Origin of the sequence: Komagataeibacter intermedius TF2, assembly GCF_000964425.1 — a bacterium.
Lineage (GTDB): Bacteria > Pseudomonadota > Alphaproteobacteria > Acetobacterales > Acetobacteraceae > Komagataeibacter > Komagataeibacter intermedius.
Map to the genome: position 1 here is coordinate 1 of NZ_BANF01000038.1, position 55,586 is coordinate 55,586.

58 protein-coding genes, 3 tRNA genes and 1 other RNA gene (1 of these 62 running past the window's edge) are annotated in these 55,586 nt (G+C 62.5%); 28 read left to right on the forward strand and 34 right to left on the reverse strand.

The annotated features are described in order from the left end of the window. Positions 1-181: 181 nt before the first annotated feature. Positions 182-709, reverse strand: a complete 528-nt coding sequence (locus B7449_RS06970) for a carboxymuconolactone decarboxylase family protein (RefSeq protein ID WP_039733170.1) — start codon at positions 707-709, stop codon at positions 182-184. Between the two features lie 139 nt (positions 710-848). Next, positions 849-1,391: a peroxiredoxin gene (locus tag B7449_RS06975; protein ID WP_010516099.1), complete on the reverse strand. Its 543-nt coding sequence runs from the start codon at positions 1,389-1,391 to the stop codon at positions 849-851. A 125-nt stretch (positions 1,392-1,516) separates the two neighbouring features. Here B7449_RS06975 and B7449_RS06980 point away from each other — a divergent pair, with 125 nt between their 5' ends. The 3 genes from B7449_RS06980 (at position 1,517) to B7449_RS06990 (ending at position 3,387) form a co-directional block, all read left to right on the forward strand. Beyond that, complete coding sequence (locus tag B7449_RS06980; protein WP_039733156.1) at positions 1,517-2,455, forward strand: hydrogen peroxide-inducible genes activator; 939 nt, start codon at positions 1,517-1,519, stop codon at positions 2,453-2,455. Positions 2,456-2,549: 94 nt separating this feature from the next. After that, entirely contained in the window at positions 2,550-2,675 is a 126-nt protein-coding gene (gene ykgO, locus B7449_RS06985) for a type B 50S ribosomal protein L36 (RefSeq protein ID WP_003617324.1), read from the forward strand. A gap of 109 nt (positions 2,676-2,784) precedes the next feature. Beyond that, complete coding sequence (locus tag B7449_RS06990; protein WP_235721123.1) at positions 2,785-3,387, forward strand: tetratricopeptide repeat protein; 603 nt, start codon at positions 2,785-2,787, stop codon at positions 3,385-3,387. A gap of 318 nt (positions 3,388-3,705) precedes the next feature. On the opposite strand, the gene B7449_RS06995 is transcribed toward B7449_RS06990, so the two are convergent. The 6 genes from B7449_RS06995 to B7449_RS07020 all read right to left on the reverse strand — a co-directional run bounded on the left by B7449_RS06995 (position 3,706) and on the right by B7449_RS07020 (position 9,290). Continuing rightward, the gene (locus B7449_RS06995) at positions 3,706-4,668 is read right to left on the reverse strand and encodes a peptidoglycan -binding protein (protein ID WP_039733157.1); all 963 of its coding nucleotides are present in this window, start codon (positions 4,666-4,668) and stop codon (positions 3,706-3,708) included. 27 nt (positions 4,669-4,695) lie between these two features. Further along, positions 4,696-5,742: a hypothetical protein gene (locus B7449_RS07000; protein ID WP_039733158.1), complete on the reverse strand. Its 1,047-nt coding sequence runs from the start codon at positions 5,740-5,742 to the stop codon at positions 4,696-4,698. Positions 5,743-5,754: 12 nt separating this feature from the next. After that, positions 5,755-6,516, reverse strand: a complete 762-nt coding sequence (locus tag B7449_RS07005; RefSeq protein WP_235721122.1) for an OmpA family protein — start codon at positions 6,514-6,516, stop codon at positions 5,755-5,757. Positions 6,517-6,640: 124 nt separating this feature from the next. Continuing rightward, positions 6,641-7,462: an inositol monophosphatase family protein gene (locus B7449_RS07010; RefSeq protein WP_039733161.1), complete on the reverse strand. Its 822-nt coding sequence runs from the start codon at positions 7,460-7,462 to the stop codon at positions 6,641-6,643. Between the two features lie 106 nt (positions 7,463-7,568). Continuing rightward, positions 7,569-8,135: an elongation factor P gene (gene efp / locus B7449_RS07015; RefSeq protein WP_010516092.1), complete on the reverse strand. Its 567-nt coding sequence runs from the start codon at positions 8,133-8,135 to the stop codon at positions 7,569-7,571. Between the two features lie 96 nt (positions 8,136-8,231). After that, positions 8,232-9,290 (reverse strand): lysine-2,3-aminomutase-like protein, encoded by a 1,059-nt coding sequence (locus tag B7449_RS07020; protein ID WP_039733162.1) that lies wholly within the window; start codon positions 9,288-9,290, stop codon positions 8,232-8,234. Between the two features lie 50 nt (positions 9,291-9,340). Between B7449_RS07020 and epmA the strand changes: the two genes are divergently transcribed. Beyond that, entirely contained in the window at positions 9,341-10,360 is a 1,020-nt protein-coding gene (epmA, locus tag B7449_RS07025) for an EF-P lysine aminoacylase EpmA (protein WP_039733163.1), read from the forward strand. Positions 10,361-10,430: 70 nt separating this feature from the next. On the opposite strand, the gene thiE is transcribed toward epmA, so the two are convergent. Together thiE and B7449_RS07035 are read right to left on the reverse strand one after the other, a co-directional pair. Next, entirely contained in the window at positions 10,431-11,066 is a 636-nt protein-coding gene (gene thiE, locus B7449_RS07030) for a thiamine phosphate synthase (protein ID WP_039733164.1), read from the reverse strand. A 201-nt stretch (positions 11,067-11,267) separates the two neighbouring features. Next, positions 11,268-11,669 (reverse strand): hypothetical protein, encoded by a 402-nt coding sequence (locus B7449_RS07035; RefSeq protein ID WP_039733165.1) that lies wholly within the window; start codon positions 11,667-11,669, stop codon positions 11,268-11,270. Between the two features lie 80 nt (positions 11,670-11,749). On the opposite strand from B7449_RS07035, the gene B7449_RS07040 reads away from it, so the two are divergent. The 5 genes from B7449_RS07040 to B7449_RS07060 all read left to right on the forward strand — a co-directional run bounded on the left by B7449_RS07040 (position 11,750) and on the right by B7449_RS07060 (position 13,985). After that, positions 11,750-12,019 (forward strand): hypothetical protein, encoded by a 270-nt coding sequence (locus tag B7449_RS07040; protein ID WP_039733166.1) that lies wholly within the window; start codon positions 11,750-11,752, stop codon positions 12,017-12,019. 5 nt (positions 12,020-12,024) lie between these two features. Continuing rightward, positions 12,025-12,366 carry a cell division protein ZapA gene (locus B7449_RS07045; RefSeq protein ID WP_039733167.1) on the forward strand — a complete coding sequence of 114 codons (342 nt, stop codon included), beginning with the start codon at positions 12,025-12,027 and terminating at the stop codon, positions 12,364-12,366. A gap of 9 nt (positions 12,367-12,375) precedes the next feature. Next, positions 12,376-12,534, forward strand: a non-coding RNA gene (gene ssrS / locus B7449_RS07050) — 6S RNA. A gap of 9 nt (positions 12,535-12,543) precedes the next feature. After that, positions 12,544-13,155: a 5-formyltetrahydrofolate cyclo-ligase gene (locus B7449_RS07055; RefSeq protein WP_039733168.1), complete on the forward strand. Its 612-nt coding sequence runs from the start codon at positions 12,544-12,546 to the stop codon at positions 13,153-13,155. A 14-nt stretch (positions 13,156-13,169) separates the two neighbouring features. Beyond that, positions 13,170-13,985 (forward strand): TIGR00282 family metallophosphoesterase, encoded by an 816-nt coding sequence (locus B7449_RS07060; RefSeq protein ID WP_039733169.1) that lies wholly within the window; start codon positions 13,170-13,172, stop codon positions 13,983-13,985. Positions 13,986-14,446: 461 nt separating this feature from the next. Here B7449_RS07060 and B7449_RS07065 read toward each other — a convergent pair whose 3' ends face one another. Further along, the gene (locus B7449_RS07065; protein ID WP_158003707.1) at positions 14,447-15,241 is read right to left on the reverse strand and encodes an NAD-dependent epimerase/dehydratase family protein; all 795 of its coding nucleotides are present in this window, start codon (positions 15,239-15,241) and stop codon (positions 14,447-14,449) included. Positions 15,242-15,889: 648 nt separating this feature from the next. Between B7449_RS07065 and B7449_RS07070 the strand changes: the two genes are divergently transcribed. Further along, positions 15,890-16,966: an acyltransferase family protein gene (locus B7449_RS07070; protein ID WP_082084795.1), complete on the forward strand. Its 1,077-nt coding sequence runs from the start codon at positions 15,890-15,892 to the stop codon at positions 16,964-16,966. Between the two features lie 375 nt (positions 16,967-17,341). Here B7449_RS07070 and B7449_RS07075 read toward each other — a convergent pair whose 3' ends face one another. The 6 genes from B7449_RS07075 to B7449_RS07100 all read right to left on the reverse strand — a co-directional run bounded on the left by B7449_RS07075 (position 17,342) and on the right by B7449_RS07100 (position 24,099). Continuing rightward, positions 17,342-18,796 (reverse strand): AMP nucleosidase, encoded by a 1,455-nt coding sequence (locus tag B7449_RS07075; protein WP_039733298.1) that lies wholly within the window; start codon positions 18,794-18,796, stop codon positions 17,342-17,344. A 29-nt stretch (positions 18,797-18,825) separates the two neighbouring features. Beyond that, positions 18,826-19,986: an energy transducer TonB gene (locus B7449_RS07080; protein ID WP_039733297.1), complete on the reverse strand. Its 1,161-nt coding sequence runs from the start codon at positions 19,984-19,986 to the stop codon at positions 18,826-18,828. Between the two features lie 129 nt (positions 19,987-20,115). Beyond that, positions 20,116-20,907, reverse strand: coding sequence for an alpha/beta fold hydrolase (locus tag B7449_RS07085; protein WP_039733296.1), 792 nt, complete (start codon positions 20,905-20,907; stop codon positions 20,116-20,118). An 11-nt stretch (positions 20,908-20,918) separates the two neighbouring features. Then, entirely contained in the window at positions 20,919-21,962 is a 1,044-nt protein-coding gene (locus B7449_RS07090) for an NAD(P)H-quinone oxidoreductase (RefSeq protein ID WP_199858425.1), read from the reverse strand. 215 nt (positions 21,963-22,177) lie between these two features. Continuing rightward, on the reverse strand, positions 22,178-23,638 hold the full coding sequence (gene glnA, locus B7449_RS07095) for a type I glutamate--ammonia ligase (RefSeq protein WP_039736534.1): 1,461 nt from the start codon (positions 23,636-23,638) through the stop codon (positions 22,178-22,180). A gap of 122 nt (positions 23,639-23,760) precedes the next feature. Then, complete coding sequence (locus tag B7449_RS07100) at positions 23,761-24,099, reverse strand: P-II family nitrogen regulator (RefSeq protein ID WP_010514608.1); 339 nt, start codon at positions 24,097-24,099, stop codon at positions 23,761-23,763. Between the two features lie 144 nt (positions 24,100-24,243). On the opposite strand from B7449_RS07100, the gene B7449_RS07105 reads away from it, so the two are divergent. Next, positions 24,244-25,449, forward strand: coding sequence for an aminotransferase (locus B7449_RS07105; RefSeq protein ID WP_039736139.1), 1,206 nt, complete (start codon positions 24,244-24,246; stop codon positions 25,447-25,449). Between the two features lie 43 nt (positions 25,450-25,492). Next, a tRNA-His gene (locus B7449_RS07110) sits at positions 25,493-25,568 on the forward strand. A 50-nt stretch (positions 25,569-25,618) separates the two neighbouring features. On the opposite strand, the gene B7449_RS07115 is transcribed toward B7449_RS07110, so the two are convergent. Together B7449_RS07115 and B7449_RS07120 are read right to left on the reverse strand one after the other, a co-directional pair. Then, positions 25,619-26,479: an SDR family oxidoreductase gene (locus tag B7449_RS07115; RefSeq protein WP_039736134.1), complete on the reverse strand. Its 861-nt coding sequence runs from the start codon at positions 26,477-26,479 to the stop codon at positions 25,619-25,621. Further along, complete coding sequence (locus B7449_RS07120; RefSeq protein ID WP_039736133.1) at positions 26,479-27,825, reverse strand: hypothetical protein; 1,347 nt, start codon at positions 27,823-27,825, stop codon at positions 26,479-26,481. The genes B7449_RS07115 and B7449_RS07120 overlap by 1 nt, the downstream gene beginning before the upstream one ends. 231 nt (positions 27,826-28,056) lie before the next feature. Between B7449_RS07120 and rplM the strand changes: the two genes are divergently transcribed. Together rplM and rpsI are read left to right on the forward strand one after the other, a co-directional pair. Next, positions 28,057-28,539: a 50S ribosomal protein L13 gene (rplM, locus tag B7449_RS07125; RefSeq protein ID WP_010510192.1), complete on the forward strand. Its 483-nt coding sequence runs from the start codon at positions 28,057-28,059 to the stop codon at positions 28,537-28,539. A gap of 5 nt (positions 28,540-28,544) precedes the next feature. After that, positions 28,545-29,048 (forward strand): 30S ribosomal protein S9, encoded by a 504-nt coding sequence (gene rpsI / locus B7449_RS07130; RefSeq protein ID WP_025439615.1) that lies wholly within the window; start codon positions 28,545-28,547, stop codon positions 29,046-29,048. Positions 29,049-29,158: 110 nt separating this feature from the next. Here rpsI and B7449_RS07135 read toward each other — a convergent pair whose 3' ends face one another. Then, entirely contained in the window at positions 29,159-29,440 is a 282-nt protein-coding gene (locus tag B7449_RS07135; protein ID WP_039736132.1) for a hypothetical protein, read from the reverse strand. A gap of 25 nt (positions 29,441-29,465) precedes the next feature. Then, complete coding sequence (locus B7449_RS07140) at positions 29,466-30,317, reverse strand: DNA/RNA non-specific endonuclease (protein WP_235721120.1); 852 nt, start codon at positions 30,315-30,317, stop codon at positions 29,466-29,468. Between the two features lie 68 nt (positions 30,318-30,385). On the opposite strand from B7449_RS07140, the gene B7449_RS07145 reads away from it, so the two are divergent. Continuing rightward, the gene (locus tag B7449_RS07145) at positions 30,386-30,571 is read left to right on the forward strand and encodes a hypothetical protein (RefSeq protein ID WP_039736130.1); all 186 of its coding nucleotides are present in this window, start codon (positions 30,386-30,388) and stop codon (positions 30,569-30,571) included. Between the two features lie 130 nt (positions 30,572-30,701). Here the strand turns inward: B7449_RS07145 and B7449_RS07150 are convergent, their stop codons facing one another. After that, positions 30,702-31,373, reverse strand: coding sequence for a hypothetical protein (locus tag B7449_RS07150; RefSeq protein WP_235721119.1), 672 nt, complete (start codon positions 31,371-31,373; stop codon positions 30,702-30,704). Positions 31,374-31,925: 552 nt separating this feature from the next. Between B7449_RS07150 and B7449_RS07160 the strand changes: the two genes are divergently transcribed. Then, positions 31,926-32,138 (forward strand): hypothetical protein, encoded by a 213-nt coding sequence (locus B7449_RS07160; RefSeq protein WP_039736137.1) that lies wholly within the window; start codon positions 31,926-31,928, stop codon positions 32,136-32,138. Between the two features lie 72 nt (positions 32,139-32,210). On the opposite strand, the gene ilvD is transcribed toward B7449_RS07160, so the two are convergent. Further along, positions 32,211-34,073, reverse strand: coding sequence for a dihydroxy-acid dehydratase (gene ilvD, locus B7449_RS07165; RefSeq protein ID WP_039736127.1), 1,863 nt, complete (start codon positions 34,071-34,073; stop codon positions 32,211-32,213). Positions 34,074-34,272: 199 nt separating this feature from the next. On the opposite strand from ilvD, the gene B7449_RS07170 reads away from it, so the two are divergent. Continuing rightward, a complete protein-coding gene (locus B7449_RS07170; protein WP_048883533.1) occupies positions 34,273-36,411 on the forward strand; it encodes an AsmA family protein in 2,139 nt (712 codons plus the stop codon). A gap of 96 nt (positions 36,412-36,507) precedes the next feature. Continuing rightward, positions 36,508-36,582 (forward strand) — tRNA-Thr (locus B7449_RS07175). A 151-nt stretch (positions 36,583-36,733) separates the two neighbouring features. Here B7449_RS07175 and B7449_RS07180 read toward each other — a convergent pair. Next, positions 36,734-37,297: a DsbA family protein gene (locus tag B7449_RS07180; protein ID WP_039736125.1), complete on the reverse strand. Its 564-nt coding sequence runs from the start codon at positions 37,295-37,297 to the stop codon at positions 36,734-36,736. A 335-nt stretch (positions 37,298-37,632) separates the two neighbouring features. On the opposite strand from B7449_RS07180, the gene B7449_RS07190 reads away from it, so the two are divergent. Continuing rightward, positions 37,633-39,000 carry an 8-oxoguanine deaminase gene (locus tag B7449_RS07190; RefSeq protein ID WP_082084796.1) on the forward strand — a complete coding sequence of 456 codons (1,368 nt, stop codon included), beginning with the start codon at positions 37,633-37,635 and terminating at the stop codon, positions 38,998-39,000. Between the two features lie 136 nt (positions 39,001-39,136). On the opposite strand, the gene B7449_RS07195 is transcribed toward B7449_RS07190, so the two are convergent. The 5 genes from B7449_RS07195 to B7449_RS07215 all read right to left on the reverse strand — a co-directional run bounded on the left by B7449_RS07195 (position 39,137) and on the right by B7449_RS07215 (position 43,494). Then, positions 39,137-39,961 (reverse strand): SDR family NAD(P)-dependent oxidoreductase, encoded by an 825-nt coding sequence (locus B7449_RS07195; protein ID WP_048883536.1) that lies wholly within the window; start codon positions 39,959-39,961, stop codon positions 39,137-39,139. A 524-nt stretch (positions 39,962-40,485) separates the two neighbouring features. Next, positions 40,486-40,576: transfer RNA gene (locus B7449_RS07200), tRNA-Ser, on the reverse strand. A 141-nt stretch (positions 40,577-40,717) separates the two neighbouring features. Beyond that, a complete protein-coding gene (gene lepA, locus B7449_RS07205) occupies positions 40,718-42,523 on the reverse strand; it encodes a translation elongation factor 4 (protein WP_010514632.1) in 1,806 nt (601 codons plus the stop codon). An 84-nt stretch (positions 42,524-42,607) separates the two neighbouring features. Further along, positions 42,608-43,279 (reverse strand): helix-turn-helix transcriptional regulator, encoded by a 672-nt coding sequence (locus B7449_RS07210; protein WP_039735153.1) that lies wholly within the window; start codon positions 43,277-43,279, stop codon positions 42,608-42,610. Beyond that, on the reverse strand, positions 43,276-43,494 hold the full coding sequence (locus tag B7449_RS07215) for a hypothetical protein (protein WP_039735152.1): 219 nt from the start codon (positions 43,492-43,494) through the stop codon (positions 43,276-43,278). The genes B7449_RS07210 and B7449_RS07215 overlap by 4 nt, the downstream gene beginning before the upstream one ends. Positions 43,495-43,797: 303 nt before the next feature. Here B7449_RS07215 and B7449_RS07220 point away from each other — a divergent pair, with 303 nt between their 5' ends. Beyond that, the gene (locus tag B7449_RS07220) at positions 43,798-44,307 is read left to right on the forward strand and encodes a hypothetical protein (protein ID WP_039735151.1); all 510 of its coding nucleotides are present in this window, start codon (positions 43,798-43,800) and stop codon (positions 44,305-44,307) included. A gap of 181 nt (positions 44,308-44,488) precedes the next feature. On the opposite strand, the gene B7449_RS07225 is transcribed toward B7449_RS07220, so the two are convergent. From B7449_RS07225 to B7449_RS07245, 5 genes are all read right to left on the reverse strand, one after another. Then, on the reverse strand, positions 44,489-46,252 hold the full coding sequence (locus B7449_RS07225) for a DEAD/DEAH box helicase (RefSeq protein ID WP_039735160.1): 1,764 nt from the start codon (positions 46,250-46,252) through the stop codon (positions 44,489-44,491). 434 nt (positions 46,253-46,686) lie between these two features. Next, on the reverse strand, positions 46,687-47,673 hold the full coding sequence (locus B7449_RS07230) for a zinc-dependent alcohol dehydrogenase family protein (RefSeq protein ID WP_039735150.1): 987 nt from the start codon (positions 47,671-47,673) through the stop codon (positions 46,687-46,689). Between the two features lie 106 nt (positions 47,674-47,779). After that, positions 47,780-48,934 (reverse strand): GNAT family N-acetyltransferase, encoded by a 1,155-nt coding sequence (locus B7449_RS07235; RefSeq protein WP_039735159.1) that lies wholly within the window; start codon positions 48,932-48,934, stop codon positions 47,780-47,782. 77 nt (positions 48,935-49,011) lie between these two features. Continuing rightward, complete coding sequence (locus B7449_RS07240) at positions 49,012-49,479, reverse strand: RidA family protein (RefSeq protein WP_039735149.1); 468 nt, start codon at positions 49,477-49,479, stop codon at positions 49,012-49,014. Between the two features lie 52 nt (positions 49,480-49,531). Then, on the reverse strand, positions 49,532-51,127 hold the full coding sequence (locus B7449_RS07245) for a TSCPD domain-containing protein (RefSeq protein WP_039735147.1): 1,596 nt from the start codon (positions 51,125-51,127) through the stop codon (positions 49,532-49,534). An 86-nt stretch (positions 51,128-51,213) separates the two neighbouring features. Here B7449_RS07245 and B7449_RS21035 point away from each other — a divergent pair, with 86 nt between their 5' ends. The 8 genes from B7449_RS21035 to B7449_RS07280 form a co-directional block, all read left to right on the forward strand. Next, a complete protein-coding gene (locus tag B7449_RS21035) occupies positions 51,214-51,372 on the forward strand; it encodes a hypothetical protein (protein WP_158003678.1) in 159 nt (52 codons plus the stop codon). Between the two features lie 72 nt (positions 51,373-51,444). Continuing rightward, a complete protein-coding gene (locus B7449_RS07250) occupies positions 51,445-51,813 on the forward strand; it encodes an NADH-ubiquinone oxidoreductase subunit NDUFA12 family protein (protein WP_039735146.1) in 369 nt (122 codons plus the stop codon). A gap of 59 nt (positions 51,814-51,872) precedes the next feature. Continuing rightward, complete coding sequence (gene mlaD, locus B7449_RS07255; protein WP_039735145.1) at positions 51,873-52,415, forward strand: outer membrane lipid asymmetry maintenance protein MlaD; 543 nt, start codon at positions 51,873-51,875, stop codon at positions 52,413-52,415. Then, positions 52,412-52,642: a hypothetical protein gene (locus tag B7449_RS07260; protein WP_010514645.1), complete on the forward strand. Its 231-nt coding sequence runs from the start codon at positions 52,412-52,414 to the stop codon at positions 52,640-52,642. Before mlaD ends, B7449_RS07260 begins: the two co-directional genes overlap by 4 nt. Next, positions 52,639-53,295 carry a DUF2155 domain-containing protein gene (locus B7449_RS07265; RefSeq protein WP_039735144.1) on the forward strand — a complete coding sequence of 219 codons (657 nt, stop codon included), beginning with the start codon at positions 52,639-52,641 and terminating at the stop codon, positions 53,293-53,295. The genes B7449_RS07260 and B7449_RS07265 overlap by 4 nt, the downstream gene beginning before the upstream one ends. A 96-nt stretch (positions 53,296-53,391) precedes the next feature. Beyond that, positions 53,392-54,147 (forward strand): trehalose-phosphatase, encoded by a 756-nt coding sequence (gene otsB / locus B7449_RS07270; RefSeq protein WP_039735143.1) that lies wholly within the window; start codon positions 53,392-53,394, stop codon positions 54,145-54,147. Further along, entirely contained in the window at positions 54,135-55,487 is a 1,353-nt protein-coding gene (locus B7449_RS07275) for an alpha,alpha-trehalose-phosphate synthase (UDP-forming) (RefSeq protein ID WP_039735142.1), read from the forward strand. Before otsB ends, B7449_RS07275 begins: the two co-directional genes overlap by 13 nt. A 6-nt stretch (positions 55,488-55,493) precedes the next feature. Next, positions 55,494-55,586, forward strand: the start of a protein-coding gene (locus B7449_RS07280) for a disulfide bond formation protein B (protein ID WP_082084797.1). Its footprint extends 417 nt past the window's final position; 93 of the gene's 510 nt are visible here — the first part of the coding sequence; its start codon is at positions 55,494-55,496; the stop codon falls past the right edge of the window.

Sequence of the window (55,586 nt, forward strand, 5' to 3'; positions counted from 1 at the left end):
CCGGCGTGACAGGCCGGCGCTCTAACCAACTGAGCTACACCCGCATCCGTTACCGCCCTGTGGGCTGCAACCGTTCGGTGAAAGGGCAAATAACAGGCTGGCCCCGTCATGGCAACAGGGCAGGCAAAAAAAAACGCCATGAACATGGATGTCATGGCGTTTTGTGGGGGGATGGGGCGGATCAGGCGGGAATTTCCACACCATCAAGCGTCACGGCCACGCCATGCACGGTTGCGGCGACGCGCATGGCGGCCTGGATCTGTTCGGACGTGACGCCCGCTTCGCGCAGCTGGCGTTCGTGGCTTTCCATGCACAGGCCACACCCGTTGATGGCGGAGACCGCCATGGCCCACAGTTCAAAGTCCGCCTTGTCCACGCCGGGATTGGCAATGACGTTCATGCGCAGGCGCGCGGGCATCTTTTCATAATCGCCACCGACCAGATGCACGAAGCGGTAATAGACATTGTTCATGCCCATGATGGCCGCTGCCGCCCGCGCGGCCTGCAAGGCTTCCGGTGACAGCCTGGGGCCATATTCCGCCACCAGCGCGTGTGTGACCGCCGGATTGCGCGATGCGATGGCGGAGGCGATGAACGTGCCGCCAAGCTGCTGGGGCGTCAGCACGAAGTCATTGGCAAGGGAGCCGAGGTTCAGCTTCAGGTCCTTGGCGTAATCGGGCAGGGCGGCCTTTAGGGAGTCGAGGGACATGGGCGGGTTCCGTGTAGTGCCATGGGGAAAGGGGAAAAGGGTGATCACCACCTGTCCCGGTCCCTGCGTGTGGGACAGGGACCGGGACAGGCGGCGTGTGGGCGCCCCGCATGGCGGCAGGGCGTCCGGTCATGCGGGATCAGGCCTTGATGAAGGCGTCGCCCTTTTTCCAGTTGCACGGGCACAGCTCGTCGCTCTGCAGGCCGTCAAGGATACGCAGGATTTCCTGCGGGTTACGGCCAACCGACAGGTCATTGACGCTGACGTGGCGGATGATGCCCTGCGGGTCCACGATGAAGGTGGCGCGCAGCGCGGCGCCTGCCTGCTGGGCCATCACGCCGCAGCTTTCGATCAGCTCGCGCTTGATGTCCGACAGCATGGGGATTTCGAGGTTCTTCAGCTCGGCATGGTTCAGGCGCCAGTTCAGGTGCACGAACGCGCTGTCGATCGACACGCCGTAAACCACCGCGTCACGGTCCTTGAACTCACCGGCCAGCTTGCCGAAGGCCACGATTTCGGTCGGGCAGACGAAGGTGAAGTCCAGCGGCCAGAAGAAGACGACCTTCCACTTGCCTTCGTTGGATTCGTCCGTGATCTGGACGAAATCGCCCTTCAGTCCTTCGGGGCCACCGGGAACGGCGCTCAGGTTAAAGGCGGGAAACTTGTCACCGACTGTCAGCATCAGGGTGATCTCCTGTTGGGTTGTGTGTGGCCGGGACGGATGTGCCGCCCCGCGGGCTGTATCTATGCCGGGGCGGATGCTATCACGCTATTGAATAATTTACATATGCATGATCGGAATGATCGATGCTTCCAATGCCATCCGCGCAGCAGCTGCGTTATCTTGTCACCCTTGCCGAACTGCGTCATTTCGGTCGTGCCGCCAGGGCGTGCGCGGTGACGCAGTCCACGCTGTCCGCCGGGATACTGGCCCTTGAACGCCAGATGGATGTCAGGCTGCTGGACCGTGACGTGGGCAAGAAGGTCGTCTTCACCCCGCTGGGGGACAAGGTGATCGTGCGCGCCCGTGCGGCGCTGGAGGCGCTGCAGGGCGTGCTGGACGTGGCCGTGGCGTCGCGTGAGCCGATGAGCGGCCTGCTGCGCCTTGGTGTCATTCCCACCATCGGCCCCTTCGTCATGCCCGCGCTGGTGCGCAGGCTGCCCGAAGCCTATCCGCAGCTGCGCCTGTCCCTGAACGAGGACATGACCCATAACGTGATGGAAAAGCTGGCGGCGGGACGGCTGGACCTCGTGCTGCTGGCCATGCCGTGTGACTGCGCCGATAGCGAGACATTGCCCCTGTGGCGCGATCCTTTCCTGCTTGTCATGCCGCGCGGGCACGCGCTGGCGCGCCTGCTGGAGGTGCCGGTGCGCAGCATCGCGCATGAGCGCATGATCCTGCTGGAGGACGGGCATTGCCTGCGTGAGCAGACGCTGGCGCTGTGCCGGCAGGTCCGAAGCTGGGGTCAGCCCGAAGACGGGGCCGAATGCACCGTCAGTTCCCTGTACACCATGGTGGAAATGGTCGCGGCGGGCATGGGCCTTGCGCTGCTGCCCCGGCTTGCGGTCGATTCCCCGCTTCTGGCGGGACAGGACCTGGTGGTGCGGCCCGTGACCGGGGCGCAGGCATGGCGCACCATCGGGCTGGCCTGGCGGCCACGTTCGCCCCGCACCGCCGATTTCCGGACCATCGCCCCGTTTTTCGTGCCGGATTCGATCACGGATACGAATTTGGAGGGGAAATGACCCCAGAATCCGGCCCAAGAGTTGACTCTTGGCGCAGGCAAGGGTATTCGGGCGCCTCTTTGGCGGTCTTCCGCCGCTAATCGAGGGTCGGATCATGAAAATCAGAAACAGCCTGAAATCGGCCAAGGTTCGGGACAAGGACTGCCGTGTGGTCCGTCGCCGTGGCAAGGTCTATGTCATCAACAAGAAGAACCCCCGCATGAAGGCCCGTCAGGGCTGATTGCCGGACGGCCTTGACCGTCAGGTTCTTCTTTGGACAGCCGCAAAGCTGCGCAGACAGGTTTTTAATAACCTGTTTCCGCGGCTTTTCGTGCGTACTTCTGATTCTTATGGCAACCCTGCTGGGCCATGGCCCACAGGCCCGTGCGGCCCTGCCGTCACACGGGGTAGACCAGCACGCAGGCCCAGCTGCCGCAGGCACCCACGCCCATGACATGGGCAAGGCGGACGCTGAACCCTCACTGGGGGATCTGGAAACCGAACTGGCGCATGCCGTCAACGTCCGTGGCGCGCGTGACCTGCTGGTCCGGATCGAACGGATACGGCAGAAGGATCTCGCCCCCACCACCAACCTGCTGCTCAAGCGCGCACAGGATGATCTTGATGCCCAGCGCCCATTGGATGCGGTGCAGGACATGGATGACGCCCTGCTGTTGCAGCCGGATGAAGAAGTGCTGTGGCGGAACCGCGCGCAGGCCCGTCTTGCGGCTGCGAATCCTGACGGTGCGGTTGCTGACCTTGGCGTGGCGCTGCACCATGACGGGCGCGACGTGACGGCGTGGAAAATCCTTGAAGAGACCGAGGAACAGCGTGGCGACTGGCAGGCTGCATGGAAAGCGTGGCAGCACGTGCTGCAGCTTGATCCCACCACGCCCGATGCTGATCATGAAACACAGCGTCTGCGCCTGAAGGCTTTCGGGCAGCCGACCTGATCAAGGGATCGGGGCGGATGATCCTGATGGCGTCTGTCCGGGCACAATCCATGCCCATGGCCAGATGGATGACAGCCATGATGGTGTCGGATTTCAGGCAGCCCCGACCTGCACAGCCATCAACAAGGGCAGGATTCTGGTCGATGTCGGCATTTCTGTCCCCGGCAGTCAGGCGAACGGCCCCGGCGCAGGTATCCATGAAAAATTCCGCCTGCAGTCCTGATCTTTCCTGAATATGTCGTTTTCCAGAAAGTCGTGGCCGGGCGTGCATCCTTCCACTCCGGTAGAAAGATGCACGCCAGCGGGGACAGATGGAGACTAGCGATCTGTCAGGCGGAATTCGATACGCCGGTTACGCGCCAGTGCGTCGGGGGTCGTGCCATGGTCCAGCGGCTGGTAATCGGAAAAGCCGGTTGCGGCCAGATGATGCGGGTCGATCCCTTCGGCAATCAGCAGCTTGACCACCGTAATGGCGCGGGCAGATGACAGTTCCCAGTTGCTGGGGAAGGCAGTGTGGATGGGCTGGCGGTCGGCATGGCCATCCACACGCAGGATCCACGGCACATCTGGCGGGATCTGTGCCGCGACCTCACGGAGGGTTCTGGCCAGAATCCTGATTTCCTGCACCCCTTCCGACGACAGTTCTGCACTGCCGACGGGGAACAGCACCTCGCTCTGGAATACGAAGCGGTCGCCGACAATCTGCACACCCTTGTGGTCCTGCATCACGCTGCGCAGGCGGCCAAAGAATTCGGACCGGTACTGCTGCAGCTGCTCAACCTTTTTCGCCAGCGCCACATTCAGCTGCATGCCCAGGTTGCTGATTTTCTGGTCGCGGTCATGCACTTCGTTTTCGGTAACGTCCAGCGCCTCGCTAATGGCGCCAAGCTGCGCGCGCAGCTGCGCCACCTGGTCATCCAGCGCCGTGGCATGGGCCTGTGCACTGTCGCGTTCGCTGGTCTGCTGGTTCAGCTGCGCGGTCAGTGACGTTGCGGTGGCCACGTCGGCGTCATGTGCCTTGTGCAGGCTGGCGACCTCGCCCTGCAGGGCGGTGGTGTGGCTGCGTTCAAGGGACAGCATCTGGCCCAGCTTCGCCACCTCACGCTCAAGCTGGTCAAGGGCCTGCTGGCGCTTGTTCAGCGTGACGGACAGGAAGGCCTGCCCCAGCACGAATACAAGCAGCACGAATATGATGACCATAAGCAGTGTTGACAGCGCATCAACATAGCCGGGCCATGCATTCAGTTCGGAACGGATCGAGCGACGGGAACGACGCGCCATGGGATGAACCTCGGCCTTGGAATACGGTCAGGAAGCGGAGTGGTTCGTTCCGGGGGCGCTTGCGGCAATGGTGCGCGCAAGCAGGCGGAGGTCGTTGCGTATGTCGGTTGCGATCTGCTCCCGTCCCGCCGCGGATTCCTGCACCAGCCGGGCGAGCAGGGATTCGATGCCCTGCAGGTGTTCTTCCCCCCGGCCGTCCGCCAGTTGCGCCAGACGGTCATTCAGCGCGGTCAGCAGGCGCTGTTCCTGCGCGCGGGTTTCCTCGCTGCGGGCCAGCAGCATCTGGAGCTTTTCCATGTTTTCGGCCGTGTGCTCCAGCAGTGCCTGCACATAGGCCGGAACGCTGGCGTCGTTGCCGCCAACCTGCAGCCCGCCTGCCGACAGGCGGGTGATGGTGGCCAGCCATTCTTCCAGTTCATTGAAAAAGCGCGTCTGCGCCTGTCCCGCCGTCAGGTCCAGAAAGCCCAGCACCAGCGCGCCCGCCAGCCCGAACATGGACCCCGAAAACGCCGTGCCCATGCCGTGCAGCGGTCCGGCCAGCCCGGTCTTGAGCTGGTCGAACATGACGTTGGTGTCCCCGCTGCCTACCGACATGTTGCCGATTACATCGGCAATGGAGCCAACCGTCAGCAGCAGCCCATAGAACGTGCCCAGCAGACCAAGGAAGATCAGCAGCCCCGTCAGGTAGCGCGACAGTTCGCGGCCTTCATCCAGTCGCGCGGACAGGCTGTCCAGCAGCGACTGCATGACCGGGGCGGACAGGGTCAGCCTGCGCCCCTTGTCATGGGTGGCCAGCATGGACGCCATGGGGGCCAGCAGGCGTGGCGGCGGCGGCGCGGTCAGCCCTTCACGCGGGTGACGCAGGATGTTGACCCAGCGCACTTCCGGTATCAGCCGCAGGATCATGGAAATGTTCCACCCGATGCCCAGCAGCAGGATGCCGATGATCAGGCCATCAAGGTAAGGATTGTTACAGAAGGCCTGATACAGGGTGGAGGAAAGCAGGGCTGCGACAACCCCGACAGCCAGAAGGAACAGCAGAACCCGTACAAGATAGGTCGTCGGTCGTGTCACGCAGTGGTTTCCTTAACGTGAAGGTGAGCCTGTAGAATTTGAGGCCACCACACCCGAACGGGTGACGTCAATACAATCCGGGCCCGCGCCATGGGCATTTTCATCCGGCAGGCCCACCGCCCGGACATAGATGCGCGTGGGGGCGATCCCCGCGTGCAGCAGCACCGAACGCGCCGCAAGCCCGCGCGACAGCGCAACACGGCGGGGTGTGGACGGATCATCGGCGCGGCCTTCGCCGTAGGCGGCGATGCTGATGTGCTGGTCAGGCAGCTTCTGCATGACTGTGGCAAATGTTTGCAGCGCCGCGATCATGCGGGAATTCATGTCCGCCGACTGCGTGGTGAAGTGCAGGCGCGTGCCGCCGGTAATCCGTTCCGCCCGTCCACGGGCCTGCGGGTCGGCCCTGATCTCGGGCGGCATGGGGAAGGGATGGGTCGGCACATGCAGTTCCGGCGGCCGCAGCACGGGGTTGTCAGGTGGCTTTGTGGCGACTGGCGGCAGGGATGCAATGGCGGCGGGTGACGCAATGGCCGTGGCGGGCGCGTGGCTGCCGGGAATATCACCGCCACCCCTGCTGGCGGGGCCGCTGCCTGCGCTGTTGTCCGGACCGGCGGTCGTGGTGCCGGAAGGGGAGGCGGACATGCTGCCGCCATCGGGCAGGATGGCCGGGCGTCGTGGCGTGCCCAGCGCATCAAGCGCATTCCGGCTGGTCGTGACCTGTGCGTCTGCATCCATGCCGGGAACGGACAGGCCGGCTACGGCAGTACCCAGCATGATCAGCCCACGCAGGGACCAGGGGTGGAAAAGGGGGAATATGTATCGCATCGTGCCCGGCAGGCTACCGGGCGACGGGCGGGGGCGCAATCGGCAAACCGATCAGTCGCCCGCCCGGCAGGCATCAGTCGATGCTGCTGGCCACCAGTTCGCGCAGCGGGCCATGAAGCTGCGGGTTGCCGACCACCGCGTCGATGGATGCGCCAAGGTCGTTCAGGTCAACGCCATGGGGATCGGTCGCGTAGCCGCCCGCTTCGCGCACAAGCAGGATGCCGGCTGCGCAGTCCCATGGCTTGATGCCCATTTCCCAGTATCCGTCATAACGTCCCGCCGCGACCCATGCGAGGTCGAGGGCCGCCGCGCCGAATCGGCGGATACCGGCAACCTGCGGCATGAGCGCGCCCAGCGTGCGCGCAAAGGACAGGCGGTTGCGGGCCGATACTTTGGCGAACGGGATGCCGGTGGCGAACAGGGCCTCGTTCATTGAACGGCGGGCGGAAACACGCAGGCGGCGGTCATTGAGGAACGCGCCAACGCCCTTTTCCGCCCAGAACATTTCATTGGCGGCGGGGTTGTATACCAGTCCGGCCACGATTTCGATCGTGCCATCGGGCAGGCGGCGCTGCAGGCCGATGGAAATGGCCCAGTGCGGGATGCCATGCAGGAAGTTGGTCGTGCCGTCCAGCGGGTCGACCACCCACCGCCACGTCCATCCCTCGTTTCCCGAAGCGCCACTTTCTTCCATCAGGAAGGCATAGCCGGGACGCGCACGGGCCAGTTCTTCGCGGATGGCGGTTTCGGCCCGCAGGTCGGCCTGCGAAACGAAATCGCCGGGGCCCTTGATGCTGACCTGAAGCTGCTCGACTTCATTGAAGTCACGCAGAAGACGGCGTGCGGCCTTCTGGGCAGCGTTCTGCATCACCGTCATATGGGGAGAGAGTCGCATTGCCACGGTGATCGGTCCTGTCTGGTTCGTGCGGTGGAACGGAGGGTTGGGGGATGGAAAGACCGGCCCGGACCGGGGTGGGGACACCCCGGCGGCCGGTGGGGGATCAGGACTTGGCGCGCTCGACGTAGGTGCTGTCCTCGGTGCGGACCACGATGCGCTCACCTGCTTCGATGAAGGGGGGCACCATGGTCTTCACGCCGTTGGACAGGCGGGCGGGCTTGTAGGACGAGCTTGCGGTCTGGCCCTTCACCACGGGATCGGCCTCGACCACTTCCAGCGTGACCTGCGCGGGCAGGACGACGCCCACCGGGTCGCCTTCGACAAGGTTCAGCACCAGCGTCATGTTATCCTGCAGGAACGGGGCCTGGTCACCAAGCAGGTCCAGCGGCAGTAGCAGCTGTTCGAACGTCTCGGGGTCCATCAGCACGATGTTGTCGCCATCCATGTAGGAGTAGGTGTATTCCTTCTCCTCGGTCATCAGGCGCTCAACGGTATCGGCGGTACGCCAGCGTTCGTTGGTCTTGTTGCCGGTCTTGAGGTCGCGCATCTCCACCTGGATGAAGGCGCCCCCCTTGCCCGGGGTGATGATCTGCTGCTTTAGGACCGTCCAGCGACGGCCGTCGTGCTCAATAACCTGTCCGGCGCGGATCAGGTTTGCCTGCTGCTTCATGGTGGTCCCTGTCTGGTTGTGGGAAGTATGGCGGTTCGGCTTCTAGCGCCCCGCGCGCGGAAGGGCAAGGTTGCGGGCTGTCTTTTCGCCCGTGTTTTACCCGCGTTCGCGCGCCAGGCGGTGGATTGTGCCATCGGGCGCCGTCACGCGCAGGTATCCGTCCGGACCCGTCTGCAGGTAGTCGGGCGCGATTGGCACCTTGCCATGGCCACCGGGAATATCAAGAACATAGGTCGGCCATGCGATACCCGTCACCCGCCCGCGCAGGGCGGCCAGAAGGCGCTGTCCCTCGCGGATGGGCACGTGAAAGCGCGCGGTTCCGGGGGCGGGGTCAAGCTGGTGCAGGTAATAGGGGCGGATGCGGGCGGCCACCTGCGCGCGCAGCAGGGCCTCGAGTGCGTCAGGCGTGTCATTCACCCCGCGCAGCAGCACCGACTGGCCCAGCACGGGAATGGCGCGGACCTGCACGCGGCGGATGGCGGCGCGGGCGGCGGGCGTCAGTTCGCGGGCGTGGTTGACATGCGCCACCAGCCACATGGACCGCGTGGTTTCAAGGGCCGCCGCCATATCGTCATTCAGTCGGTCGGGATCGGCCACCGGCACGCGGGAATGGATGCGGATGGTGTGGATATGGTCCATCCCCTCCAGCGCCATCATGATCGCGCGCATGCGGCGGGGCGAGAGCATGAGCGGGTCGCCGCCGGTCATCACGACTTCATGAATGTCCGTATGTGTCCGCAGCCAGTCCAGTGCGCGGGTCAGCGCCGCGTCATCCAGCACGCCGCCGCCGGGGCCGACATGTTCGCGCCGGAAACAGAACCGGCAGTACAGCGGGCAGACCAGCAGCGGCTTGAGCAGCGCGCGGTCGGCATAGCGGTGCACGATTCCCGGCACGGGGGACAGGGCGTCATCGCCAATCGGGTCGGGGTCTTCGGTCGGGTCCGTCTGGCATTCCGCCGGATCGGGTATGACCTGCCGCCCGATCGGGTCATCGGGGGTTTCGATCAGGTTGGCAAAAGCGGGGGGGATGGCGGTGGCGTACTGTCGGGCGACCTGTTCCAGCCCCGGCACCTGTGCCGGGGTAACCAGTCCCGCATCCAGCAGGTCCGTGACGGAGTGCAGCGTGCGCGTGGGGGGATTGACCGGGGGTGCCATGCCGGGGCTGTACTGCGCCCGCCCGTCCGCTGCAACCGGAGATCCCGCCCATGCCCGATTCTGTCGCCCCGCGTCCCGATTCCACCCGCATTGCCGACCGGCTGCCGTTCCTGCTGCGGCGTAATCTCGTGCTGCGGGGAATCCGGGCGTTTTTCGATGCGCGGGGATATGTGGAGGTGGAAACGCCCTATGCCGTGCCGACTCCGGGTGAGGAGGTCCACCTGAAGGTCTTCCGCACCGAACGCGAAGGCGCGGATGGTGCGCGCCAGCCGCTATGGCTGCACACCAGCCCGGAATTCGCCATGAAGCGGATCGTGGCGGCCACCGGCCTGCCGGTGTACCAGCTGGCCCGTGTCTGGCGGAATGCGGAGGGCAGCCGGTTGCATGCGCATGAATTCACCATGCTGGAATGGTATCGCCCCGGCGCCACGCTGGATGCGCTGATGGACGAGACGGAAACCCTTCTGCGCCGCGTCCTGCCGCCCGTGGTACGGGCGGGCGGGGATGAAATCGGCATTGCCGCCCCCTTTGAACGGCTGCGTGTTACGGATGCATTCCATCGCTATGTCGGTGTGGACATTCTGGCGACACAGGGGGATTCCGCGGCTCTGGCCCGGGCCGTAGGCTGTGACCTGCGGCGCGGCGAGACATGGGAAGACCTGTTCTTCCGCCTGATGATGGCGCGGATCGAACCGCATATCGGCCGGACACGGCCCACCTTCCTGACGCACTGGCCCGCCAGTCAGGCGGCGCTGGCCCGCCGTGACCCGGCCGACCCGCGGGTCGCGCTGCGTTTTGAACTGTATGCGGGCGGGATTGAACTGGCCAATGCGTTCGAGGAACTGACCGACAGCGCCGAACAGCGTCAGCGGTTCGAGGCCGACCGCGCGCGACGTCTGGCGCTTTATCCCGGCGAATCCGGTCTGGACTGGCCGATGGATGAAGCCTTCCTGTCCGCACTCGATACCCTGCCGCCATGCGCGGGCATTGCCCTTGGCTTTGACCGGCTGGTGATGCTGGCGGCTGGTACCGGCCGGATCAGCGATGTGCAGTGGATTGGCGAAGGCTGAAGATCAGGAAACCGGTTTCTGGTGACGCTTTTTTCAAAAGAGCTGGTGCCCAAAAACTTCTATTGATTTTTCAATCGGTTTCAGCGGCTGCAATCGCCGCATTCATGGCCAGCACGCCGGCCCCCGGCCCATCGGGATGGGACCATACGGCACTGATGACCGACAGGAAATCCGCCCCCGCGCGCACCAGCGTGCTGCAATTATCGGGGGTGATGCCGCCAATGGCGACCACGGGCAGTTCGATCATGCTGCTCCACCATGTCAGCAGGGCCGGGTCGGCACGGATTTCGGTTTCCTTGGACGGGGAGGGAAAGAACGCGCCGAACGCCACGTAATCAGCTCCGGCTTCCCCCGCGCGCAGGGCCATGTCGCGGCTGTCATAGCATGAGACGCCCAGTTGCAGTTCATCGCCCAGTATGCGCCGGGCCGTGGCCACATCCGCATCTTCCATGCCCACATGCGCCCCGTCGCACCCGCAGGAGACGGCAAGGTCGGGCCGGTCGTTCATGATGAAGGCCACGTCACGCGCATGGGTGACAGGCTGCAGCACGTCCACCGCGCGGCGGATGGTGTCGTCATCCACGTTTTTCAGACGCAGCTGCACGGCGGCAACCGGCCCTGCGTCCAGCGCTTCGGCCAGACGGGGGGCAAAGCTTGCCGGATCAAGGGATTCGGGGGTGATGAGGTAAAGCTGGCAATCGGTCATGTCGGGCTGATCCTATGTCACCATCGGGGTGGGGAACAGCCCCCGCATGCATCTGTACCCCTGGCAGGTGTTTAACAAAAACCGACCTGCGGGCCATAAGGAAGTTTTTGGTAAAGCTTTTTGAAAAAAGCTTCGAAGAGTGCTGCCTTTTTGGGAAAAGGTAGCACCCGGAAACGTTTATCGTTTTCCGGCAGGTTATTGTTATTGAATAATCTTCCTGTCATCGCGCAGGTAGCGCTCCAGCGCCGCCGTAGCCCCGCGCGGCGGCAGGTCCAGCGCATCGGGGCGTTGATCCATCACATGGCCGCCCGTGACCCGCGCCAGGGATGCAAGGGCGTGGTGCTGTGCCGGGGGGACGCGCGCAATGACGTTGCGCAGCCCCGCGCGCAGGGCGGTGGCGGCATATCCTGCCGCCTGACCGCAATCCAGCACGTTCGGCAGCGGGCAGCCCGCCACCAGGGCTGTCCACCACGCCACCCCCATGACGCATCCGGCACCGGGTGGGGAAACCACAGTGCAGTTTACGCGTAACGATGCCGTCACGGTCATGACCAGTCCCAGGTCGTGTGCGCAGGTAATGGTGACGAAAGGGCCGGGGGGCATAGAATGGTCATGTTTGTCGATCATGCTTGACGTTGAAACCGCACCGCGCGATCAGTTCAAGGGGAGGAACGAGGGAAAGGATGAACGTGTCGGATATTATCATGCCACCGGGGCAGGAAGTTGCCCCCGCCCCCGCTCCCCCGGCTGATGGGAAGGACCCGGCGGATCGTCTTGAACTGGCCCTCAACCGTATTGCGTTTGCCCTTGACCGCCGTGCGGAACTGGCGTCCATCGCCGCGCCAGCCACCCCGGCCGTGGACGTGCAGGCGCTGGCGGCCAATATCGATGTTCTGATTGCCCGCGTGCGAGACGTACTGGGTGAAGACGACGCTGACAGCGGGAAGGAATAACGGCCATGAGCCAGGTGACCGTGCGCATCAACGGCTTTTCCTATGCCGTGGGGTGCAAGGAAGGGCAGGAAAAGCACCTGCAGGCCATGGCGCAGGAAGTGGAGCGGCGGATCGACCGTATCCGCGAACTGGGCGGCCATAGCGGGGAGGGACGCCTGCTGGCGCTTGCGGCCCTGCTTATGGCTGATGAGATCCATGACCTGACGGCGGAAAAAATGTCTTCCGACACCGCCCACCAGCTGGCGAAGGGCCGTCAGGCATGTATCGAGAATGAACGCCGCCGCGAGCAGCTTGCGCATCTGGTTGAACGTGCGGAAAGCATTGCAGCCACGATGGAAGAAGACTAGATTGCAGGGGCGGGGCTGCCGGGTGCGTCAGGCATGATTCAACCCCTGGGCCGATAAGCACTTCCTAGGGAGCTGGCACTGTCGTGATCGTGGTCACGTTATCTGGCGCCCACCTGCGTCAGCAGGTCCGGGAGGGCTGATCCGACCAACGGCCATGGCGGCTCCGTATATGTTTTCATGACATCTCTTGATCCCGAGTCGTGGCCTGTCACACGCGCCAAGCAGGCCCTGCGTCACCAGATGACGCGCAACCGGCAGGTTTTTGCAACCAGCCCCACCCGCGCCAGCGTGGAAGAAGCCCTGTGCCACCGTATGGTGCGCGGCCTGCGTGGCATGACCGGGGCAGGGGACTGTATCGCCCTTGTCTGGCCCCTGCCGGGGGAAAGCGACCTGCGTCCGGTCATGCAGGCCCTGCATGCGGACGGGCTGTGCATTGCCCTGCCGGAAACATCGCCGCGGGGCCAGCCACTGGTTTTCCGTCGATGGCAGCCCGATTGCGTGTTGCAGCCGGGGCGTTACGGCACCTTTCACCCCGATGGTCCGCCCATGCAGCCCGATATCGTATGCGTGCCGCTGCTGGCGTTTGACCGGCGCGGCATGCGGCTGGGTTATGGCGGGGGATATTATGACCGCACGCTGGCGCGCCTGCCACGTGCGCGGGCGGTGGGGTTTGGCCTGTCCTTTCAGGAAGTGACATGTATTCCGACCGGCCTGTATGATGTGGCATTGCCCGCGATCGTGACCGAACGTGAATGGATCCGGTGTCGTGGCGACGGGCGTACACGGTAAAAAAGGCTGTTTTCTTGAGAATACTGTTTCTGGGTGACATTGTCGGGCGCGTGGGGCGCGAGGCCGTTATTTCCCGCCTGCCGACCCTGCGGCGCGACCTTGCACTCGATCTTGTGGTGGTGAACGGGGAAAATGCCAGTCATGGTTTCGGCCTGTCGCCCGCCATCGGGCGCGACCTGCTGGAAGCGGGGGCCGACGTCATTACACTGGGGAACCATAGCTGGGACCGTCGTGACCTGATTGGCCATATCGACAGTGAGCCCCGCATCATCCGCCCCGCCAACTATCCGCCCGGCACGCCGGGGCAGGGTAGTGTGGTCGTGGAACTGGTGGATGGCCGCAAGGCGCTGGTTGTCAGCGTCATGGGCCGACAGTTCATGGATGCGATGGATGATCCTTTCCGCTCCGTTACCGATATTCTGTCGCGTCACCGGCTGGGCGTGACCATGCATGCTGCTGTGGTAGACGTTCATGCCGAAGCCACGAGCGAGAAATGGGCCATGGGCCATTTTCTTGATGGACGGGTGTCTCTGGTGATCGGAACCCATACCCATACGCCCACGGCGGACCATCGTATCCTGTCTGGAGGCACCGCGTTCCAGACCGATGCAGGCATGTGTGGCGATTATGACAGCGTGATCGGCATGGGCAAGGACGCGGCCATTGCGCGGTTCGTGCGCAAGATGCCTGGTGATCGCCTGCAGCCTGCTGAAGGCGATGCCAGCATTGCGGGCATGATGGTCGAAACCGATGATGCCACCGGCCTTGCCCGTCGCATGGCCCCGGTGCGGCAGGGTGGCCATCTGGCACCAACACTGCCGGATTTCTGATCCGTCGACCGGGCGCATGCAGGGGCACCGGGAATTGGGGATGGTATCGGGGGGTGATGGTCCGTTACCACCCGGCAGGGAGGGCAGGGCTATTCGTCCGGCCGCTTAGGCTGTGCTGGTTATGCGGCCGCACATGGAAAGCAGGCGTGCGAGTGAATCCGTTATTGCTGACTGATGGGCAGGCATGGATGTCGCGTATGTGCGGACTCCGGGTTCCTCGTCGGAAATAAGAACGGGTTTCTGTTATTGTTCCGATCGCTTTTTTACAAAACAGCGCGCCGTTGCCATGGCAGTCAGGGTATGTGGACGCAGACCGATTGTCGGCAGAATTGACGCATCGGAGCACAGGACATGACCGTCCGACCATCGTTGCAGAAGGTCGTTGACCGGCATCTTCCTCCCGTTATTGCAGTTGCATACCAGAGCCCTGTGTTTGGCTTTTGTCGGTTCTATACGATCTGCTACGCCCAGGTGCTGGCCGCTTCCAAGGGAGACCACACGGATATTGGAGGTGAACATCGCTTGATGGCGGCAGGGTGGGGTCCGAACCAGGAATGACGGGAACTGACAGGTTGGCAGGCAGCGTCGATAATGTTGCGAAATCGCATGGACCCGCGCCGAGCCGATCTGGCAGCGATTGCGTATAACGTTTGCGTGAACGTCAGTGGCTCGGTCCGTCCCAGATTGTATTTGCGGTCCGGCGTTGTATGCCGTGCGATCCGGTCCAAAGCCTCGGCCAGTTCTTCGACGCCGATTGGTTGAATGTTGGGTGGAGCATCCGGTGTCGGGACGACAGGCAGGCGGGCCAGTTTTTCCAGCACTCCGAATACACTTCCACCAGCCCCTGAATAAACGAGGCCGGGCCGGACGATGATTTCGTCCTTGCCCGTCACAAGTCTCTCGATCGCCCATTTGCTGCGCCCGTAATCGTTCGCGGCATCCGGTCCGGCGGACTGGCTGGAAATAAAGATGAAGCGGCCGCGCTTGCCCTGCTGCCTGAGTTGACGATGCTGTTCCAGAAGGCGCGCCGTGCCGGTGTAATCAAGATCGACCATTGCGTCGCGGTCAGAACCGGCTTTCAGCACGCTGCAGGCAAGATGGATGATCACGTCAGCCTGATCGCAGGCTGCAGGGAGTGGTTGTCCCAGGCGCCATTCTGTCGAATTGGGAGCCAGCACCGTAAAGCCATTTTCAGTCAGGTATCTGCAGACACAACGGCCAATAAAACCACGCGCACCCGTAACAGCATAGATCACAATAATACCAATCTTTTATATGATATGTATTCTATTTTGACTCTGTATATCTGATTGAATAAACTTTTGAAATTCAGACAAAATTTTCATAAATTCTATGCGTTTTCCTGAGCATGCCTGTCTGGCTTGCGGATTATCTGCTTAGTATATTCATATAAAATATTTATAAATATAACCTTATTATTTGTAAATATATTCAGATATACCTTGGTTTTCTCCTATGATTCGGTTCCTTACCTTTATATCTACTAAGCATATCGTGCTTTGTAATTCAAAAACAGCAAGATGATTCTGTATTTTTGAATCATTTAATGTTGCGGATTTGTCGCAATTTTTCACTTCATAATACCAAAAGTTATACAGTATATCCATAAAACTATTTATATTTATTCGTATAATAATTCAAAATATTTGTAATATATATCGGTACGATAGTGCCATTCAGGACAGAATCAGGTTATGAATTTGTCTTCCCTGTTATCAGGGGATGAAAAACATCCGGTATGTCAATCATAAACAGACTGATACCAGACATGCGTCTGTTATTTCCATTGAATGGATTGCATTTCGAATTATGACGTATTGAAATTATCTATTTCAGATTCTAATAGACGGGGCGATTTGAATTTCAATATGGATTGAGGAATTATGAAAGGACATGTGAAGTATCTGGATGGAATTAGAGGTATTGCGTCATTAAGTGTTGTTATATTCCATTTTTTTCATGAAGCACTTGGAAGTTTTGTACCTGCTTTTCGGGGCAGGTTTTTCTACACCATATTTGATGGGCATGAAGATGTCATGATTTTCTTCATACTGTCTGGAGATGCTCTGAGCATATCATATTTCAGAAAGAAAATAGAAAAAACAATCGTTTACTCTTTCATAAAAAGATATTTCAGGCTTTTGTTTGTTGTTTTCATTTCGTCGTTTTCTGTCTATCTATTGATGAAGTTGCATATCAATCCATACAGGAAAGCCCAATACATTCTTGATAATAATTCCTGGGTGGGCGAGGGTCTGGATTTTCGTCCGAAATTTTACGACTTTCTGCAGTATTCATTTGGTAAGGTTTTTTTTGGGGATGCCCAGAATAAATACAATATATTTTTGTGGACGATACAATACGAAATGCTTGGGTCTTTTTTGGTAATGCTTTTATGCATTTCCACAAAATATATGAAAGAACCAAAAACATATATACTGGCAACATCCATATGCCTTATCCTTTTTCAGTCCTATGCTGGATTGTTCATGTTCGGTGTCTTTCTATCAATGATGCGGGCGGAAGGATTTTTTGATGGGGAAGGTGATGTTACAAAGAACTTTCTTCTGATATTTTCGCTAATATTCCTTGTATATGTTCCCAATTTCATTCCCAGCATTACGCATAAAGTTGATCCAGGGTATAATATATTCAAGTTCATTTCCTGTCCGTTGATTTTGCTGGTTATATACCGGTCAAAAATGATTCGGGACTTTATTTCAGGAAAATTTTTTATGTTCCTTGGGGAAATTTCTTTTTCTTTATATGGAATACACTATGTGACATTAAAATTTCTGTTTTCTTATTCCGTCAATGAAATTGGGCCTTATGAATATCCATTAATATTGGCAGCCGTAATATGCATATTGATAACTATATATATTGCATACGTCATGTCCTGTTTTGAATCCAGATACATAAATTATGTTAACAGGGCGGCAAAAGTCATTACCAATTAGGTTTGTATTTCTTTGGTGCCTTGAAAGTGGAAAGCGGTAACAATCCGCTGGTTCATCTCTGGGAAGCAATATGCATTCCTCAACATGAAGCACGCGAACGTAATGACATGGAGATATGGACGTAGTGAATGGTGCCCGGAATGTCTGTTGGCATTGCCGTGCAGCAGGGTCAGATAAGGAATGCAGCCTGCATGCAGACGTCATTCCTTATCAATGAGCCAGAGTACGAAATGCCCTTTAGGCGCTGTTTGAAAACAACCTGTCGATCAGGAAAATTTCTGGGTATCACCTTGTTTTATAAAGACGACATTTCCCGAATTTTTTTAAAAAGAGCGTCACCAGAAACGTTCACAGGCGGACTTTCCAGATGGCGGCCTAGCGGAAAGCCGGTTCATCAAACCCGCGCAGCTTGCGTGAATGCAGGCGGTCCACGCCCTGGGCGCGCAACTGCTGCATGGTTTCGATCCCCACTACCAGGTGCTGGCGCACGCGTTCGCGGTAGAAGGCATTGGCCATGCCGCGCAGCTTCAGTTCCCCATGCAGCGGTTTGTCCGATACGCATAACAGCGTGCCGTAGGGCACGCGGAAGCGGAACCCGTTGGCCGCGATGGTGGCCGATTCCATGTCCACTGCAATGGCGCGGGATGTATTGATGCGGGTGAACAGCGCACCAAGCCGCAGTTCCCAGTTGCGGTTGTCCGTTGTCATGACGGTGCCGGTGCGCAGGCGCGTCTTGACTTCGGCATCATGCAGGCCGGTGACGCGCGCGGTCACGTCCTGCAGCGCCATCTGCACTTCCGCAATGGGGGGAACAGGCACCCATGGCGGCAGGTCGTCATCCAGCACATGGTCATCGCGCAGGTAGCCATGCGCCAGCACGTAATCCCCCAGTTTCTGGCTGCGTCGCAGTCCCGCGCAGTGACCGACCATCAGCCAGCAGTGCGGGCGCAGCACAGCCAGATGGTCGGTGATCGTCTTGGCATTGGCAGGGCCGACGCCAATGTTGATCAGCGTGATGCCGTCACCATCGGGGCGGCACAGGTGATAGGCGGGCATCTGCGGCAGGCTCTGGCCCGCATGGGTGGGGGCATGCGGGGTGTTGCGGGTGTGGATGATCTCGCCGGGCTCGACAAAGGTCGTGTATTCCGATCCTGCATCCACCTGCGCATGGCCATAGTCGCGGAACGCATCCACGTAACGCTGGTAATTGGTCAGCAGGATGAAACGCTGGAAATGACGCGGGGCCGTGCCGGTATAATGGTGCAGCCGCGCCAGCGAGTAATCGGTGCGCGCCGCCGTGAACAGCGCCAGTGGCCGCGGCACGCCGGGACGGGGGATATAGTCGCAGTTGGCAATTGAATCATCGGTGACATGCAGGTCCGGCAGCGCGAAATGCGACTGGATCCATGCAAGGTCCGATTCGGTCAGGGAGGTGACCGCTTCTTCCATTACATAGGACAGCGGGATCGGCTGCTTCGACAGTCCGACCATGACCGGGGTCCTGTAATGGCGCAGCAGGCTTTCGATCTGTTCACGCCAGTAATCGGCAAACAGTGCGGGCCGGGTCAGCGTGGTGCCGTAAAATCCCGGCTCCAGAACGACATCAAAGGGCGGTCGCGGCCCATCGGATGGCAGGGCGGCCTGCGGCATGAAGGCCAGGTAGGGATAGACCGCATCCGCAAGGCCCGTCGTGTCACGGGTGGAGAAGGCATGGCGGATCAGTTCTGCCGCATGATCATACAGTTCGGTAATGCGGGCCACGGCGGCATCTGCCGTGTCGAACGGCTGGAAATTACGTCCGACCTGCTGCAGGAGGTGTGCTGTATCCATGGCGGCGGTCCTCTGTCTGCCTGATGCGCCTAGCGGCGGATCAGGATGTAATTGATGGTCAGGTCGATGGGGAACGTATCCCCCTGCATGTCCGGTGGCACCGGCGGCAGCTGCGCATTGCGGAACATGCCCACCGTCGCGGCATCAAGGTAGTACGACCCTGACTGCCCGGTCAGGCGCACCTTGGTCACATGCCCGTCACGGTCCAGTTCCACGTGTACCGAGGAGGGGCCTTCCTCACCCGCGCGGGCGGCTTCCTCGGGGTAGTACATATGGCTGCGGATCCAGCGGTCGAGTTCACTGCCATAATCATCACTGACCCCCTTGATCTGCGTGCTGGAGGAATAGGGGGCGTTGATCTTGCCATTCTTGACCAGCGGGCCAAGCGACAGGTCGATCGGCCCCCCCGTGCCGCCCGCGCGCCCGCGCTGGTTGCGCCGTGGCAGCGGCGATGACGACAGCGACCAGTTGCGTGGATGTTCCAGAGCCCGGTAATCCGTGGCGGAGGACTGGTTATGCGCCTGCTGGGCCGGGTGGTTGCCGTGGCCCGAACTCTGCATGGACGGATTGAACGTGTCGTGCCGTTCGGACTGTGGCACCGACAGGTCGGATGGCGCGTCGCTCAGTGGCGGGGCGGAGGGGACTTCCGGCGTCGGCATGTTGGGGGAAGGGGAGGAATCCTCCTCGCTCTGCTGCGGATTGGGGGTCTTTTCCTGTGCCGTGGGCTGCTGCTGGTCCTGCTGCTGGCGCGGCGCGTTCTGCCCGCCCGCCATGTCGGGCGAGGACTGCCCCTGCAACCCGCTGGAGGTCGGGGGAGAGAAGACCATTTCCACCTGTGGTTCCGACTGCGTGGCATCGGGGGAGCCATGCTGGCTGTGATGGCCGGATTCAATCAGGATGGCAGCCAGAAGGGCCGCGTGCAGCAGCCCCGATATGGCAATGGCCCGGCCGGGACCTGGCGTTTCTTCCGTATCGGGGCGGATCAGGCCCGACATGGTGGGGCGTAGCTTGCGGTAACCCGGCGGCTGCGGCACGACAGCACCCGCCAGCAGCCGTTCACGGTCGGGCGGCTGGTACTGCTCCCCTGCCGTATCGGGGGGCAGGCTGGCGCCGGGCTGTGTGCGGCGCGGGATCAGTACGGGCTCCACGGCATTGCGCCGCCGGGAGGAGGGACTGAGTGTCACCGTCATGAAAGGCTACGGGTCTCCGCCATGTTGGTCTGTTGTCGGGGCCGCGCGCCTGCCTGCCCTGTTATATCGCCAGCATAACTGACGCAGGTGGGGGGTCTGTCAAGGACCGGATGTGTAACGGAAGGCGGTTCAGTACTTTTCCGTGAAATTTTCCAGCAGTTCCGCAAATCTTTCCGGGTTTTCGACATGCAGCCAGTGCCCTGCCTGTTCTATCAGTTCCAGACGGTAGCACGGAAACAGCCGCCGCATGATGGCATAATGCTCCGGGCGGATATAGGGGGAATTGCCGCCCGCCAGGAATAGCGTGGGGCCGGGATAGGTGTAGCCTTCGGGTATGTAGGGCCAGTTTTCCACATTGGGCAGCGATTCCACGATTTCGCGCAGGCCGATGCTCCAGCCGGGATTTTCCCCCACCCGGATGTTCTGCAGCATCAGCGCCCGGACATCGGTGTTGGGAATGTAGTGCTGCAGCAGCCTGTCCGCGCCCGCACGGTTGAGGAAGGGCGGGAATGGCACGCGCAGCATCTGCTCACCCAGCGCAAACTGCCCGTGTCCCGTGCGCGCGGGCGGGATGTCGGCCACCAGCAGGCTGTGCACCATGCCCGGCCGGGTCAGTGCCAGCGTCATGGCCACCTTGCCGCCCATGGAATGGCCCACCAGGGTCGCAGGCAGCGCATTGTGGTGGGCCAGCGTTTCCAGCAGGTCGGCGGCCATGGTGTAATAGTCCATCAGCCCGTGCGGGCTGTCGCCATGGTTGCGCAGGTCAATGGCCAGCGTGCGGCGGGTGGCGGCAAGGCGGCGCTGGAAAAAGCCAAGGTTGCGTGCCCGCCCGAACAGGCCGTGCAGCAGGACAATGGGCGGGCGTCCGGCCGTATCGGGGGTAACGTCTTCAGGTCCGCGCTCAATGACGTTCAGTAGCACCGGCTATGTCCCTATCGTCGTGTCGTATCCGTGGGTAGGTGCTGCAGGTCCAGCATGATCTTGCCCATATGCGTTCCGTTTTCCATGAGTTTATGGGCATCGGCAACCCGCGCAAAGGGGAAGGTGGCATGGATGATGGGACGGATGCTGCGCCGGGCAAGCAGCGGCCACACCCGTTCTTCCAGCTGGCGGGCGATGGTGGCCTTGTATGCGGCGTCACGTGGGCGCAGCGTACTGCCGGTGATCACCAGCCTGCGGGTCATGATGCGCGCCAGGCTGACGCCGTCGGCTTTCGCGCCGCCCTGCAGGGCGATGATGACCAGCCGTCCCGCCGTCGCCAGTGACCGCAGGTTGCCATCCAGATACGCACCGCCGATCATGTCCAGTATGGCGTTTACGCCCCTGCCGTCCGTCAGGTCCTTGATGCGCTGGGGAAAATCCTCGGTCCGGTAGTTGATGGCGGCGGTGGCGCCAAGGGCGGTGCACAGCGTGCATTTGTCCTGTGTCCCCGCCGTGGCATAGACCGTGCCCCCCATGGCGCGCACCAGCTGGATGGCCGTGGTGCCGATGCCGCTGGTGCCGCCATGCACCAGTACGCTTTCCCCCGGTTTCAGGCCGGCCGTCATGAACAGGTTGGACCAGACGGTGAAAAAGGTTTCGGGCAGGGCGGCTGCATGGATGGCGTCGAAGCCCGTGGGCCATGGCAGGCACTGGCCCGCAGGTACGGTGCAGTACCGGGCATAGCCCCCGCCATTGACCAGCGCGCACACCCGCGCGCCGATGGTGGGAAAGCCGTCGGCGGGGACGTCCGGCCCGGTGGCCACGACTTCGCCCGCGACTTCCAGCCCCAGCAGGGGACTGGCCCCCGGCGGCGGGGGATACAGCCCCTGGCGCTGCATGATGTCAGGCCGGTTGACCCCCGCCGCCATGACGCGGACCAGCACGTCCCCCCCGGTGGGCCGTGGCACGGGCAGGGTGGAAATGCACAGGGAATCGGGGCCGCCGGGCTGGCTGAAGGTAATGGCCTGCATGGTATCGGGTATGTGCTGGATCATGGCTGTCCTCGTAAGGCGTGTACGTGCGGCATGCAGGACTCAGGTGTAGGCGATATGGTGGGCAGGACCAGTGTGCATGGTCGGGAATCGAGCAAACGTGTGCACCCCCATTCCGGTTGCCCACCGTGGCGGAGGGGAGCGGATATGAAAAAAGCGCCGGAACCCTGTCGGTCCCGGCGCTTCTGTCTGTCAGGTTCCCCGTGGGGAAACCGGGATCAGACGGAGTAGTACATTTCGAATTCAGCCGGGTGCGGCGTGTGTTCGAACTTGTAGACTTCCTGCCACTTCACTTCACAGTAGCTGTCGATCTGGTCCTTGGTGAACACACCACCGGCCAGCAGGAATTCGTGGTCGGCTTCCAGTGCCGTCAGGGCTTCACGCAGGGAGCCTGCAACCGTCGGAATCTGCTTCAGCTCTTCCGGCGGCAGGTCGTACAGATCCTTGTCCATCGCATCGCCCGGGTGGATCTTGTTCTTGATCCCGTCCAGGCCCGCCATCAGCATGGCGGCGAAGGCGAGGTAGGGGTTCGCGGTCGGATCGGGGAAACGCACCTCGACGCGCTTCGCCTTCGGGCTGGTCGCATACGGGATACGGCACGAAGCGGAACGGTTGCGGGCGGAATAGGCCAGCAGCACGGGCGCTTCGAACCCGGGGATCAGGCGCTTGTAGGAATTGGTGGACGGGTTGGTGAAGGCGTTCAGCGCCTTGGCGTGCTTGATGATGCCGCCAATGTAGTACAGCGCCTCATCCGACAGGTCGGCATAGCCGTTGCCGCCGAATGTGGGCTTGCCGTCGCGCCAGATGGACTGGTGCACATGCATGCCCGAACCGTTATCGCCATAGATCGGCTTCGGCATGAAGGTTGCCGTCTTGCCATAGGAATGGGCGACGTTGTGCACGCAGTACTTGTAGATCTGCATGAAGTCGGCGGAGCGGACCAGCGTGTCGAACTTGGTGCCCAGCTCATGCTGCGACTGCGCGACTTCGTGGTGGTGCTTTTCGATGGGCAGGCCCATCTCGCCCATGGTGGTCAGCATTTCGGCGCGCAGGTCGCCTTCGCTGTCAACCGGGGCCACGGGGAAGTAGCCGCCCTTGACGCCCGGGCGGTGGCCCATGTTGCCTTCGGGATAGTCCTTCAGCGACGCGCCGGGGCCTTCGATGCTTTCCAGCTCGTAGATGCCGAAGTTCGGGCCGGTGCCGAAGCGCACGCTGTCAAAAATGAAGAATTCGGCTTCGGGGCCGAAAAACGCGGTGTCGCCCAGGCCGGTGGACTGCAGGTACTGCTCGGCCAGCTTGGCGGTGGCGCGCGGGTCGCGGTTGTAGAACTGCCCGGTGGACGGCTCGACAATGTCACAGATCAGGATCAGCTGCGGCTTGGCGGAGAACGGGTCCATAACCGCGGTGGTCGGGTCAGGCAGCAGGATCATGTCACTTTCGTTGATGGCTTTCCATCCGGCGATGGAGGAACCGTCAAACATGAAGCCTTCGCGGAAGGTGTCTTCCTCGATCGTGGTGACGTACTGGGTGGTGTGGTGCCACTTGCCACGCGGATCGGTGAAACGCAGGTCAACCATTTCGACCGCGTTTTCCTTGATGATCTCAAAGACCTTCGCAATGGCTTTGGCGGAATGTGACGGCGTGGAGGCCGCGGCCGGGGCCTGTGCTTTTTTTGCCATGTTAATTTACCTGTCCTGACTTTGGTGTGCCGTTCCATGCGGCGCGGCGGCTATGGTTACGGAAACGGAAGGCTGCTGTCGATAGGGCTGCCGCCATGGGACCCATGTTTGCAGTTTGGGCCTCAGACTGCATCGGCGCCGCGTTCGCCCGTGCGGATGCGGATGACCTCGCTGACGGGGGTGACGAATATCTTGCCGTCGCCGATGCGTCCCGTGCGGGCGGCGGCCATGATGGCCTCTATCGCGCGCTCGACCATGTCGTCCGGGCACACGATTTCCAGCTTTACCTTGGGCAGGAAGTCGATGATGTATTCCGCGCCACGATACAGTTCCGTATGGCCCTTCTGTCGGCCGAAGCCCTTGGCTTCCGTGACGGTAATGCCCATCAGACCGATTTCATGCAGGGCCTCCTTCACCTCGTCGAGCTTGAAGGGCTTGATGATGGCCTCGATCTTTTTCATGCTGCTTTGTCTGTCTTCCGTCTCGTGCCGTCTGTCTGGCGCAGGCAGGGTTGCATGGCTTTGGATTTCAGGCAATCGGATGCGAAGGCAAAAATGCACGTGCGCATGCGGGCCGCCATACGCCCGCAGGGACAGGATGATACGATGAAACCCGCCAATTCGCTGCTTTCGGGGCTGCCGACCACCATTTTTTCCGTCATTTCGGCGCTGGCGGTGGAACATCGCGCCATCAACCTTGGTCAGGGTTTTCCCGATACCGAAGGTCCGGCGGACATGGTGGACGCCGCAGCCGACGCCCTGCGTGACGGCCGCAACCAGTATCCCCCCCTTGCGGGGCTGCCGGAACTGCGCGGCGCGGTGGCGCGGTCCAATGCCCGGTTTTATGGAATCGCGGTCGATCCCGCGCGGGAAGTGGTGGTGACCTGCGGCGCGACCGAGGCGATTACCGCCTCCCTCATGGCGCTGGTCAACCGTGGCGACGAAGTGGTGGTGTTCGAACCGTTATACGACACGTACGTGCCGGTGCTGGAAATGCTGGGCGCCGTCGTGCGCAAGGTGCGGCTGGCTCCGCCGCACTGGGACCTGCCGCGCGCGGAACTGGCGGCGGCGTTCGGCCCGCGCACCAAGGCGATCCTGCTGAACACGCCCATGAACCCGACCGGCAAGGTGTTCACGCGCGACGAACTGGAATTCATTGCGGGCCTGCTGGCGCAGCATGACGCCTATGCGGTGTGCGACGAGGTATATGAACACCTGACCTTTGGCGCCGCCCGTCATCTGCCGCTCATGACATTGCCGGGCATGCGGGAACGGACGATCCGCATTGGCAGCGCGGGCAAGAGTTTTTCCATGACGGGATGGAAGGTCGGGTATGTTACGGCGCCCGCGCCACTGGCGGACCTGGTGATGAAGGCGCACCAGCTGCTGACCTTTACCGTGGCCCCCAACCTGCAGCGCGCGGTGGCGATGGGACTGGACAAGGATACAGCCTATTTCCACCAGCTGGCGGATGGCATGCGGGGCGCGCGCGACACGCTGGCGGACGGGCTTGCGCGCGCGGGCCTGTCGGTGCTGCCGTCGGATGGCAGCTATTTCCTGATTGCCGACATCGCGCCGCTTGGCTTTGCGGGTGATGACGTCGCGTTCTGCCAGCAGATGATCCGTGACGTGGGGGTGGCCGCGATTCCGGTCTCGGCCTTCTATGACAGCCGGGGGACGGATATTCCCGCCCGTTATGTCCGTTTTGCATTCTGCAAGAAGGCGGAGGTGATTGCGGGAGCTGTCGCGCGCCTGCAATCCGTGCGGGAACGGTTGTGCGCAGGAAATCTTGCGGAAATTCAAAAACGGTAGTTGACGCGCGTGCGCAGTTTCTCTAAATGACTGCGCAGTTGTGGCGGACGTAGCTCAGTTGGTAGAGCGCCGGTTTGTGGTACCGGTTGTCGCGGGTTCAATCCCCGTCGTTCGCCCCAACCCTTTCTCCTGATAAAATGAAGAATACGACGTCTGGCGGCGGGTTGTCTTAACCGGGCCGTCCGAACGTGCGTTCCAGCCCCACCGACAGCGGTGTGGGTGCAAGCCCCAGCTGCGTGCGCATGGGGGCGATGTCGAAAATCTTGTCTTCCAGCAGGCGTCGCACCTCAGCGGGCATGATGCGTGGCAGGCCGGGTGGATGGAGCCGGGCCGCGGCGATCAGCAGCCACCCGGGGACGGGCACAACGGGGCGGGGCCACATGCCTGCGGCACGGGCGACATGGCGCGTGAAGTCGCGATAGCTGATCTGGTCACTGCCTGCGATGATCAGGCTGTGGGGACCGTTCCACTGGCGGTCGAGTGCCGCAAGGATGGCGCGGGTCACGTCGCCCTGCCATATGGGCTGGATGCGTGATGCCCCGCCGCCGGGCAGCGGCAGGATGGGCAGCCGGTGCATGAGGGCGGCCAGACGCTGCACATTGTCTTCCCCTGTCGCGCCATAGATCATGGTCGGGTGCAGCAGCACGCCGTTCCGCCCGGACCGGGCAAGGGCCTGCGCGCCGTGCAGCACGCCACGGGCATGCGCGTCGGGCCAGCGGGTGAAGATGCGGGTACTGCCCAGCGCCACGATCCGGGCGGTGTCGGGGGCCGCCGCCAGCACGGCGGGCAGATGGCGGGCATGGGTGGTCAGCACGATCGACGTGGCGTCCGCCAGCGCTGCCCGCAACGCGGCGGGATCAGCCAGCAGGTCGGCCACGCGGGCAGGACAGGCCATGCCCGTCGCCTGCCATCGGGGCAGGCTGCGCACGACGGGAATGATGGCCCGCCCGCGCGCCTTCAGCGCATGGCACAGCGCCAGTCCCGAACGGCCGGTCGCGCCAATGACATGGACCGGCCCGCCGCCGGGCATCAGGGTGTGGAAATGGTCAGGCCCAGAGGTGCCGCGACCGAGGGATCCCCCGCCATGGACAGGGCAACGCCCAGCATCATCAGGTTGACAGGCTTCATCGGACGCAGGGCGATCTGCAGCGGATGGTCCTGCGGGGACTGCAGGAAGCGGCCCATTGCACGCATCGACGCATCATCGGACGTGGCAAGCGTGGCCAGCAGGTTCTGCCGGTAGGCATCTACATCCATGTTCCGGCTTTTGGCCAGTCCCGCCACCACATGGTTGGCCAGCGACAGGTCATCCCACGTCATGGCGGCGGAGACGATGCGGGCGGTTTCGGGAATGATGGCCATGTCGTCAAACGGGATCTGGTCCAGTTCGGCCACCATGGTCAGGTTGCCCATGTCGGGGGCTTCGATGGTCAGCGGTTCCAGATGCACGCGGCCCGCGCTGCGGTCGCTGGTGCTGCTGGCATGCAGGTTGCCGCTGAAATGGTCATAGCCGAAGGCGTTGAGGATGGAGGGATTGTCCGTTCCGGTGGCCCACAGGGTCAGGTGGTCCAGCTTCGTATCCATCTTGTCTTCGGTTTCGGTGGAGAAACGCGACGTGGTGACATGGTCGATCTGCAGCATGGGGTGGGTGCTGTCGATTTCGACCTTCTTCAGGTCCATGGTCTGCGGATGGCGTTCATGAACCAGGTGGCCCGACTGGATCAGGCTTGCGACCTCGCTGGCGAAATCCGGGCCGTCCACCACGATATGCTCGACGGAGATGCGGCGTGTCGGCGTCAGGTTGATCTGGGTCGCCAGCCGGTCAAGGTCAAGGTGCGATGACCGTCCCATCCCGTACTGGCTGATGGCCATGCGCCCGATGGTCACGTCCGTCTGGCTGGCGGGAATCGCTACATGCAGATTGGTGAACGCCCCCCGGTCCAGCACGAGGGAATCGAATCCCAGCGGGCGGGCCATGTCACCCGTCACCCGTGCGGTATTGGGCAGGACAAGGTTGCCCAGTTCCACCTGGTCCAGCGATATGGTGTTGCTGGCGGTCATGACCTTCACATCACGCAGCACCAGGCTGCCGATTTTCTCGCCCTGCACGTTGTTGCCCGTCAGGCCACCCAGCCGCACGTCCGCCGCGATCAGCGTCATGGCGGGGTTATGGTAGGTCACGGCGGTAAAATGCGCGCCGCGCGCCAGCGTGCGCGGCCGGGCCGTGGCGTAGCTGAAGGAGGCGTCAGGCCCGATCGAGGCCCTGAAGTCGGCAATGCCGGCTTCAAGCCTGCGTTGGGCAAAGTGATGCACCCCCCAGCTGCCGACCAGCAGCACCAGTATAAGCAGGGGAATGGCGGGATAGAGTTTCTTCACGAGCCTGATATCCGTAATGACCTTGAACTGAGTGCTATCGCATTCCAGCCCCCTTCGGCAATCGCCAGTGGGATGGGGACTGCGGAAAGATGTGCGGTATCATGATACCACACACGTTTTTTTACCGGAAAAATGCCGCCTGAACGGGATTATGTGCTTGACGTTTGCGTCGCGTACGGATGATAACGCGCCACCTGTTACCGCTACATTACTGGACGGAACACTGAATCCATGAAGACCACACTTTCGCTGAAACCCGCAGAGGTGACGCGTGGCTGGACCCTGATCGACGCCGAAGGCCTCGTCCTGGGTCGCCTGGCGACCATCATCGCCCAGCGCCTGCGCGGCAAGCACAAGCCCCAGTTCACCCCGCATGTTGATTGCGGCGACAACATTGTCGTCATCAACGCCGAGAAGGTCCGCCTGACCGGCAACAAGGTGGACCAGAAGCTGTTCCACTACCACACCGGCTACCCCGGCGGGATCAAGGAACGCACCATCACCCAGCGCCTGACCGGCAAGAACCCCGGCGATGTCGTGCGCAAGGCGGTCGAGCGCATGATCACCCGTGGCCCGCTGCAGCGCGCGCAGATGAAGCACCTGTATGTCTATGCCGGTAGCGAACATCCGCACGAAGGGCAGAAGCCGCAGGTTCTCGATGTTGCGTCGATGAACCGCAAGAACGCCGTCAACACCCAGAAGGTCGGGGGCTGAACTCCATGTCTGAAACCCAAGAACGTACAGGCACGCTGGCCGACCTCAAGGAAGCTGTTGCGTCCGGTCAGGTAACCTCCTCGCAGGAAGCCGCACCCGTTTACGAAGCCAAGCGCGACGCGCAGGGCCGTTCCTATGCCACGGGCCGTCGTAAGGACGCCGTCGCCCGCGTGTGGATCAAGCCGGGCAAGGGCGACATCATCGTCAATGGCCGTCCGGTCGGCACCTACTTCGCCCGCCCGGTCCTGCGCATGCTGATCACCCAGCCGTTCCTGGTTGCCGATCGCTACAACCAGTTCGACGTGTACTGCACGGTCGTTGGTGGCGGTCTGTCCGGTCAGGCCGGTGCGGTCCGTCATGGCATCAGCCGCGCGCTGACCCATTACGAACCCGCGCTGCGTAGCATCCTGAAGGCTGCCGGCTTCCTGACGCGCGATTCGCGTGTTGTTGAACGTAAGAAGTACGGTCGCGCCAAGGCACGTCGTTCCTTCCAGTTCAGCAAGCGCTGATCCTGCTTTTCCCGTGGCGCGCCACGGGATACGGGTTTTTCAACGGGGTCGGTCCAGCAATGGACCGGCCCCGTTGTGCATCAGGCCTGTATGGTCATGCGCATGCCGGGTCAGGCAAAGGGATTGGCGACCTTGGCCGGTTTGCGCGGTGGCAATGTGTCAGGCAGGTCCTTCTGGGCTGCCAGCGTATCCACGACCTGCTGCATGAAGGTCAGCAGCGCCTGCGCGCGTTCCAGCCCGGCCTTATCGCGGCTCAGATCTGTCTGGCCGTAAAAGGCGATGCTGTCAGTGCCGTTTTCCACCGTCATGCCGCCAATGGTGCGGCTGTCGCTGTTATTGGCGAAGGGGACAAGGGCGGTATTGTCCTGTAGCGGCGGGCGGTGGGTGGTCATGATATGTCTCCTGCGAAAAAAGGGCCTACCACCACTGGTAATAGGTATGCCGGGTGCGGCGGCGGTGACGGGTTGTGCTCCGCGTGCGCGTCGCACCAAAGGGGAGCGTCATGCAGACCTGCTTCATACGCGCGGGCAGGGCGGGGAAGGGATCAATCCCGGTGATATGGGTCAGTTCCGCCACGCTGACATGACTGCAGCCGGGGGCGCGCGACACATTATGGCAGACATATACCCCCGTCTGTTCACGGCGGGGATCATATACGGCTTTCCATGTCGAGGTGGGCACCAGCACGCGGTCCTTCCCGATGGCGGACAGGGTGCGGGCATGGAAGGCGGGGCCGGTCACCACATACAGTTCGCCTTCGCGCAGGGTCAGCCTGCGCACTCCCGATTCGATTTCCGCCCATCGGCTCCGGTTCAGCGTGGCGCGTTGCGGCACGATGTTGGATAGCAGGAACGTTTCTTCCTGTGTCTGTTCATCTGGCATATCGCCCGACGGGGTCATGTGCCCCCGGTCAAAGCCGGATCGGACATAATCCTCCAGTTCCGCCTGCTCACCCGGTGCAACGCGTGGGTCGGTATGGAAGTCGCCACGTCGCGGGGTGGACATGGCCGCGCGGACCATGTCGGCATCCAGATGCTCCGCCGACCACAGGGGTTCGCGTGCAAGGCCGGAATACAGCACGGCGTACCGGGCATTGCACAGAAGCTGCGTCCGGGGCGACAGCTTCGCATTGTCCAGCGTGGGCAGCTGCTGTCCCGCGCCCAGTTCCGCGCACCCTTCGGCATGTGCGCCATGGGCCAGGGTCATGAGGCCGATCAGGAAAGGCAGGACATACCGTGTCATGCATGGGGCAGGGCAGCGTCGGGACACGGTCTGGCGTTATCCATATGTTCTGTTAAAACGGGGCCTATCCATGAAACATCTGATGGGGCAGGGCAATGGCCGACCAACCTGATTCGGGAAACCCTGACCAGCCGGGGCCTTTTATCCTGCACCGTCAGGACCTGCCGCTTACGGGGCGTAAGCGTATGCTTCGCCTTGGCCTGCGTGTAGTGACGATCGTACTGGTGATCGTGGCGGTGGCCGATCTTGTCATCCAGATGGTCAACGGGCATGGCTACTAAAAAATCTTATCTTATGATTTCTGGATATTTTCCGGACAGATTTTTAAAAACAGCCGGCTGATAAAAAACAAAAGCGTCCAGAGGCCGTCTTTTCCAAAAAGGCGGCGTATCCGGGCTTTTCAGGCAGTTTCTAGGGCGTGCGTGGCCCTGTCGCACTGGTGGGGGCGGGCAGGTCCGGCATCTCGCCAGTCCTGGACAGCGCGATTGTCACATCAATCGTTTCCTGATTGACCTGCACGTCGAATTCCCGGTCCACCACCGGGTTCTGCGCCGCCGTCATCATGTCGCCAAAACGCAGATGCGCCCAGTCGATGCGATCATGCGCCTGACGGGTCATGTCAAAGTTCACCATGGGATGGCGTCCCCCGTCCGGGGCTGTGTAGAACCATGCGAAATGGCAGCGGGCGGGCGCGCCGCGCTGGGTAAACAGCGTGTGGACGAACCCCGGCGTCACATCCATCTGCAATGTGTTCATAAGATAATGCGGCGCCTGCTTCTGCAGGGCGGGCGTGACCTGTGTATTGAACAGGCCCGCCTGAATCATCTCGGGCATATGCGCCATGAAGACGGACTGGTTTATGGTCATCTCGACCTGACAGGGCGCGGTCTGGGCAAAGCGCGTGTCGATGCCCCATGCATGCGCGGTGGTTTCCGTGCCTATGATAGGTGCTGGATAGGTGGCGGATGCGGCATGCGCCGTGCCTGTTCCACCCGGCAGGGCAAGGTACAGGGCCGTGCCATATAGTACGCCACGGCACAGGGCGGGGAATGCGGGAAAGATCGGACGTGTCAGGCTAGGCAAGGGAGTGCACCGGTCAGTGTAGGGTCTGGATTGACTGTCATGGTGGCAGGGAACCGCTTTCTTCCCCGGCTGTCACGGGGGGCGGCGGCATATCAGCCTTACGCAGTATGGGTGGTCTGGTGCATCTCGTGCAAGACCTGCCGCCAGATGCCGCCATGTGCATGAAAGGGAGGCAGACAGACTGGAAAGTTCATATACTTTATTATTTCAAGATAAATATTTCAGTTTCGTCATGTATGACATGTATTATTTTGATATTTGTCTGACATATTTCCGACAGTCATGGAAATGCCATAATAATCGTCTTTTTCAGGCCTGCATTCCCGGTGCCGTGCGGTGTCGGGATGTCCTGTCGCATGCCGCAGGCCGTATCCGGCAACCCCCTGTAGGAACAGGTTTTTGCGGGTTTGCGATGGGGGAACTTCCACCTGCCTGCCGCGTTTGCGGCGGGTAACGGAAATCAGAAGAATACTGTCGGCGGCAGCATGCGGGACGGTTCGCCCCATGGGGGACCGCGCGGGCTGGCAGACCGATGGTGTGGGTCAGGAAACCATGTTTGAGTCAAAGATCATAGAAGTGGATGGTGTGTTCGTGGGGGCGGCCATCATAACGGGCATTGCCTCCTCGCTGCGTTTTTACGCAACTCATGACAGCGTCCGCTCGCTGCATAACGCCATCCTTCCCGATCTGGTGGCGCTGAAGCGGCGGGTGACGGCAACCTTCCGCCGCATGGGGCACAAGGCCATCGCCTTCCGCGAGGCATAGCCCCACAACGCGCAACGCCCCGGCGGGACAGGCTCCCGCCGGGGCGTTGTCTGTTACAGTCCGCCGGATGTGTCAGCGGCTGGTGCGGCGGCCAAGCTGGCTGACATCACGCACCGCCCCGCGCGCGGCACTGGTGGTCAGGGCGCTGTAAGCCTGCAGGGCGACCGAGACCTCGCGCGTGCGGTCCGGCTGCCATGCACGCTCGCCACGCTCTTCCATTTCGTCGCGGCGGGCGGCCAGTTCCGCATCCGTGACGGTGGTGCGCAGGATGCGGTTGGGAATGTCGATCTCGATGGTGTCGCCTTCATGCAGAAGGCCGATGATGCCGCCTTCCGCCGCCTCGGGCGAGATATGGCCGATCGACAGCCCCGAACTGCCGCCGGAGAAGCGGCCATCGGTGATCAGGGCGCATTTTTCAGCCAGTCCCTTGGATTTCAGGTAGCTGGTCGGATACAGCATTTCCTGCATGCCCGGCCCGCCCTTCGGTCCTTCGTAGCGGATGACCACCACGTCGCCCGGTACGATCTTATTGCCAAGAATGGCGGACACGGCGGCGTCCTGACTTTCAAAAATGCGGGCAGGCCCGGTGAAGGTCAGCAGGTTGTCGGCCACGCCCGCGGTTTTGACGATGGCGCCATCCTCCGCAAGGTTGCCGAACAGGACCGCAAGGCCACCATCCTGGCTGTAGGCATGTTCCGCGTCACGGATCGCGCCATTCGCGCGGTCGGTGTCCAGCGTCTTGTAACGGCTGGCCTGCGAAAATGCTTCGGTGGTGCGTACGCCGCCGGGGGCTGCGCGGAAGAAGGTGCGTGCGTTCTCATCGGCCGTGCTGGCGCTGATATCCCACCTGGCCAGCGCCGCGGATACGCTGGGAGCATGTACGTTGGGGGCATCCATGTGCAGCAGGCCCATGCGGGCGAGTTCGCCCATGATGGCGGGAATGCCGCCGGCGCGGTGCACGTCCTCCATATGGATATCCATGCGCGAGGGCGAGACCTTGCACAGGTTCGGTACCCTGTGGGACAGGCGGTCGATGTCGGACATGGTGAAATGCACCTTGCCCTCATGCGCTGCCGCCAGCAGGTGCAGCACGGTATTGGTTGACCCGCCCATGGCGATATCGACCGACATGGCGTTTTCAAACGCGGCCTTGGTGGCGATATTGCGCGGCAGGGCGGTGGCGTCGTCGTTTTCGTACCAGCGACGGGCGAGGTCCACGATCTCGCGGCCTGCGCGCTCGAACAGTTCGCGGCGGTCGGCATGGGTCGCGACAAGGCTGCCATTGCCCGGCAGGGCAAGGCCCAGCGCCTCGGTCAGGCAGTTCATGGAATTGGCGGTGAACATGCCCGAGCACGACCCGCAGGTGGGACAGGCGGAGCGTTCGATCGTGGCAGACTGTTCATCCGTCACATCGGAATTGGCCGCCGCCACCATCGACGTGATGAGGTCGACCTGCTGCTCGGTGCCGTTATTGATGATCTTGCCCGCTTCCATCGGTCCGCCAGAGACGAAGATGGTCGGGATGTTCAGCCGCATCGCCGCCATCAGCATGCCCGGCGTGATCTTGTCGCAGTTGCTTATGCACACCAGCGCATCGGCGCAGTGGGCGTTAACCATGTATTCCACCGCATCCGCGATCAGTTCGCGCGACGGCAGGCTGTACAGCATGCCGCCATGGCCCATGGCGATGCCGTCATCCACGGCGATGGTGTTGAATTCCCGGCCAATGCCCCCGGCTTCGGCCACGGCGCCCGCCACAAGCTGGCCCAGGTCCTTGAGGTGAACATGACCGGGCACGAACTGCGTGAATGAATTGGCGATGGCGATGATCGGCTTGCCGAAGTCACCGTCCTTCATGCCGGTTGCACGCCACAGGCTGCGCGCACCGGCCATGTTGCGGCCATGGGTCGTAGTGCGGGAACGATAGGCGGGCATGACAGTGACCTCTCGCGACAATCGGGTTAGCATAGGGGAACGATATTGCCTGACCGCATACAGGACACACGCGCGGCGCGCCAGTCCAAACCTGCCGTTAACCGTGGGTGGGTAAGGGTGCGGGCAGGGCCGCAACTCCACATACGGCCAGTCGTTCATCTGATATCGTACCCGTCATTGCACAAGGAGCGCACGCGGCATGCCAGAACCGGACCGTCAGGATGGATCATCCAGAACGCAGCGGCGTGGCGTGCTGGCGCAGATACGTTTTCCGGTGCTGGGGGTTCTGGCTGTGGCTGTCCTGGCGCTGGTCATCTTCTGGTCATGGGACTGGTTCATTCCGCTGGTGGAACGCCGGGCGGAGGCGGCGTTGGGCCGCAGGGTCACGATTGCGCACCTGCATGTGCATCCCGGCCGCGTGATCCGCATTACCGCTGATGACGTGCATATTGATGAACCCGACGGGTTCGCCACCCTGCCGCCCTTCGCCACGGCGGACCATCTGATGGTGGGGATCAACCTGTGGCACCTGCTGGGGGGGACGGTCGACCTGCCGGTCATCGCGCTGGACAGGCCTGCTGTGGAACTGGATGAAAGGCGTGACGGCACGGCCAATTACCATTTCCCCGGCAGCAGCGATGGCGGGTCCACCGCCATGCCGCGGATTGGCGAACTGAACATTACCGACGGGCAGATGCATTTCGTGCATGCGGGCCTGCGCAGCGACATGCGCGCCCAGGTGCACACCACCCCCGCCACCCCCGCGAAGGGGGATGCGCAGGCCCGCATCGTGGCGGATGTGCGCGGCACCTATACCGGGCAGGCCATTACGGGGCATTTTTCCGGCGGGGCGCTGGTGTCGCTGGCGGACAGGGCGAAACCCTATCCTGTGGATGTCGAGGTACATCACGGCCCCACGCGCCTGACGCTGGCGGGATCGGTGGATGACCCGATATCGTTCCGGGGCGCGCGCCTGCGGCTGACGCTGGCGGGGCCGGACATGTCGCTGCTGTATCCGCTGACCGGCGTGGTGATCCCGCAGACGCCAGCCTATCACGTGGCGGGCAGCCTTGATTACCATGACCGGCGCGTACGCTTTCATGATTTCGAGGGCATGGTCGGCTCCAGCGACCTTGGCGGCACGCTGAGCGTCGATCCCCATCAGGTCGTGACATTCGTGGATGCCGAACTGCATTCGCGCCATGTGGATCTGGCGGACCTTGGCGGTTTCTTCGGGGCCACGCCGGGGGACCGTCCCTCCACCGCGCAGCAGGCGGCGGAACAGAAGGCGCATGAGGCCAGTGGCGCCGTCCTGCCCACCACGCCCATCAACATGCCCAAGCTGAAGGCCACAAACGTACATCTGGCCTATCATGGGGACCATATCGAAAACCGGCATGTGCCGCTGGATAACATTGATGCGCTGGTCGATATTCAGGACGGGACGATCGATGTTCACCATCTGAGCTTTGGCGTGGGCAAGGGCCGGCTTGCCAGCAGCGGCACCTTCGTGCCGCAGGGCAACGGCGTTGATGCGCGCATCCGTATCGACATGGAACAGATCGACCTTTCCCGCCTCATGCAGGCACTGGGCAATTATCAGGGGCAGGGGACGATCGGCGGCCATATCATGGTACATGGCCATGGGCAGTCGCTGGCCCAGATCGTGGGCGATGGCAATGGCGGCGTGACCATGGCGCTGGATGAAGGCGGGGATATTTCCGCCATTCTGCCTGACCTGCTGGGGCTGGAACTGGGCAAGGCGCTGCTGTCCGCCCTTGGCCTGCCAGCCAAGACCGACCTGAAATGCCTGATCGCGGACATGCCGCTGCGCGACGGGGTGTTCCATACCAAGACCATGCTGATGGAAACGGGCGATACGTCCACGGTGGGCAAGGGGGACATCAACTTCAGTGACAACACCATCAAATATGCCCTGCTGACCCGCTCGCGCCATTTCGCCATCGCGTCCTTTCCCGGTCCGCTGCACATTACCGGGCCGCTGAAGCATCCCAGCATCATGCCTGGGGCGGAGGTGATCGGTCGCGCCGTGGCGTCCGTGCTGACGGGCTTCGTGTTCTCCCCCGTGGGGCTGCTGCCCACGATCGAGGCGGGTGTGGGCAAGCAGTCATCCTGTGCCGAGGCGATCAGGGAGGTAAACGAAAACCCCGCCGCAGGCATCGCGCCCCATGCTTCCCGCCCCGTGCGTCGCGCCGCGCGCGCGCGCAGGGCTGCTGCGGCGGCGCGACCGGCGGATACCGCGGTATCCGGTGGCCTGAGCCGTGCGGAGCGTGAGCGGATCCGTGCCGTGTGGGCGCACCGGATGGCCACGCATTAAAGGGTGGAATCCCCGCTTGACCATGTGGGGCATTTCGGCAAAAAGGGGAAACAGATGCAGTGAACCGTCCGCATGCCGGGCGTGTTCTGCTGCCATGCCGGGTTAGCACAGTGGTAGTGCAGCGGTTTTGTAAACCGAAGGCCGGGGGTTCAAATCCCTCACCCGGCACCATCTTTTCAAATAAAACAGTCAGTTAGTGAAAGCGCACGAGGCGCATGCGGCGCATGTTCCGCACACGACCCCGGCAAAAAAGACGGTATTTCTGGAGCGTTTTGAAAAAAACTTCACCGGAAATTTTGATATCCAGGCTGGCGGCCGTTCCTCAGGCGAAAATACGCTCCATCCAGGCCTCGACCGTATCGCCACTGCTGATGGCGGGATCGATCAGCCCGTCCACCATGAAGGTGGGGGAAACATGGATACCGTTCTGGCGGCTGTACCTGCACTGCCATTTGATGGCTTTCTGCAATTCCGGCACGGCAAAGGCCTGCGCCAGATGCAGGCCGCTGTAGCGCTCGATCCGTTTGATGATGTCGTTTGGCGTCGCATCCATGTTGGGACCGGCGCAGTGATCGGTAAATTCGAATTCCTCGCGGTGTGCGGCTACCGCCGCCATGACGGTGCGGGCGGCTTCCTTGCCGCCTTCCAGCGTGGAGGCCGCAAGGATGCACCGTATGATGACACCGGAAAACATGTGCCATGGCTGGGATTGCAGGCGGATTTTGATGGTGATCCGGTCCGCGCCAGCTTTTTCCAGCAGGTCGGGCAGTTTGCTGAAGGCCCGGCACGAGAACGGGCAGGTCGGTTCAAGGAAGGCTTCAAAAATACGCGGGCCATGTCCCCATACAAGCGGATCGACATGCAGGGGGGCAGGAGATGCTGGCATGGTGCTGGTTCCTTCATGCGGCGGTGGCGACAGGATTGTCCCGATCAATGAAACATGGGGGCAGCCTGCCGGTTCATCCACTGTCTTTCTACCCTATGGGCCTGCTGCATTCATAATGCAGGCAGTGCCCGCAGGGGGGCTGTTGTCAAATACCCTGACAATTTTTTCCAAAAAGGCGGCATTGTGGAAAGCTGGTCCTGATTTCTGGACTGTTTTCCGGGCAGGCTTTTGAAACACCCCGGCAGGCTGCCATGAGAACATGCTCTTCCATATAGGCAGCGTGCGTAAAAACCGGCATATACGGAACGTTTTCCCTTCCCGTATGGTGGTATTGCATGGTCCGCACCCTTTTGCTCAAGAATGCGCTGCGTCTGGTCACGATGGATGCCGCAAGGCGCGAAATCGAAGGGGGATGGGTACTGGTGCGGGACCGGCAGGTTGCGGCCATTGGCACGCCAGCGGACCCGTTGCCCGTTGCGGATGATGTCATGGACATGACGGGGCATGTGGTGATGCCGGGCATGGTCAATACCCACCACCATATGTACCAGACCCTGACGCGTGTCATTCCCGCAGCACAGGATGCGTCCCTGTTCGGGTGGCTGCAGGCGCTCTATCCCATATGGTCGGGCCTGACGCCGGACATGATCCGGGTGTCCGCCTGCACCGCCATGACGGAACTGCTGTGGTCGGGATGCACCACCACCAGCGATCACCTGTACCTGTTTCCCAATGGCGCGCGCCTGGATGATGAAATCGAGGCGGCGGGGCAGATGGGCATACGGTTCCACGCCGCCCGTGGCGCCATGAGTGTCGGGGAAAGCAAGGGCGGCCTGCCCCCAGACCGGGTTGTGGAAGATGAGGACGCCATCCTGTCGGACACGCAGCGCGTGATCGAAACCTACCATGATCCGGCACCACTTGCGATGTTGCGGGTGGCGGTGGCCCCGTGTTCGCCCTTTTCCGTCAGTCGCGATCTTATGCGCAATGCCGCCGCCCTTGCCCGTGCAACGGGGACGATGCTGCATACCCATCTGGCGGAAAACGCCAGCGACATTGCCTACAGCCGCGAGACGTTCAACATGGCTCCCGCCGAATATGCCGAGGATACCGGCTGGATCGGCAGCGATGTCTGGCACGCCCATTGTGTGCAGCTGGATGATGCGGGCATTCACCGTTTTGGCGCGACCCATACCGGCATGGCGCATTGCCCGTGTTCCAACATGCGGCTGGGCTCGGGCATTGCCCCCGTGCGCCGGATGGTGGCGGCGGGCATGCGGGTCGGGCTGGGGGTGGACGGTTCGGCTTCCAACGATGGCAGCCATATGCTGGGGGAAGCCCGTCAGGCCATGCTGCTGGGGCGTCTGTTGCCCACGGCTGACAACCAGCCCATGATGCGCGCGCGCGAGGTGCTGGAACTGGCAACCCGTGGTGGCGCCGCCGTGCTGGGGCGTGATGATGTCGGCTATCTGGCCCCCGGCATGGCTGCCGATATCGTGGCGTTCGACATGCGTGGGATCGACCATGCGGGCGCGCAGTCCGACCCGGTAGCGGCACTGGTGTTCTGTACGCCGGGCAGAGTGTCATGCAGCATCGTTAACGGCCGGGTGCTGATCCGCGATGGCCAGTTTACGGCGCATGACCCGGTCGCACTGGCGCGCCAGCATAATGCGCTGGCCCGCGAACTGCTGGAAAAATCCTGATAAGAAATGAATAACGGTTTTTGGGCGCCGCCTTTTTCCGGAATGGCGGCGTTCTTCGAAGCTTTTTGAAAAAAGCTTCACCAAAAACTTCTTTATGATTTCAGGGGCATTTAAGACGGTTACCCTGTCCTGTCGATCAGCTGCGTGAAGAGCGCCGTTTATAGGTGCGGTAGCCCATCCGGCCCAGAATCTTCATGACCGGCAGGCTGAGGTTGAGCAGCCCTTGCGACGCCAGGCAGGCATGGGTGAACAGTTTGTCAAAGATAGAACTGAAGATTTCCCGGCTGTTGCGTTCGCAGCATTCCAGTATCCGTTGCGCCGTGACATCGGGTTCCTGCGGCTGGTCGATGAAATTGTATATCGACCCGCCCGCATCCATTTCCTGGCGTAGCATCGGCGTATTGACGCTGGCGGGATAGATGGATGACACCTGTATGCGCCGGGGCCGCAGTTCCTGTTCCAGTGCACGGGCGAAACCGCGCAGGCCGAATTTGGCGGCCGTATAGACACTGCTGCCTGCCAGCGGGAAAACCGCCGCCATGGAATTGACGAACACGATATGCCCCCCGCGCCGCATGGCGGGCAGCAGGGTATTGGTCAGTTCGATCGGCGCGGTCAGGTCAACCGCGATCTGGTCGGCAATTTCCTGCCTGCCCATTTCGCCCACTGCCCGGGGCGTGATGATCCCCGCGCAATGTACGATCACATCCAGTTGCGGCGCATGGCTGAGGATTGTTTCGGCAGCCTTGCCTATGCTGTCCATATCGGTCAGGTCACAGGCAATCGACGTGACGCCGGGCATATCCGCCTGTACCTGTCGGGATAATATGACAACGCGGTAGCCACACCCGAGCATGCGGCGCACCAGTGCCTGTCCAATACCGCCGGTAGCCCCCGTTACGACGGCGATCCTGCCTGTTGCTGGCGTACCGGTCCTGTCCTTTAAATTACTATTTTCCAACGAACTACTTACTTCCCTGACCGCAATGCCCTGTCGTAGCGCCTGATACGCGTCCGACCCGGCATTCCGCAAGGGCTTTTCCCTGCGATGAAGGGGAATGTCTACCCCCTGCCTGATCATGTCCATGGTATCTGTCATAAAATGATACGTCGAGAACCGGATCGCTTCCGTCTGATCTGCTGTCCCGATGACATTCATTCATAATGCGAACAATTCCCGGACCGGATAGGCGTGTGCCTATCTCACTGCATGTCTTTTCACGCGCCAGTGCACGACGGCCTGTCGCTTCCTTGCGGTCGGCTGGGCCCACGCAGCACATGAAGGCGCGTGTTCCATGTATGGGTACCGGGGCATCGGAAGATGTTGTGCATGTCACTGCACCATATGCGTTCCATACCCGCTGCATACCCGCTGTTTGCTGATGCTGCCTGATACAAATAGAGAACAATAGGGACAGAAGAAACACAAAAAGCGCCGGGAAACCAGCGTTTTGATACCGTATGTGATTGTTTGGGAAAGGTAGTTGGCGGAGAGAGTGGGATTCGAACCCACGGTACGCTATTAACGTACACACGCTTTCCAAGCGTGCGCCTTAAGCCGCTCGGCCATCTCTCCAGCCGGTATCAGACTGTATGCCCCATCTCTGGTGGCGGTGTCCGATGCGGCGGAACATATCACCAATTTTCATTGGCGCAAGTAGAAAACGCCATGCCCGCCCGGCCTGTCGCGATTGTGGCGCGGCAGGCCAGGCGGGGGTTACTGGTCCATCTTCAGTGCGGCGAGGAAGGCGCTCTGCGGGATTTCGACCTTGCCGAACTGACGCATGCGCTTCTTGCCTTCCTTCTGCTTTTCCAGAAGCTTGCGCTTACGGGAAATATCACCACCATAACATTTTGCCGTCACGTCCTTGGACATGGCGCCGATGGTTTCACGCGCGATGATCCGGCTGCCGATGGCCGCCTGCACCGCGATCTTGAACAACTGGCGGGGGATCAGTTCCTTCAGCTTGGCGCAGATGGACCGCCCGCGTGTTTCCGCGGCGGAGCGGTGGGCGATAAACGACAGCGCATCCACCGGTTCCTGATTGACGAGGATGGAAATGCGCACGAGGTCGCTCTCCTCGTACCCGTCCATCTGATAGTCGAAGCTGGCATACCCGCGCGTGACCGATTTCAGGCGGTCGTAGAAGTCGAACACGACCTCGTTCAGCGGCAGGCGGTAGACCGCCATGGCCCGGTTGCCGACATAGGTCAGGTCTGCCTGTATGCCACGGCGTTCGCTGCACAGGGTCAGCACCGCGCCAAGGTATTCGTCAGGCACCATGATGGTGGCCTTGATCCATGGCTCCTCGATCTTCTCGATCAGGGACAGGTCAGGCATGTCGGCGGGGTTGTGCAGTTCTTCCGTCTCGCCATTCGTCAGCAGCATCTTGTAGACGACGGAGGGGGCCGTGGCGATCAGGTCGAGATTGAACTCGCGGCTCAGGCGTTCCTGAATGATCTCAAGATGCAGCAGCCCAAGGAACCCGCACCGGAAACCGAACCCGAGGGCGGCGGAGGTCTCGGCCTCGTAGTGGAAGGATGCATCGTTCAGCCGCAGCTTGGACAGGCTGTCGCGCAGCTTTTCAAAATCATCGGCCACGACCGGGTACAGGCCGCACCACACGACGGGGATGGATGGCTTGAAGCCCGCCAGCGGTTCACTGGCCGGACGGCGGTCATCGGTAATGGTATCGCCCACGTTGGTGTCGGCCACGGTCTTGATGGCGGCGTTGATGTAGCCGATCTCACCCGGGCCCAGTTCGTCCACGTTGGTCATGCGCGGGGCGAACACGCCCACCTGATCGACCTGATGTACCACGCCGGTGGACATCATGCGAATGCGCATGCCGCGCTTGAGCCGCCCTTCCTTCACGCGCACCAGCGTGATGACACCCAGGTACGGATCATACCAGCTATCGACCAGCAGCGCCTTCAGCGGGGCTTCGGCATCGCCGGTGGGCGGCGGCAGGCGCTTGACCAGCGCTTCCAGCACGGCCTCGATGTTCAGGCCGGTCTTGGCCGACACCTCCACCGCGTCATCGGCGGGAATGCCGACCACTTCCTCGATCTGTTCCTTCACCCGCGCGCAGTCGGCGGCGGGCAGGTCGACCTTGTTCAGGACCGGCACGATTTCATGGTTGGCGTCGATGGCCTGGTACACGTTGGCCAGTGTCTGCGCCTCGACCCCCTGTGACGCATCGACCACCAGCAGCGATCCCTCGCACGCGGCAAGCGACCGGCTGACCTCATACGCGAAGTCTACATGGCCCGGCGTATCCATAAGGTTCAGGACATAGGTCCTGCCATCTTCCGCGGGGTAGGACAGGCGCACGGTCTGCGCCTTGATGGTGATGCCACGTTCACGTTCCAGATCCATGTTGTCCAGAACCTGATTGGTCATTTCCCGCTGTGTCAGCGCGCCGCAGGCCTGGATCAGGCGGTCGGCCAGGGTGGATTTCCCATGGTCGATATGCGCGATGATCGAGAAATTGCGGATCAGGGAGAGGGGCGTGTCGGTCATGGGCGAGACATAGTGTAAATCGGGGAGAAAGTCAGCCGCTACCTGTCATGGTGGCACGGAAAATATCACCGCCTGCGCGCAATGTTACATGCAGGCCATCGTGATGCGGTGGATGCGGGTCGCGCCATCAAGGATGATTTCCTCCCCTTCGATCGCGGCCAGTCCCTTTATGCGCACCAGTTCATGCAGGGGGGCGGTCACAGGGGCGTCGTGCCAGCGTTCCGCCACCAGCCCGCAGCATGACGTGCCCTGCGGCGTGTGAAGCAGGACGCGGTCATTCACCCGGATCGCGGCAGTGGGGGAGACGACCAGCGTGCCCCCCTTGCGGAAGATCGGCTCCATGGTGTCGCAATCCACATGCACGGCATAAGAATGGTGATCGGCCATGCCGTGGAATTCCCACTTTTCCCACCGTTCCCCATCCGGCAGGCCGGTTTCGTCAAACAGTTCGGGGTGGGCAAGCTGTGAGAACGGGGCGATCCTGAGGTGGGAATGATGGGCCTTGCTCATGGCGTCGGGGTCATGATGCCCGGACAGCAGCCGGCTGAACCCTTCAAATGAAATGCCCGTGGCCGACAGCGTGCGCGCAAGGCTTTCGGTTCCGGGCCAGCGGGGCCGCCCCGAGGATGTGATGCGCTTGGACGGGTTGAAGGTCGTGCTGTCCAGTCCCGCCGCCCGCGCAAGGCCGGAAGGGGTCAGCCCCCGTTCCGCGGCCAGCCGGTCGATGGCGCGCCAGATGTCGTCATGGCTGATCATGCGGGTAGTTTCAGTATTTCGGTCCGGTGGCGGGCATCGCCCGCCCCGGTCAGGGTGAAGCGGTCGGCCCCCATGCTGCGGGCCAGTCCCATCTCGTTCAGCCTGCGCAGGCAGGGCGCGTCGGGCACATTGGCCGGACGGCCGTCATGACCGCTCAGTTTCAGGCGGTGCAGGGCCGAACGGCAGCATGTTTCAAGATAAGGTTCATTCCACATGGGACAGGGACCGCCAAGGAAGCAGGAACAGGCACCGCCACCTTTTTACGACGGTTTGTTGCCGGGATTTCAGGCAGACGTGCTTTCCCCTGTTCACATAATGGCATTATTGCGGCATGTCCACCACGCGGGGATGCCTTCCCTGCGCCCGCAGGAACAGAGGTATGTGCTGCATGTGCTACGCATTGGGGAATTGGTTACTATATCTAGGCATAGAGTAGGCGCATCGTCATATTCCTGACCGATATATGACCTATGTTTATATACAGTGCTGTAGAAAACAATCGATCCAAGGTTCTGTTGATGAAATTCCATACGTATCTTCTTGCCCTGTCCATGGCTGGTGCAACTGTTGCCGGGTCAGTGGGGGCCATGGCGGCTGACTGTAACAACAGCCAGAATACCCCGAAATGGGACGTGCTGGGCCGCGTGGCGCAGCAGGGCGATTGCGCGGATAACCGCCTGCAGTCCTACCGCAACAACCTGAGCGAGCGTGAACAGGCATTGAAAAATGGTCCGCAGAACCTGAAGCAGGACTATGATAACAAGATGAACAGCCTGCATGACAGTACGGTTGGCCGTTGGGATAACGCGCGCGATGCCGAAAAGCAGAAGCTGGCGGATGAACGCAGTCGCGTTGACCAGAAGATCCAGAACGGTCGTGACCGCCTGGATGCGATTCGCAATGCCCCGAAAAACCGTCTGGACAGCCTGCGCAATGCCGGAAGCGAGGAACGCCAGCGCTGGGATAACCTGAAAAGCCAGACCGGTTCCGATGTCAGCAACTTCCTTGGCGGCGGCAACAGCCAGTAAGGCGGCGCTACAGGGTTCCGTGCCGATGGCACGGAACCCGCCCGGCAGGGTGGTGCAGGGTCCGTTCCCCTTGGGGACGGGCCCTTTTTCGTAAGGACTGTCCGGCGGCCGAAAACAGACATGCCCGGCTGGACCGGGCATGAAAGCAACACATCGTGTTTTATCGGCGCATGCCCCGCGTTTATGAACGCGGACGCTTGCGTGAGGACGCACCACTGCGTGGCGGTCCGCCAAACCCGCCACCGGGACGGCCCCCGCCGGGCTTGCGCCCGAACGGACGTCCGCCACGTGGCGGTCCGCTACGGCGGTTCGCACCGCCGGCCGGTGCGCTGGCAGGCGAGATCTGCACTTCGTCATTCTCGATCGCGGCAATGCACGAACGGAATTTCTCGGTCGAATCCGGGGTGATCTCGAACAGGGTCTGGGTATCATTGATGCGGATCGCACCGATATCCGCCTTGCGCACGCCACCAAGGCGGCAGATCAGCGGGATCAGCCACTTGGGGTCGGCCTTTTCCTGCCGGCCCACATTCATGGCGAACCAGGCGCCGGGTTCGGCGCTGGCGTAGCTGTCGCGCGTGGGGCGGGTGCCGTCACGCTCGCTGCGTTCGCGCGGGGGACGCGGGGCGTCAGGGGTAATGTGACGCACGTTTTCCGGCGCGGGCAGGCGGGCGCGGTACATCTGCAGCAGGGCAGCGGCCAGCTGTTCGCTGGTGCGGCCTTCAACCAGCTGGCCAACCAGTTCCTTGTCCGCTTCGGCCACGTCCTCGTTCAGGACGGGATCGGCCAGCAGGCGCCTGGCGTCATTGGCCCGGATTTCGGCAGCCGTCGGCACGCCGGACCATGTCGCCGTGATCTTCGCGCCCTGCATCAGGCGTTCGGCGCGGCGGCGCTGCGACATGGGCACCATCAGCACGCACACGCCCTTGCGCCCCGCGCGGCCCGTGCGGCCTGAACGGTGCAGCAGGGTGGCGGGATCGGTCGGCAGGGTCGCGTGGATCACCAGCGCCAGCGCGGGGATGTCGATGCCACGGGCGGCCACGTCGGTTGCGACGCACACATTGGCCTGGCCCTTGCGCAGGCTGTCGATGGCGCGCGTACGTTCGTTCTGTCCCAGCTCACCCGACAGGGCGACGGAGGAGAAGCCACGCTCCACCAGTGCCGCCTGCATGTGGCGCACCATTTCACGGGTTGCGCAGAACACCATGGTGGTCTGGCTGTCGGTATAGCGCAGCACGTTGACAACGGCGGGGATCAGTTCGCGCGCATCGGCCACGATGGCGCGGTATTCGATATCGGCATGCTGCTTGGCGCCCGACAGGGTGTCGATACGCACGGCGTCGTTCTGGTAACGCCGCGCCAGCGATGCGATTTCCTTGGCGATGGTGGCCGAGAACAGCAGCGTGCGCCGCGTCTTGGGCATGGCGTCGAGCAGTTGCTCAAGTTCGTCACGGAAGCCGAGGTCGAGCATCTCGTCCGCTTCATCCAGCACGACCACGCGCAGCTGTGACATGTCCAGACGGCCACGCGACTGGTGATCGCACAGCCGCCCCGGCGTGCCGACCACGATATGTGCGCCCATCTGCAGGGCGCGGGCTTCACGCCGTGCGTCCATGCCGCCGATGCACGATACGATACGCCCGCCAGCAGGCGCGTACAGCCACGTCAGTTCACGCGTGACCTGCATGGCCAGTTCGCGTGTCGGCGCGATGATGACGGCCAGCGGCGGACCTGCCGGGCCAAAGCGTTCGGCCCCACCCAGCAGGGTATCGGCCATGGCCAGGCCGAAGGCGACGGTCTTGCCCGACCCGGTCTGGGCGGAAACAAGCAGGTCGCGCCCTTCGGCGGCGACATCCAGGACGGCTGTCTGGACGGGGGTGGGGTTATCGTACCCACGCTCGTCCAGCGCGCGTTGCAGGGCGGGGTGGGTTTCGGGAAACGGCATGTATCGGGCAATCCGGACAAAAACATGAAGAACACAGGCGACGCAGGAAGGAAACTGGCCGCCGGCCGTGTTCATGCGTCAGGGGAGAAGGCCGGTGCATAAAGAATGATTGCCCCAAAAGCCAGAATTAATAATGGCCGGGCCGTTTTTGCGGTGCTTCCCGATCCCTTTCGGGGGCATTTTCCGTACGGGCGACGCCCGCACCCTTCAGCCTGTCCGGGACATATCGGACAGTCAGGGTGACGGTTCAGGGGACGCGTCTTGCGCAAGGTGTCAGGGAGCGCCGCCTTTTTGGGATAAGGGGGCGCCCGGAACCTTTTAATGCCTGTGCATCAATGGAGTGTTTTCAACATCTCTGAAACCATGCAGATGGTTCCGGGGCAGGAAAATATCCACCCTGGCCGCGATCCCGCCCGCCGGGGTGCGGCGTCTGGTCAGGGCACCAGCACCGCAGCCCCTTCAAACCGGCCATGGCGCAGGTCATCCAGCGCCCTGTTGGCCTCTTTCAGCGGATAGGGGGTTGTCGTGGTGCGTATGCCCACGCGCGGCACCAGTTCAAGGAAGTCGATTCCGTCCTGCCGTGTCAGGTTCGCGACCGAGACGATCTGCCGTTCCTCCCACAGCAGGTCGTAGGAAAAGGCGGGAATTTCACTCATGTGGATGCCCGCGCACACCACGCGACCGGCCTTGTGCACGGCCTTCAGCGCCGCGGGCACCAGTGCGCCCACCGGGGCGAAGATGATGGTGGCATCCAGCTGTTCAGGCGGCATCTCGTCCGATCCACCAGCCCAGACACATCCCAGGGACCGGGCGAATTCCTGCGTTTTCGTATCGCCCGGACGGGTAAAGGCATAGACCGAGCGCCCCTGCCACACCGCCACCTGCGCAATGATGTGGGCCGCGGCCCCGAAACCGTACAGCCCGATGCTGCGCGCCTCCTTGCCCGCCATGACCAGCGACCGCCAGCCGATCAGCCCCGCGCACAGCAGCGGGGCCGTCGCCACGTCGTCATCGCCATCGGGCAGGGGGAAGGTAAAATGCGCATCCGCCACCGCCATGGTGGCATACCCGCCATCGCGCGTGTAGCCGGTGAACAGCGGGTGGTCGCACAGGTTTTCGTGGTCGGTTTCGCAGTAATGGCAGCAGCCACAGGTATGGCCCAGCCACGGAATGCCCACGCGCTGGCCCATGTGCAGGCCTTCCACATTCGGGCCGATGGCATCGATCCGGCCCACGATTTCATGCCCCGGCGTCAGCGCATGGCCGGGAAAGGGCAGGTCCGCATCCACCACATGCAGGTCCGTGCGGCATACGCCACATGCCCCCACTTTCACGCGGATCTGCCCCGGTCCCGGCGTGGGGTCGGGCAGTTCGGTCCATTGCAGGGGGGTATGGGGGGCAAGCAGTCGCATTGCGTACATGGGGTCCGCTCCTTGGCTGTCAGGGTGCGGCCTGCGGGCCGCCGATCAATGCGCTACGCTATCATGCCCGCCGTTCCATGCGGCATGACATGCATCATCACATCCATCACAACCCGGAGCGGTACGGAGTCATGGCATCCAGCGCGGGCAGTTCGGCCCGGATGGCGGCGCGTTCATGATGCAGGAATCCGGCAACCGCCTCGCGCAGGCCGGGATGGCTGATCCAGTGGGCGGAATGGGTCAGGCACGGGCGGTAGCCACGCTGCAGCTTGTGTTCGCCCTGTGCGCCGGCTTCCACCCGTTTCAGCCCGTGGGCGATGGCGAAGTCGATGGCGCGGTAATAACACAGTTCAAAATGCAGGAAGGGCCAGTCCCCCTCCACCCGTCCCCAGTTGCGGCCATACAGCGTGGTGCGCCCCATGAGGTTGAGCGCACCCGCCACCGGCACGCCATCACGTTTTGCGATCATCAGCACCACCCGATCCCCCAGCCGTTGTGACAGCAGCGGGAAAAAGCCGGGCTGCAGATAGGCGCTGCCCCATTTGCGGTCCACGGTGGACAGGTAGAACTGATAGAAATCATGCCACAGGGCATCGGTGATGTCCGTGCCCCGACAGGTATGGAACGTCAGGCCGCAGGCATTGGCGTCGCGCCGTTCCCGGCGGATGGCCTTGCGCTTGCGCGAGGCAAGCGTGTCCAGGAAATCATCAAAACTGGTATAGTCGCAGTTGTCCCAGTGGTACTGCACCCCAAGGCGCTGCAACCACCCGGTCTGTCCCAGCAGGTCATATTCATGCTGCGTGCAGAACGTGACATGGACCGAAGACAGGTCCAGTTCCCCACAGGCCTGACGCAACGCGCGGCCCGCAAGCTGGCGAAGCACGTCAGCATCCGGCGCGTCCCTGCGCACCAGCAGGCGGGGCCCCGGCACGGGGGAGAACGGGACAGCCACCTGCAGCTTGGGGTAATACTGCCCGCCCGCCTGCATGAAGGCCTGCGCCCATTGCTGGTCGAATACATATTCGCCATAGGAATGGCCCTTGGCATATAGCGGGGCGACCGCCAGCAGGCGGCCTGTCCCGTCGCGCAGGGCAAGGTGCTGGGGCATCCAGCCGGTCTGTGGCCCGGTGGACCCGCTGTCTTCCAGCGCGGACAGGAAGGCGTGGCTGACAAACGGGTTGTCATCGCCTGCGCAGGCATCCCATTCCTGTGCCGGGATTTCGGCAATCCTGCGGTGCAGGATCATGGTGGTGCCGGTCATGACGGGCGCGCCAGTGGACAAACCGCGTGGGGCGTTGGGGTCATGACAGGCTCCCTTTTGTGTTGTGGGGCTTTGTCTCAGCCTATTTCGAACAGGCCTTCCACTTCAACAGCCGAATCGAGCGGCAGCGACGGCACGCCCACGGTGGAGCGCGCATGACGCCCTGCATCACCAAATACCGCCACCGCCAGATCGGATGCGCCATTCATGACGGCGGCATGCTGCGTGAAGTCCGGTGTGCAGGCAATGAACCCGCCCAGACGCACAACGCGCTTCACGCGCGACAGGTCGCCAATCGTGGCCTTCACCTGCGCGATCACGTTGATCATGCTGTAGCGCGCGGCCTCGACCGCCAGTTCAACGGCGACCCTGTCGCCCAGTTTGCCCGTGGTCAGCAGCTTGCCATCCACCAGCGGCAGCTGTCCCGACACCACCAGCGAAGACCCGCTGAGGACGGCCGCGACATAATTCGCCACCGGGGCGGCAGGGGTGGGCAGGACAATGCCAAGCTGCTTCAGGCGCTGTTCGGGGGTGATGTCAGGCATATCGGGTTCATCCTTACGTTGTCAGGGGCGACTGGGCGCACGGGCCGGTGCGTCAGCCGACCAGCCGCAGTCCGCGCCGCCGGGGGGGTGTGTCATCGCCATCGTCATTGCCGGATTCAGGCAGGTCAAGCGGCAGCATGGGGGCAGGGGTGTCCGCCATCATGTCCTCATGCGGGGCATCGGGCAGCCTGCGCCCCAGATAGGCATCCGACAGCGCCCGGAAGGCATAGTCCAGCATGGATGTCGCATAGGACGCAACCGGGTCGCCTTCCACCGTGCCGGCCGGGCCGAAATGGGTATAGGCGAAGGCCTCGACATAGCTTTCCAGCGGTGCGCCGTATTGCAGGCCGATGCTGACGGCCTGCCCCAGCGTGTCCATCAGGCCACGCACCATCGGGCTTTCGCGCGTGGGGGTCAGGCTGATTTCCCCCAGCGACCCGTCGGCATATTCCCCCGTGCGCAGGAACAGCCGGTGGCCGCCCACGCTGGCTTTCTGGGTGAAGCCGCCATGGCGTGCGGGCAGGGGACGGCGCACGCCGCGTTCCAGACCCGCGCGGGTGGCCAGTGTGTCGCGCGTGGCGTCGGGGCGGGCTGGCACGCGGTCCACGAACCCGCTGAGCGCGCGGTGCATGGCCTGATGCGACGCGGCACCGGGGAGTGGCAGCACGGTCTCCCCCGCCAGTGTCGCCGCAAAGGCCGCCTCCAGCGTCAGCCCCCGGCATGCAAGCCGCGCCAGCGTGCTGGTGGCCAGCCGTCCGTCGGCGCGCAGTGGGGAGAAAACGGGCGCAAGTCCGCACGATTCCACCCCCAGCAGCGCATCGATTGGTCCGGGCGTGGAAAATCCGGTTTCGACACGGGCTGCCGGGTGGTCGGTCTCGACCGCGGCTTCCTGCCATACTGCACGCGCGATCTGGCTGACGCCGGGCAGGATGCTGCGCACGGGCGGCAGCGGCATGGCGTCAGCCCCCTCGCCGGAATGGGCGACAAGGGTGGCAAGGGCCACGATGCTGCATGCCGCGTCGCGCCCGGCCTCGCTGTCATAATCCAGCCCCAGCCCGGCCAGGCAGGCATCAAGGTTGGTCAGCAGGATGGCGCCAGCCACCGGCGGGCGTTCATGCGGATCGGCCACGGCGGGGGCGGGAACAGCGCGCAGGTGCGGCGTGGTCCCGCCTGACGGGTCGGGCAGTGGCAGTTCGCCATTGCGCATATGCTGCTTCTGCCGCGACACCGCGCGCAGCACGCGGGCCAGCAGGCGCAGGGCCGCGACGAAATCGGTGGCCATGAATCCGTTATCGGCTTCGACAAAGGCCGCAAGGTTGACCACGAAGGCGGGCCTGCGGTCATGGTGCCCGTGCCACAGGCTATCCGCCGGCGCCGCCTGCCGCATCAGCAGCAGGCACGACAGCGTGCGCGCGACGGGCTGGACCGTGGGGCCGGATATTTCACCGGTACACAGGTCATCTATCCATCGCGCCGCCTCGACCGGCAGGCTGGCGGGACCGTGGCCGGGGGCCAGCTGGGCCAGGGCCTCGGCTGCCGTGTCATCCCAGTCGGCGGGCAGGGTAATGGAACGTGGCGCGTCGTCGGGGTCCGCTGCGGCCTCTACGGTACGCATGCGCACGCCATTCCAGTGGCTTCGTGCTGTCATGCCTTCTGTTTTACCGGCACGGACAGGGCGCGCGGAACCCGTCTGGACCGGAGTCGCAACTATACATTCCACTGGATACCGTGGATATGGGGGATAAGTACGGACAGGCTGGAAGGGTGGCGAAATCGCGCGGCACCGACAGGGGGATGGCCATGATCGAGTCCCGCTGCGCCACGCGCATCCTGCCCGTCACGGCGGGGGCAGTTACGGTGGGAGGGGGCTGCCGCCATGCGCGTTCTGCCTGATCGTGCAGATGTGACGGCTGCTCGCGCATATGCGCGTGGACCGCGCGCGGACAGGCGGACTAGGCTTCGGTCATGGCAAATCTAGGCACCCGTATCTATACCCGTTTCAAGGGGCGGCTGGTCGGCAGGGACGCCGATGGCCGACCCTATTATGAGGCCCGGACCCCCAACCGCACCGGTGGCGGGGAAAAGCGTCATGAACGCTGGGTCATCTATCATAAGGGGGAGGACGCATCCGCCGTCCCGCCCGAATGGTGGGGCTGGCTACATCATATGGATGACGCCCCCCTGCCCGAAAGCGCGCGCCAGCCATGGCAGCAGCCGTGGCAGCCCAACCAGACCGGGACGGCGGCGGCCTATCACCCGCCCGGCAGCGATCTGCGCGGTGGGCAGCGGGCTTCAACTACCAGCGATTATGAGGCATGGTACCCCGAGGGATGAAACCGGTGGCGTAACCTGCTAGGGTGCGCGCCACTGGATATTGGGGAAGCATTGCCAACATGGTTGCTGCTGTTTCAGGGCGAGCGGGCCGTCAGCCAGCGGAACTTCTTGCCGGATTTGCCGTGCTGGCCGTGCTGGCGGGCATGCTGGCCTATGCCGTACTGGACAAGGGGCGGCCGCATGAAAGCGGTTACCGGCTGAACGCGGGATTTGCCCATATCGATGGTCTGTCCGTGGGGTCGGATGTCAGGCTGGCCGGAATCACGGTCGGCCAGGTGGTTGATGAACACGTCGATCCCAAAACCTTCGAAGCCCAGGTCACCTTTACCGTGCGGCCCGATATCAAACTGCCGGATGATACGGCGGCGATCATTACCAGTGACAGCCTGCTTGGTGGCAAATACATCGCGCTGTCCCCCGGTGGGGATGAAAAGATGCTGGCTCCCGGTGGCACGATCGGCCAGACGCAGGGCGCGATCAGCCTTGAACAGCTGCTGAGCAAGTTCATTTTCTCCGTTACCGATACGTTGACCAAGGCGCGGCAGGACAAGGCCCAGGCTTCCCCGCCTGCGCCGGCCCCTGCTGGCGGAGAAAATCCATGAGCCATGATGCGGACGCCAGTGCGGGGATGCCGAAGGTCTGGCCGCAATCCGATGGCACGCCGGTATCGTGCCGGGACAAGTTGCTGATATTGCAGGAAAATTATACGGAATTGCAGGGTATCCTACGTGATGCGTTCGAAGACGCTATCCTGATGGGCGTGGATGAGGCGGCAATGCGCCAGATCCTGCTGGACCTTGTGGGCGGACTGCGGAGCCCCAAGGCATGAGGCGTCTCATGCGCTGCCTGCCTGCCGTCCTGCTCGCCGGACTGCCCGCCTGCGCCCATGCGGTCGAATGGCTGGCCCCGCCCGCGATGTATCCCCCCGATACATGGCAGGGGCGGTCCGTCGCCACTGTACGGGTGCTGGACAAGCTTGATGCCCATGTCCAGATGCTCGACATCCCCACGGGACAGGACGTTACCTATAAAAGCCTGACGCTGCACGCCACGTCATGCCTGCAGCGTCCGCCCACCCTGCCTGCGGACAGCGCCGCGTGGATGGAAGTGCACGATGCGCATGAAGGCATGGTGGCCTTCCAGGGATGGATGGCGATAGGCGAACCCGCGACCGGCGTGTTCCAGAACCCGCTTTATGATGTGCAGCTTGCGGGATGCAGTGGCGATGCGGTGGCCCCGGTGCCACCGCCGCTTGCGACCGTGGCGGCCCCGGGCGTGGGGGCTGATGGCAGCCCGGTCCCGGCGGCGGCGGCTGGCGGCACTGCCCCATCGCCTGCACCGGGCACGGATGCGCCGGAGGCATCGCAACCGATGTCGCCCACGCAGGCCCCGACCATGCCTCCCCCGGCGTCGCCGCCGCTGCCCATGCCGCCCGCCCCCGATCCGGGGGACGAGGGGGCTGCCCCGCTAATGCTGCATTAGATAATAGTTTAATTTGTATCGTATCAATGCTGTCGGTCTGTCCGGTATGGTTCCGGGCTTGCGTATTCCCCAGCTTTGCCGGAGGCTAGATCCATCATGAGCAAGATACCTTCCCTTCCTTCGCTCGATCGGCTGCCTCCGCCTGCACGCGCGGCATTCCTGCTGGATTTTGATGGTACGCTGGTTGATATCGCTCCCACGCCTGAATCCGTCGTGGTGGCGCCCGGCCTGCTCGACACGCTAAAGCGCCTGCGTGACAGATGTGGGAATGCGCTGGCCGTGATTTCGGGGCGGCCCATTGACCAGATCGACCATTTTCTGGGGGATGTGCCCTATGCCGTGGCGGGTGAGCATGGCATCGCCATCCGCCATGCGCCGGGACAGGCCATTGAACGCGCGCCCCTGCCGCCGGTGCCCGCCGCATGGATCGAACAGGCCGACAGGCTGGCCCATGCCCATCCCGGCGTGCGGATCGAACGCAAGAAGGCGGGGCTGGTGCTGCACTACCGGGGCGCGCCCGATGTGGGTCCGGAACTGGGTAAAATCGCGGATGACTGGGTCGCTGCGACCAATGGCGCCTTTCACGTGCAGGCGGCCAAGATGGCGTGGGAAATCCGCCCCGCGGGCATAGACAAGGGCCATGCGGTGGAAGTGCTGATGAAAAGCGCGCCATTTGCCGGGCGGGCCCCGATTTTCGTGGGTGATGACGTGACGGATGAAGATGGCATCCGCATGGCGGTGCATCTGGGTGGGGTCGGTTTCCGTATCCCGGCTGATTTCCCTGATCCCGCGGCCTTCCGTGGCTGGCTTGCGCAACTGGCACAGGGGGGCGGGGACACATGGGGCGACTGATTATTGTTTCCAACCGCGTCCCGTCCCCGCGTGAGCGCAGCCAGCCCGCAGGCGGTCTGGCCGTCGGGCTGAAAGATGCGCTGCGGGAGGGGGAATCGCTGTGGTTCGGCTGGTCGGGCAAGCAGGTGCAGCTGCATGGCGGCGACCCGGTGCCCCGGCTGGACCGGGTTGATAACGTCACCTACGCCACCATCGACCTGACCCCGCTGCAGTATGAGGGGTTTTACCAGAATTTCTCCAACGGCATCCTGTGGCCGCTGTTCCACTACCGCGTGGGGCTGATGAACTATTCCCGCACGGACTGGGAAACCTACCTTGCGGTCAACGCCATGTTCGCGCGCACCCTGCTGCCGCTGCTGCGGCCCGATGACGTGATATGGGTGCATGACTACCACCTGTTCCCGCTGGGGCAGGCGCTGCGGGACCTGGGGGTGAAGTGCCGGATCGGGTTCTTCCTGCATATTCCCTTTCCGCCATGGAGCCTCGTGCGGTCCCTGCCGGGCGCGGAACTGCTGCTTGAGGATATGCAGAGCTACGATCTGGTGGGCGTGCAGACCCCCGAAGATGCCGAGAACCTGAATCACTCTCTGGAAGTCAACGGCCTGCCGCCGCGTGGGGAGGCATTCCCCATTGGCATCGATCCCGATGAATTCCGCGCGCAGGCGGAAAAAAGCATGCAGGGACCGGAGGTCGAACGGCTGGAAGGCAGCCTGCGCGGCGCCAAGCTGGTGCTGGGCGTGGACCGGCTGGACTACTCCAAGGGCCTGCCTGAACGCTTTCGCGGATATGAGGCGCTGCTGGCCCGCTATCCCGAACATCGTGGCAAGGTGACGTTCCTTCAGGTTGCCCCCATTTCCCGGGGCAGCGTGGAGGAATACCGCCAGCTGCGCCGCCAGCTTGATGAACTGACCGGGCGGATCAACGGCGCGTATTCCGAATTCGACTGGACGCCCATCCGCTACATCACCCGCCCGCTTCCGCGTGAGGTTCTGGCCGGGTTCTACCGCCGGGCGGAAGCCGCCCTGATCACGCCCCTGCGCGATGGCATGAACCTTGTGGCCAAGGAATACGTGGCGGCACAGGATCCGACCAATCCGGGCGTGCTGATCCTGTCGCATTTTGCGGGGGCCGCGCCGGAAATGGACGAAGGCATCCTGGTCAATCCGTATGACCCCGATGAGATCGCCGATGCCCTGCATGAGGCGCTGACGATGGGCCTTGCGGAACGCCGCACGCGCTGGCAGGCGCTGGAGCGTGAGGTCAGCAGCACGACAGCCGTAAGCTGGGCCGCCGATTTCATGCGCGCGCTGCAGGCGGCGCCCGTCGTGGACCGATCGTAGCCAGCCATGCGTTCAACTGCTTTATTGATGGTGCTGGCAGGGTTTGCCGCACTTGGTGTCGCGTGGTGGAGCCAGTACACACTCGGCCACGTTCCCTGC

Excerpts from the sequence above, each read along its gene's own strand:
- B7449_RS07090 (WP_199858425.1), bottom strand. The coding sequence starts at position 21,962 with ATGATCCAGCACATACCCGATACCATGCAGGCCATTACCTTCAGCCAG.
- B7449_RS07135 (WP_039736132.1), bottom strand. The coding sequence starts at position 29,440 with ATGACCACCCACCGCCCGCCGCTACAGGACAATACCGCCCTTGTCCCC.
- B7449_RS07235 (WP_039735159.1), bottom strand. The coding sequence starts at position 48,934 with ATGACCGGCACCACCATGATCCTGCACCGCAGGATTGCCGAAATCCCG.
- B7449_RS07020 (WP_039733162.1), bottom strand. The coding sequence starts at position 9,290 with ATGGCACCCCCGGTCAATCCCCCCACGCGCACGCTGCACTCCGTCACG.
- B7449_RS07115 (WP_039736134.1), bottom strand. The coding sequence starts at position 26,479 with ATGCCCGGCGGCGGGCCGGTCCATGTCATTGGCGCGACCGGCCGTTCG.
- glnA (WP_039736534.1), bottom strand. The coding sequence starts at position 23,638 with ATGGCAAAAAAAGCACAGGCCCCGGCCGCGGCCTCCACGCCGTCACAT.
- otsB (WP_039735143.1), top strand. The coding sequence starts at position 53,392 with ATGAGCAAGATACCTTCCCTTCCTTCGCTCGATCGGCTGCCTCCGCCT.
- B7449_RS07250 (WP_039735146.1), top strand. The coding sequence starts at position 51,445 with ATGGCAAATCTAGGCACCCGTATCTATACCCGTTTCAAGGGGCGGCTG.
- B7449_RS07275 (WP_039735142.1), top strand. The coding sequence starts at position 54,135 with ATGGGGCGACTGATTATTGTTTCCAACCGCGTCCCGTCCCCGCGTGAG.
- B7449_RS07245 (WP_039735147.1), bottom strand. The coding sequence starts at position 51,127 with ATGACAGCACGAAGCCACTGGAATGGCGTGCGCATGCGTACCGTAGAG.
- thiE (WP_039733164.1), bottom strand. The coding sequence starts at position 11,066 with ATGACCGATTGCCAGCTTTACCTCATCACCCCCGAATCCCTTGATCCG.
- B7449_RS07075 (WP_039733298.1), bottom strand. The coding sequence starts at position 18,796 with ATGGATACAGCACACCTCCTGCAGCAGGTCGGACGTAATTTCCAGCCG.
- B7449_RS07225 (WP_039735160.1), bottom strand. The coding sequence starts at position 46,252 with ATGCCGTTTCCCGAAACCCACCCCGCCCTGCAACGCGCGCTGGACGAG.
- B7449_RS07045 (WP_039733167.1), top strand. The coding sequence starts at position 12,025 with ATGAGCCAGGTGACCGTGCGCATCAACGGCTTTTCCTATGCCGTGGGG.
- B7449_RS07210 (WP_039735153.1), bottom strand. The coding sequence starts at position 43,279 with ATGATCAGCCATGACGACATCTGGCGCGCCATCGACCGGCTGGCCGCG.
- B7449_RS07005 (WP_235721122.1), bottom strand. The coding sequence starts at position 6,516 with ATGCTGGGTACTGCCGTAGCCGGCCTGTCCGTTCCCGGCATGGATGCA.
- rplM (WP_010510192.1), top strand. The coding sequence starts at position 28,057 with ATGAAGACCACACTTTCGCTGAAACCCGCAGAGGTGACGCGTGGCTGG.
- B7449_RS07180 (WP_039736125.1), bottom strand. The coding sequence starts at position 37,297 with ATGCCAGCATCTCCTGCCCCCCTGCATGTCGATCCGCTTGTATGGGGA.
- B7449_RS07145 (WP_039736130.1), top strand. The coding sequence starts at position 30,386 with ATGGCCGACCAACCTGATTCGGGAAACCCTGACCAGCCGGGGCCTTTT.
- B7449_RS07080 (WP_039733297.1), bottom strand. The coding sequence starts at position 19,986 with ATGACGGTGACACTCAGTCCCTCCTCCCGGCGGCGCAATGCCGTGGAG.
- B7449_RS07265 (WP_039735144.1), top strand. The coding sequence starts at position 52,639 with ATGAGGCGTCTCATGCGCTGCCTGCCTGCCGTCCTGCTCGCCGGACTG.
- B7449_RS06990 (WP_235721123.1), top strand. The coding sequence starts at position 2,785 with ATGGCAACCCTGCTGGGCCATGGCCCACAGGCCCGTGCGGCCCTGCCG.
- B7449_RS07035 (WP_039733165.1), bottom strand. The coding sequence starts at position 11,669 with ATGCCCCCCGGCCCTTTCGTCACCATTACCTGCGCACACGACCTGGGA.
- ykgO (WP_003617324.1), top strand. The coding sequence starts at position 2,550 with ATGAAAATCAGAAACAGCCTGAAATCGGCCAAGGTTCGGGACAAGGAC.
- B7449_RS06970 (WP_039733170.1), bottom strand. The coding sequence starts at position 709 with ATGTCCCTCGACTCCCTAAAGGCCGCCCTGCCCGATTACGCCAAGGAC.
- B7449_RS07010 (WP_039733161.1), bottom strand. The coding sequence starts at position 7,462 with ATGCGACTCTCTCCCCATATGACGGTGATGCAGAACGCTGCCCAGAAG.
- B7449_RS21035 (WP_158003678.1), top strand. The coding sequence starts at position 51,214 with ATGGGGGATAAGTACGGACAGGCTGGAAGGGTGGCGAAATCGCGCGGC.
- B7449_RS07190 (WP_082084796.1), top strand. The coding sequence starts at position 37,633 with ATGGTCCGCACCCTTTTGCTCAAGAATGCGCTGCGTCTGGTCACGATG.
- ilvD (WP_039736127.1), bottom strand. The coding sequence starts at position 34,073 with ATGCCCGCCTATCGTTCCCGCACTACGACCCATGGCCGCAACATGGCC.
- B7449_RS07055 (WP_039733168.1), top strand. The coding sequence starts at position 12,544 with ATGACATCTCTTGATCCCGAGTCGTGGCCTGTCACACGCGCCAAGCAG.
- B7449_RS06995 (WP_039733157.1), bottom strand. The coding sequence starts at position 4,668 with ATGGCGCGTCGTTCCCGTCGCTCGATCCGTTCCGAACTGAATGCATGG.
- B7449_RS07170 (WP_048883533.1), top strand. The coding sequence starts at position 34,273 with ATGCCAGAACCGGACCGTCAGGATGGATCATCCAGAACGCAGCGGCGT.
- rpsI (WP_025439615.1), top strand. The coding sequence starts at position 28,545 with ATGTCTGAAACCCAAGAACGTACAGGCACGCTGGCCGACCTCAAGGAA.
- mlaD (WP_039735145.1), top strand. The coding sequence starts at position 51,873 with ATGGTTGCTGCTGTTTCAGGGCGAGCGGGCCGTCAGCCAGCGGAACTT.
- B7449_RS06980 (WP_039733156.1), top strand. The coding sequence starts at position 1,517 with ATGCTTCCAATGCCATCCGCGCAGCAGCTGCGTTATCTTGTCACCCTT.
- B7449_RS06975 (WP_010516099.1), bottom strand. The coding sequence starts at position 1,391 with ATGCTGACAGTCGGTGACAAGTTTCCCGCCTTTAACCTGAGCGCCGTT.
- B7449_RS07160 (WP_039736137.1), top strand. The coding sequence starts at position 31,926 with ATGTTTGAGTCAAAGATCATAGAAGTGGATGGTGTGTTCGTGGGGGCG.
- B7449_RS07260 (WP_010514645.1), top strand. The coding sequence starts at position 52,412 with ATGAGCCATGATGCGGACGCCAGTGCGGGGATGCCGAAGGTCTGGCCG.
- B7449_RS07105 (WP_039736139.1), top strand. The coding sequence starts at position 24,244 with ATGAAACCCGCCAATTCGCTGCTTTCGGGGCTGCCGACCACCATTTTT.
- epmA (WP_039733163.1), top strand. The coding sequence starts at position 9,341 with ATGCCCGATTCTGTCGCCCCGCGTCCCGATTCCACCCGCATTGCCGAC.
- B7449_RS07100 (WP_010514608.1), bottom strand. The coding sequence starts at position 24,099 with ATGAAAAAGATCGAGGCCATCATCAAGCCCTTCAAGCTCGACGAGGTG.
- B7449_RS07215 (WP_039735152.1), bottom strand. The coding sequence starts at position 43,494 with ATGTGGAATGAACCTTATCTTGAAACATGCTGCCGTTCGGCCCTGCAC.
- B7449_RS07070 (WP_082084795.1), top strand. The coding sequence starts at position 15,890 with ATGAAAGGACATGTGAAGTATCTGGATGGAATTAGAGGTATTGCGTCA.
- B7449_RS07230 (WP_039735150.1), bottom strand. The coding sequence starts at position 47,673 with ATGTACGCAATGCGACTGCTTGCCCCCCATACCCCCCTGCAATGGACC.
- B7449_RS07040 (WP_039733166.1), top strand. The coding sequence starts at position 11,750 with ATGAACGTGTCGGATATTATCATGCCACCGGGGCAGGAAGTTGCCCCC.
- B7449_RS07220 (WP_039735151.1), top strand. The coding sequence starts at position 43,798 with ATGAAATTCCATACGTATCTTCTTGCCCTGTCCATGGCTGGTGCAACT.
- efp (WP_010516092.1), bottom strand. The coding sequence starts at position 8,135 with ATGAAGCAGCAGGCAAACCTGATCCGCGCCGGACAGGTTATTGAGCAC.
- lepA (WP_010514632.1), bottom strand. The coding sequence starts at position 42,523 with ATGACCGACACGCCCCTCTCCCTGATCCGCAATTTCTCGATCATCGCG.
- B7449_RS07240 (WP_039735149.1), bottom strand. The coding sequence starts at position 49,479 with ATGCCTGACATCACCCCCGAACAGCGCCTGAAGCAGCTTGGCATTGTC.